The organism is Lentzea sp. NBRC 105346 (assembly GCF_030269605.1).
GTDB lineage: Bacteria > Actinomycetota > Actinomycetes > Mycobacteriales > Pseudonocardiaceae > Lentzea.
In genome coordinates this window covers 361,574-417,956 of record NZ_BSTQ01000006.1, presented here as the reverse complement: position 1 = coordinate 417,956, position 56,383 = coordinate 361,574, and the positions used below count along the sequence as shown (strand labels likewise).

The window sequence follows — 56,383 nt, the reverse complement described above, 5'->3', positions numbered from 1 at the left end:
TCGGCCTGGTCGATCCGCAGCCGGATCTCGCCGCCGTCGGGCGCGCAGGTCGACAGCACGACCTCGGCCGCGCCGGTCTTGGCGTCGAGCAACTCAGGTTCGTGCAACGAGCGCAGCGCGGCGGCCGAGTCGACCTCCGCGGGATCCGGCGCGTCCGGATCGAGCCGGTGGAAGTCCGGCAGCAGGCGGCCCAGGATCGGGTCGTCCGGCGCGGTCGACGGGCCGGTGCGGATGCCGGTGAGCTCGGCGAGCTCGTCCTGCGGCGCCTCTTCGGCCCGTGCCAGCAGCATGTCCTGGATCTGGCTGACGAGACCGCGGACCACCGCCGCCTCCTGGCGGTCGAGGCGACCGACGACCTGGTCGCCGTCGCGGATCCAGCGCCTCACGAGGACTTCTGCATGGTCGCCCAGAGGCCGGCGGCGTGCAGTTTCGCCACGTCGGCCTCGACCTTGTCCTTGGTTCCGGACGTCACGATCGCCTTGCCCTTGTGGTGCACATCCAGCATCAGCTTTGTGGCCCGGTCTCTGCTGAACCCGAACAGCTTCTGGAACACGTACGTCACGTAGGACATCAGGTTCACCGGGTCGTTCCAGACCACGGTCTGCCATGGCCGGTCCTCGGCCGCGGTCTCCGCGCCGGTCGGTTCAACCTGCGTCCGCTCATGCTCGACGGGCGTGGTCATACCGCCAATGGTGTCATGTTCGCCGCACTCGCGTAGACCGCCTGCACCGAAAAGCCGCAGAACCCTAGGCTTCACCCTCATGACCTCCACGGCGTTGCTCACCGACCACTACGAGCTGACCATGCTCGCCGCCGCGCTGCGGGACGGAACCGGCGATCGCCCCTGTGTGTTCGAGGTGTTCGCCCGTCGGCTGCCCGACGGCCGACGATACGGCGTGGTCGCCGGTGTGACCAGGCTGCTCGACGCCATCGCCGACTTCCGTTTCGGCGACGCCGAGATCGAGCAGCTCAGGGCGAACAAGGTCGTGGACGACGCCGCACTCGAGTGGCTCGCGAACTATCAATTCTCCGGGCACATCGACGGATACCCGGAAGGTGAGCTCTACTTTCCCGGTTCGCCGATCCTGACGGTCCGGTCCTCGTTCGCCGAGGGTGTGGTCCTGGAGACGCTGGCCCTGTCGATCCTCAACCACGACAGCGCCATCGCGTCGGCCGCCGCGCGCATGGTCAGCGCCGCGAACGGCCGCCGCATGATCGAGATGGGCACCAGGCGTGCGCACGAGGAGGCCGCGGTCGCGTGCGCACGGGCCGCCTACCTGGCCGGTTTCACCGCGACGTCCAACCTGGAGGCGGGCCGCCGCCACGGCATCCCGACCGCGGGCACGTGCGCGCACGCGTTCACGTTGCTGCACGACAACGAGGAAGAGGCGTTCCGCAGCCAGATCGACTCGCTCGGCGTCGGCACGACGTTGCTCGTCGACACATACGACATCACCGAGGGCATCAATCGCGCGGTCCGCATCGCCGGACCGGAGCTGGGCGCCGTGCGGATCGACTCCGGCGACCTCGGGGTGATGGCGAGGCAGGCCCGCGAACAGCTGGACTCGCTGGGCGCCAAGAACACCCGCATCGTGGTGTCCGGCGACCTCGACGAGTACTCGATCGCCGCGCTGCGCGCCGAACCCGTCGACGCGTACGGCGTGGGCACCTCGGTCGTCACGGGTTCCGGCGCCCCGACCGCGGGCATGGTCTACAAACTGGTCGAAGTGGACGGTCGTCCGGTCGAGAAGCGCAGTTCGCACAAGGAGTCCCGCGGCGGCTGGAAGGGCGCGCTGCGCAGGCACAAGGACACCGGCACCGCGCTGGAGGAGGTCGTCTACCAGGCGGACGAACAGCCGGAGCTCGGCGAGTACGACCGGCTGCTGCAGATCCCCCTGGTGCGCGATGGACAGCGAACCGACAGCGTGCCCACCCTGGAACAGAGCCGCGAACGGCTGCGCGCCGCGCTGGTGAGCGTGCCGTGGGAGGGCCTCAAGCTCTCCAAGGGCGAGCCCGCGATCCCGACGATCCACCTGACCAAGGAGTAGTGACCCTGTGGCGAAAGCTTTGATCGTCGTCGACGTTCAGAACGACTTCTGCGAGGGCGGCTCGCTCGCGGTCGCCGGTGGCGCGGCCGTCGCGGCGGCCATCAGTCAGCACATCGCGGCCTCGGACTACGACCACGTCGTCGCGACGCGCGACTACCACGTGGATCCCGGCTCGCACTTCAGCGAGACGCCGAACTTCGTGGACACCTGGCCCGCGCACTGCGTGGCCGGAACGCCCGGCGCGTCGTTCCACCCGGAGCTCGACGTCGCACGGATCCAGCAGGTGTTCTCCAAGGGCAGGCACGCGGCCGCTTACTCGGGCTTCGAGGCCGAGAACGACCTGGCCGGCTGGCTGCGCACCCACGACGTCGACGAGGTCGACGTCGTGGGCATCGCGACCGATCACTGCGTGCGGGCGACCGCGCTGGACGCACAGCGCGAGGGGTTCCGCACCACGGTCCTGCTGAACCTCACCGCGGGCGTGGCCCCCGCGACGGTCGAGACGGCGATGACCGAGCTCCGCGCGGCCGGGGTGGAGCTGAGTGGCTGAGCCTCAGCCACTCACGGTCCCTCATGGCGTCGGCGAGCAGGCGGCGGAGCCGAGACTGATGGTTCCGCTGTAGCCCGACGCCGGCTCGAAGGTGATCCGGATCAGGTTCATGGTGACGCTCCCGTCGTTCGGGTCGGGGATGATCACCTCGGCGAACTTGGCCTTGGCCAGCACCGTGCCGTTCGACTTCTTGATCTCGTGCACGTAGTTCGCCGGGATGTGCTGCGGCAGCCCGGTCCACCCGGTCATGCTGCCGAGCGCCCAGCCCGCGTTCGTGCCCGTCTGGGTGGCGTCGCAGGTGATCCGCCACGACCCGACCTTGAGCCGCGGACCGCCCAGCGCGACCAGCGCGGACAGCTCGAACCCGGTGCCCCTGGCCTCGGATCTGGTCGTCGTGATCTCCTCGTCCGGGTTGACGACCGTCGTGGTGCACGTCGAGGTCGTCATACCGAACTTGATACCGGTCTTGGTGACCGCCGGAGACGACGCCGTCTCCTCCCCCTCGACCGAGCACGGGGCCAGCGTGGTGATGACGACGGGGGCGTTGTCGCCCTTCTTGAAGTTCGCGGCGCCGGCCGAGGCGACGCCGGCCTCGGTCGCGAGCGCGGGGCCTGCGGTGACCAGCATGCCCGCGACGACTGTCGCCGACAGCAAACCGATCCGCTTCATTTTTCCTCCCCTTCCCGGATTTTCACCGTCCGATCATCGTGCGGATCGGGCAAACCGGTAACGGCTCGACACCTCATATCACTCGGTCGAGCAATCTCAATTACCCGACCGAGTGCACGAACTCCTATTGCTCACGGACCGAATTCACCGGACCCCCGCGAGCGTCCTGTATGGCTCCCGACGGGGCAACGCGGTCGGCAGACCTGCGAGTCTCTCGATGGCGGCGCACACCCGAACGGCGGCACGCCCGTCGCCGAACGGGTTGCGCCCGAGCGGCAGCCGCAGCCGGGACCCGAGCACCCAGCCCGCCTCCGCCAGGATCCTGGTGGTGTCGGTGCCGACGAGCCACGCGCATCCGGCGTCGACGGCGAGCATGCGTTCCGTGGTCTCCCGCAGCACCAGCACGGGCACACCGAACGTCGGCGCCTCCTCCTGGATGCCACCGGAGTCGGTGAGCACGAGCGCGGCGCGGCGCAGCACGCGCACGAGGTCGGAGTAGTCCAGCGGATCGGTGACGACGATCCGGTCGTGGCCGCTGAGCTCGGCGTCGACCTGTTCGCGCACCTCGGGGTTCGGGTGCGCGGGCACGAGCACGTGGACGTCGGGGTGGCGGTCGACAATGGAGCGCACGGCGTGCAGCACGCGGGCGAGCGGACGTCCCCACGACTCGCGGCGGTGCACGGTGAGCAGGACCAGGCGGTGGTTGTTCACGTCGAGGCGGCGCTCCAGCAGCGCGAGGCGCGGGTCGCGCGCGGGCACGTCGGCGGCGGCGACGCGCTGCACGGCGTCGACGACGGTGTTGCCGGTGACCACGATGTCGCTGTCGGGCAGGCATTCCGAGGTCAACGCGTTCGCCGCGTCGTCCGTCGGGGCGAGGTGCAACGAGGTGATGCGCGAGATCATCTGCCGGTTGCCCTCCTCGGGGAAGGGGCCGTACAGGTCGCCGGTGCGCAGCCCGGCTTCGAGGTGTGCGACGGGGATGCCGCGCCAGAACGCGGCGAGCGCGCCGGCCAGGGTGGTGGTCGTGTCGCCCTGCACGAGGACGACGGCGGGGTCGCGCTCGTCGAGCAGGCGGTCGAACTCGGGGAGCAGGCCAGCGACCAGCTCGGCCTGGGTGCCGGTCCGCCGCGGCACGTCGAGCCGGATGTCGGGGACGAGGTCGAACGCGCTCAGCGCCTGCTCGACCATGCCGGAGTGCTGTCCACTGTGGACGATAGTGGGACTGAGGGAGGGGTGGCCGCGTAAGGCGATGGCGACCGGGGCGATCTTGACTGCTTCGGGGCGGGTTCCTGCTACCAGTAGAACTTCCTTGCTCACCGTGCTCCTTCCACGAGGGAGCGCCCTGCGGGGGAACAGGGCGCTCCCAGGGGGTTACTCAGCCTTGACTCGGACCGCGCGCCGGCGCTTGCGCGTGGCGTGCAGGAGAAGCGCTCCGGCGACGAGCAGCACGACGCCCGTGACGATCCAGACCGTCACGTCCGCGCCGGTGACCGCGAGCGCGCCAACGCCCGTTCCGACGGCCACCCCGCTACCGGGGACCTTGTACATGCGCTTACTCCGCCGTCAGTTCGCGACGCTTGCGGACCGCGGCGAACCCGACGGGTACCGCGACGAGGCCGAGCAGGCCGAGGCCGATCCACAGACCGGCGCCGGACGCCATCGGGATGGGCAGACCGGCCGGGCCGCACGTGGCCGACGAGATGATGATGTCGCCCGTGCCGAAGTTGCCCTGCAGCAGTTTCACGTGAATCGCATTCACAGTGAGGCTGCCGTCCTTGTTCTTGATCTGCTCGTTGAAGATGATCTCGGCGATCGGCAGGTCGAGCAGCTTGACGTCGAGCTTCGTGTTCGCCGCGGGCTCGGCGTTGATCTCGCCGAGCTTGCCGAGGTTCACCCCGGCGAGCTTCGAGGAGCCGACAACACCCTTCTGGGTGGCCGAGCAGTCGGCCTCAACCAGCTCGGCGGTGATCTTGCCGGTCGCCTTGCTGAGCAGGTCGAGCCGGACGTCCGCGGTGCTCGCCCGCGACTGGACGGCGCCGGTCTTGTCGTCCCGCGACGCCGACGCGTTGATCACGCCGGTCTTGAGGACACCGTTGAGATCGACACCGACGAACGTGTTCTTCGTCGGCCCGTTCGCATCCGCTGCGGCGAACGGTCCGGCCGACACCGCCGGGCTGCTCAGCAGCGTCAGGTTGAGCTTCGCGCCGTAGGCCGAGGCGTCCCCCGGTGCAGCTGAAGCCGGTGCGGCACCGGCCAGCAGCGCCGCGATGGCGACCGCTCCGGCCAGGCCACCGCGACGCGTCATTCGCACACGCATGTAGCTCCGTTTCCTTTCCTCCGGGGCCAACCCCAGGGCGCAGTCGAACCCATCTGGGTCCACGCGCTGCGTTTCATGCTTCTGGGGGGCAATTCAGGCCATCGGCTTTCCCCCGGAGGAATTGAGAGTTACTGACCGTATCTAGTGACGACATCACCCAGAACGCCCAACGAACGAGACTCATCGTGTGTTTTGCCGTTAAAAGCGGGTGATGGCGTCACCCGATCCGGGGGTGAGGGCTGACGGTCTGTGGACCGATGCCCATCCATGTAGCCCTTCTGGGCGCTCTCCCAACGGTGGAAAGGAATCTTCGGGTGACGCATGCCGTGCGCCGCACCGCCTTCCCGAGCCGGGTGACGATCGTCGTCCTGCTCGCCGCAGCCGCCGGGCTGGTCTTCGCCCACCGCCTCTACCGGACCGCCGAGATATCGCTCTCCGGGGCGTTGCTGTCGGTCCTGAGCAGCGACGGCGTGTACGTGGCCGCGGAGCGCCAGACCGTCTACTTCGGACTCGGCTCGGACACGCCCCTCGGCCTGCACATGACGCCGGAGTGCACGTCCGCGTTCCTGGTCCTGCCGTTGCTGGTCGTCGGTGCGGTGATGATCGCGCTGCGGCCGCGGATCCAGCAGCGCGTGCTGGTGGCGCTGGCCGTCGCCGCGGGCGCGGTGGTGGTCGTCAACCAGTTCCGCGTGCTCACGCTGGTCGGGCTGGTGAACTGGCTGGGCATCGACACCGGCTACTACTGGGGCCACACGCTGCTCGGTTCGATGGTCAGCGTCTTCGGTGGCGCCGCCGCGCTGGTGACCTTCGTCTGGCTGGCGACGCGCAGGTGAGCTTCGAGGTGATCCTGGGCTTCACGCAGGCCCTCGCGCTGACGATGAGCGTCGCGTTCCTGACCTACGTCTTCGTCATCGTCGTGCCGTACCTGAGGCGCAAGCCGGCTCCCCTGGGCGTTGCCAACTCGCTGGAGTGGCACTTCTTCGTGCCGTGCCGCGACGAGGAGGCCGTCATCGGCGACACGATCCGCTACCTGCGCACGAACTTCCCCATCGCGCACGTGTGGGTGATCGACGACGACTCCGACGACCGGACCGCGGGCGTCGTGCGGACGTTGCGGCGCAACGGCGGCGAGACCGACAAGCACATCCACCTCGTGCAGCGGCACCGCCCGCAGGCGCGCACCGGCAAGGGCGACGCGCTCAACGACGCTTACCGCACGCTGAAGATGTGGATGGGCCGGCACGCGGACGCCGACCGCGCGATCGTCGTGGTCGTCGACGCCGACGGCCGTCCGGGCACGAACTGCCTGGAAGTCTGCGCGGCGCCGCACCTGTTCGGCGACCCGCGCGTCGGTGCGGTCCAGGTCGACGTGCGGATGATCAACAAGGGCGAGCGGCAGTCCGACGTGGCCTCGTGGCGCCGGTACTTCGGCGCGGCGCTCGTGCGGATGCAGGACCTCGAGTTCCGCACGGCGATCGCGGCGATCCAGATGTCGCGCGGCGTCACCGGAACGATCTCCATGGGCGGCAACGGACAGTTCACGCGATTGTCCGCTTTGGACTCTATTGCGGGACCGGCGGGCAGCCCGTGGCGCGGGTCACTGCTGGAGGACTTCGAGCTCGGCGTGCACCTGCTGACGCAGGGCTGGCGCACCGGGTTCAGCATGGACACGCACGTGAACCAGGAGGGCCTGTACTCGTTGCGGCGCTTCCTCGCGCAACGGACCCGCTGGGGCCAGGGCACCATGCAGTGCATGCGTTATCTGCGGCGCATCTGGGACTCCGAGCACCTGTCCACGTTGGGCGCCGCGGAGATGATGTACTACCTCGCCCAGCCGTGGATGCAGCTGCTCGGCACGCTCATCTACCCCATCCCGATGTTCCTGATGGCGTGGCGATTCGTCACGGCGCCGGGCGAGGTCGTCACGTGGTTCGCGGACGGCGCCTGGATTCTGTTCGCCGTCTATGGCGCGTTCGGCCTACTGCCCTTCGTCCTCTGGGGACCGGTGTACCGCGCGAAATGCGAACCCGGCACGTCTTTTGTCCGCTCGCTCGGCTACGGCTTCGCCTACGCGCTCTACATCTACACGTTCTACGTGACGTCGTGGCGCGCGGTGATCCGCCTGGTCCGCGGGCACAACGGGTGGACGAAGACGCGTCGCAACACCGAAGCGCGCATCGGGAAAGTCGCTTTGGACCACTGATGGTGTGGGCCTTGTCACTAATCCATGATTTGTAGGCTTCCGACAAAGACCTCGTCCGATGTGGCCGCTTAACCTCAGACGCATGACCGCACTCGCCGTTTCGTCACGTCGCGTGGTCCTCGCGGACCTCGTCTCGACCTCTGTGGTGCGCGACCTCGCGCTGATCGTCGCGGGTGCGGGCCTCACCGGCCTCGCCGCCCAGATCGCACTGCCGATCCCCGGATCGCCGGTTCCGCTGACCGGCCAGACGTTCGCGGCCCTTCTGGTCGGTGCGTCTCTCGGCTGGCAACGCGGCGCGACGTCAATGCTGCTGTACCTGATCGCCGGCGTGGCGGGCGTGCCGTGGTTCCAGGGCGGCTCGTCGGGTGCGCCCGTGTCGCTCGGCTACGTCGTCGGTTTCGTCTTCGCGGGAGCTTTGGTCGGTGCGCTGGCGTCACGTGGCGGCGACCGCACCCCGTTGCGCACGATCGGCACGATGGCGCTGGGCAACCTGGTGATCTACGCGATCGGTGTGCCTTGGCTGATGGCTTCCGCCGGTCTCGGTTTCTCGCGCGCGGTTCAGCTCGGCGTACTGCCGTTCCTGGTCGGCGACGCGATCAAGATCGCACTCGCGGCCGGACTGCTTCCGGGCGTCTGGGCCTTGGTCAACCGCGGCCGCAGGTAGTTTCGGTGGCGTGACCACCGCTTCGGAACACCTGGCTCAGTTGCCCTTCGTCGTGGGCGCCCACGTCGTGGGTTCGCGCGTGCTCGGCGATGCCGTGGAGGACTCCGACCTCGACCTCGTGGTGGAGCTGTCCGACGTACCCGACCTCGGTGCCCTGGCCGCGGCACAAGCCGTGGATCTGGACGTGATCTACGTGCTCGCCGGTCAGTTGGCTTTGCCGGTGTCCTCCGCGTCCTCGATCGCGTGGGGCCGTGACGGCAAGCTGCACACGGACCGCGCGGACCTCACGCCGGTGCTGTGGGAACAGTTGGCGCGCTACGCCGACACCGTGGTCGGCGAGTCGCCCACGCCGCCGGTGACGCGGGACGAGGTCGTGGCGTACTGCCGTGCCAACCTGGTCTCGTACTGGGAACCGTTGCTGGACCGCGCTTCCGAGGTGTTCGCGTCCCGCACGCCGGGCCCGGTGTTCCGCGATCCCCTGCTCTGGATCGCCTTCGGCCCGGCGCGGCTGTGGCACACGATCCGCACGGGCGGCATCGTCTCCAAAACCCAGGCCGCCGAGCTCGCCGCCGTCGAATGGCCTGATCTTTCGGATTTGTTGCTGGACCTGGCTTCCGCCCGCCGCGACCCGTCCGTCATGCTGACCATCGAGCACGCCGTCGCCGCTCTCGAACTGGGCAGGCGCGTCCTCGCGGCCTGATGGACCGCTTCCATCACACCGCCTTTTCGGGTTGACCTGTCGCGCAACGGTGTCGCTTCCGGTCGCTTGGACCCTAACGTCGTTGCATGCCACGGAGAATCTCCACGGTTCGTGGACGTGAGTTCGGCGCCGGAGTGCGCGCTGCCCTCGACCAGACCGGGATGAGCTACCGCGCGGTCGCCCGCCTGGTCGGCTGGGACTTCGCCAAGCTGTCGGACCTGTTGAACGGCAAGGGCGGCATCTCGGAGCTCGACCTGTCGCGCCTGCTGGGCGTGTGCAGAACGCCGTTGCCCGAGTGCAAACACCTGCACGAGCTCTACCGGTTGGCGAGCGAAGAGGGCTGGTGGCAGATCTATGACGGCACCCTGCCCATCCAGCTACGCACCTTGATCGAGCACGAGGACGCCGCGAAGGCCCTCATCAGCTGGCACCTCACCGTCGTCCCCGGCCTCCTGCAGACCGCCGAATACATCCGCGCCCAGGTCGCTGTCTGGCCGTCCATCCTCCCCAAGGACATCGAGCCGCGCGTGGCGGCCAGGGTCGCCCGACAGCAGATCCTCGAGTCGGATCGGAAGTTCACCTTCTACATCCACGAATACGCCTTGCACCTGCCGGTCGGCGGGCACGACGTGTGGATCGCACAGCTGCACCACCTCTTGCGCATGCTCGTGCGACCGAACATCATCCTGCGGGTCGTGCCCGCCGCCATCGGTGCACACGCCGGATCCACCGGCGAGTTCTGCATGCTGAAGTTCGAGAAGATCGAGCCCGTTGTCTACCTGGACAGCCTGAACTCAAGCCTGTTCCTGGAAGACAAGGCTTCACGCGAGATCTACACCAAGGTGTTGGAAGCGCTCGACCAGGTAGCGCTCGGTCAGGAACAATCGAGGAGGTTGATCACCGACATCATCAGCTGAGGAGGCCGCGGATGACCACGTGGCGCAAGAGCAGCTACAGCCCCGACAGCAACAACTGCGTCGAGGTCGGCTGGCTCAAGAGCAGCTACAGCCCGGACGGCGACAACTGCGTCGAGGTCGGGTTCGGCGTCGGCATCCGTGACTCGAAGTCCCCGGCCGCCCACATCCCGCTGTCGCGGTCCGCCTGGACGTCCTTCCTCACCGCCACAAAGCACGACGCCCTGACGCCCTGACCAGGCCCCTCACACCCAAGCCGACGCGGGCCTGCAATCCCGAGTGCGCTCAAGCGAGCGTCCCCCCGCCAGGGGGACCCCCTGCTCTTAACTCTGCCATAGCGCACCGACAATTCCGGCCGCCCAACTAGGCGGCAAGCCCGCCCTGCCCGACGACACCGCCTGGCCCGAGTGGGAAGGCTCGCTGAACTTCGTCGCGTCGATCGACTGCGACCGACTCCCGCCGAACACCCTCGACATCGCGCTGCCGGACAGCGGCACCCTGCTGCTCTTCTACTTCGATGACGAGGCCGGGTACCACGATCCCTTGTACGTGCCACCCACCGTGGGCTCCTGGAACCCGGACTCCGCCACCGGTGCGCGGGTGCTGCACGTCCCGTCCGGCGCGCCGGAACGCGATACCCCGCTGGACATCCAGCCCTACGAGTACGTGCCGCTCACCGCGAAACCGACCTTCACCGGCCCGGACTGGTCCCACCCGGCGTTCCGGGAGGCGTGCCGCGACGTGTCGGACGCGGACCAGGCGTTCCTGGCCGATCACGCGAACGGCGACGCCTTCGTGAGCGCGTTGCGGAGGCTGACCCCGTCACCACGCCACCAGCTCGGCGGTCATTCCGTCCCGATTCAGGACGCCGCGGAGACCGCACACACGACCCTGCTGGCCCAGTTCGACAGCGACAGCGAGGCCGACATGCGGTGGGGCGACCTGGGCACCTTGTTCTGGATGATCCCGCCCACCGACCTGGCCGCAGGCGACTTCACCACCACGTCCTTCACCTGGCAATGCACCTGACCGACCAGCGAACGTGACGTTCCAGGACATCTATGTCCCCCATCGTCACGTTCGCTGCCACCGGTCGCGCCGCCCAACCGTCACCACGCTCACGCAGGCGTCCCCCCGCTAGGGGGCCGGGCTCCAGCAAAGTCGGTTTGGCTCGTCATCGCCTACCGGTCGCGGGCTCCTAGTGCCCGGATTCCGGCGATTCCGCTTCGGCGGGCTCCTTGATCACTGTTGGGAGCGTTCTCACGATTTGCCAGGGGCGAGTTTGTGACGCTGGACGTCCCACATGCTCCCCTCGCGAAGATCAACGATCTCGATCGTGCCCGATTTGCCCGATGAGAGCGTGAACATCCGGTCGTTCTTGACCTGGTGTTCGACACCTGAGATCAACTCGCCTGCGGCCGACACGTCACGTTTCCTCGCCTGGCGGCTCGACAACGCGACGTACCGAGAAAACCGGCTGGCCGCCGTCGTGGTCCGTAGCCGTCCAAGACCGCCGTCGTCACCAACGGCTGCGGGCATGGCCGGGATGAGGTGGGTTGGCTTCCACGCGCTCATAAAAAACAACGCAACTCAGCCCACCGCACCCACACAACGCAGGTCTGGACCGGATCGGGACCACTTCGGCGGCCAACCCGGCTTTCCCGGTACGAGCGCGCCGACGAAGCAGGCCCGCTCGCCTCGCCGCGCAGCGGCGTCACCACGCTCACGCAGGCGTCCCCCCGCTAGGGGGTCCCCCTGCTTTAACTCTGCCACGAAGCACCGACAATTCCGGGCCGACGAGGCTCAGTTATCCACAGGCAGGCCGACATCCGCCGAGTTGTCCACAACCCCGGCCGTGCCGCCCGAACCTGTCGGACCCGCCGGGTACGGTTCTCCTCGTGCCGGAACTCCCCCCGACAACCAGCCTCCTCCACACCGCGGTCGAAGCCGTGGGTGGAGCCGAACGCCCCGGCCAGGTCGAGATGGCCGAGGCGGTGGACCGCGCCATCCGCACGGGCGAGCACCTGGCCGTACAGGCGGGAACCGGCACCGGCAAGTCCCTCGCGTACCTCGTCCCCGCGATCCGGCACGCGGTGGCCGAGGACGAGACCGTGGTCGTCTCCACCGCGACCATCGCCCTGCAACGCCAGCTCGTCGACCGCGACCTTCCGCGACTCGCCAAGGCACTCGAGAAAGAACTCGGCCGGGAGCCGACGTTCGCGATCCTGAAGGGCCGCCGCAACTACCTGTGCATGCACCGGGTGCACAGCGGTGCCCCGGAGGAGCCGGACGACGCGGCCTTGTTCGACCCGTTCACGGTGTCCCGGCTGGGCCGTGAGGTGAAACGGCTGCACGAGTGGTCGTCGGACACCGAGACCGGCGACCGCGACGAGCTCGTGCCCGGTGTCAGCGAGCAGGCGTGGCGGCAGGTCAGCGTCACCGCGAAGGAGTGCCTGGGCGTCAGCAAATGCCCGATCGGCACGGACTGCTTCGCCGAGCGCGCCCGCGCCGAGGCCGGCAAGGCGGACGTGGTGGTGACCAACCACGCGATGCTCGCGATCGACGCCCTGGAGGGCTACCAGGTCCTGCCGGACCACGACGTGGCCGTGATCGACGAGGCCCACGACCTGGTGGACCGCGTGACGTCGGTGGCGACGGAGGAACTCAGCGGACCGCTGGTCGCCACGGCGGCGAGACGCTGCGGCCGCCTGATCGACCAGGACGTCGCGGACCGCCTGGCGGAGGCGAGCGACGGCCTGGCGATGATCCTCGAGGACATGCCCGCGGGCCGCCTCGACGCGATGCCAAGGGCGCTGGCCGGCGCCTTGGCCGCGACCCGCGACGCCGCGCACATGTGCATCAGCGCGCTGGGTCCGGAACGCAAGGAGGACGTCGAGGGCGCGACGTCCCGCAAGCTCGCGATGTCGTCCCTGGACGAGGTCCACGACTGCGCGGTCCGCATGCTGGAGGCGTTCGACGAGGAACGCGACGTCATCTGGGTGTCCGGCGACTTCAACAAGAGCACGCCGTCGCTCCGAGTCGCCCCGCTGGGCGTGGGCGGTCTGCTCCGGGAACGCCTGTTCGGCAAACGCACCACGATCCTGACGTCGGCGACCCTCACCCTGGGCGGCGCGTTCGACACCATGGCGCGCCAATGGGGCCTGCCCGCGTCGTCGCAGGTCCAGAAGATCGACGGCGCCGCGACCGACAAGGAGATCGACGGTCCGAAGTGGACGGGCCTCGACGTCGGCTCTCCGTTCGCCCACGGCACCAGCGGCATCCTGTACGTCGCACGCCACCTGCCCCCACCGGGCCGCGACGGCCTGCCGCCGTCCTATTTGGACGAGATCGAAGGCCTCGTCAACGCCGCGGGCGGCCGCGCCCTGGGCCTGTTCTCGTCCACCAGAGCGGCGAAGGCCGCGACGGAAGCCCTGCGCGACAAGCTGGACTACCCGATCCTCTGCCAGGGCGACGACTCGACGGGCCTGCTGGTCAAGAAGTTCGCGGAGGACGAGCGCACGTGCCTGTTCGGCACCCTGTCCCTCTGGCAGGGCGTCGACGTCCCAGGCCCGTCCCTGCAACTCGTGATCATGGACCGCATCCCGTTCCCGCGCCCGGACGACCCGCTGGCCTCAGCCCGCCAGAAAGCCGTGAACGCCCGTGGTGGCAACGGTTTCCTCAGCGTCGCCGCCACGCACGCCGCACTGCTCCTCGCCCAGGGCGCCGGCCGCCTACTCAGATCGATGTCCGACAAGGGCGTGGTCGCAATCCTCGACCCACGCCTCGCGACCGCGCGGTACGGCGGCTTCCTGCGCGCCTCCCTGCCGCCGTTCTGGACGACCTACGACCCGGAGGTGGTGCGAGCGGCCCTGAAACGCCTCGACGCGTCGGTCACCGCCTGACGGCTGGCGCCCGATTCCGCCAAAACACCTGCGGTCCGGACGAGACCGCCTTCGGGAAGCAGATCCCTCCGGCCATGCGGCATCGACCGCACCGCAGGTGCACGAAGACTAGGCGGATCCGCTGGACTCACCAGAGGCGTCCTGACGATCGGCGCGAGCGTCATCAAGGTTCACCACCCGCAGGTCGGTCGAACGATCCGGCGACGTGGCGTCGTCGAGTTCTTTGACGAACCTCAGAGCCGCCTTGAGCTCGGGATTCTTCATAACCTTCCTGGCACGCCTAAGCTGAAAACGAGAATCGCGTCTCACGGCACCGTGTTTCGACCGCCTTTCGATGCCTGTCTGCAGAATCTGCAACGGAACAGTGATCAGCTTGCAGATCGCAGCCACCAAAGGCCTCAGCTGCCCCGACCGCGCAAGGATGATCAGCACGACGGCGATCAAGCTCGGCCAGGTCAACTTCGGCGCAAGCGTCATCACCACCTCATACCAGGACGCCAACTGGCCGTCCGCCGACAAGGCGATCTTGACATGCAGTTGTGCAATGCCCATTCAGAGCGCACGTCCGAGAACTGACCGTCACGGATTGGCCGCCGTTGCCTCGGCGCTATGCATGGACTCGGGGCGGTGCTTCCTCCCTTGGAGCGTGTGACGGCTTACCGCAGCGGTACCCATTGGCACCACCACGGACAGCACCGAGACAACGGCGACTATCGCGCGGGTAAAAACCCAGGCAGCGACACGGAGAACAGATCTAGGACAACGACAGGCAATCGAGGACTCGATGTCCGCTGTTGATCTGAATCCATACTCACTTCCGACCCCTTGTCTCGGGATGTATAGGCAGGCTATGAATTAGCCTGCTGTCACACGGCCCGCATCGCCACTATCCCCCAACCAACCTTCAATTTCTAATTCGCCCAGGTACGACATTTACGGATTCCATAAGTCGATAGGCATCCGCTATCGGACCGGCGAACACCGGTAGGGTCGTAGCCGACCACTGGGGGTGGACATGGGCGTACGGGTCATCGACCTGACCAGGAGTTTCCGCAAGGGCAAGGGCTGGCGGCCGAAAGGCCCGGAAGTGACCGCGCTGGACGGCCTGACCCTGGAGATCCCGGACGGCGAGGTGCACGGCCTGCTCGGCCCGAACGGCGCGGGCAAGACCACGCTGTGCAAGATCCTCTCCACGATCCTCCTGCCGAGCAGCGGCACGGCCGAGGTGCTCGGGTACGACGTCGTCGCGGACGCGCACGAGGTGCGGCGGCGGATCGGCATCGTGTTCGGCGGCGAGCACGGTCTGTACTGGAAGCTCAGCGCGCGGCAGAACCTGCGGTACTGGGCGGCGCTCTACAAGCTGACGGACGCCGAGGGCGACCACCGGGCGTCCGAGCTGCTGGCCAGGCTCGGGTTGACCGCCAAGGCCGATGACCTCGTCGAGACGTTCTCGCGGGGCATGAAGCAGCGGCTGCACCTGGCGCGCGGGCTGATCGGTGATCCGAAGCTGATCCTGTTCGACGAGCCGACGATCGGCATGGACCCGGTGGCCGCGCACGACTTCCGCCGCCTGATCGGTGAGCTGCGCGAAGAGGGCCGCACGATCCTGATCACGACGCACGACATGGACGAGGCCGAGGAGGTGTGCGACCGCGTCACGTTGATCGACAAGGGCCGCGTGATCGCGACCGAGTCGCCACGCGGGCTCGCGCAGATGTCGTCGCTGCACCGGTGGGTCGAGGCCGAGACGACGGCCGACGTCACGCACCTGCCCGGAGTCGTCGCCGTCGAGTCGCGCGCCGGCTTCGTCAGGATCAAGACCGATGGCGATGCCTCGGCGCGACGCGTCATCGACTTCCTGCTGGACAACGGCGTCCGCAGCGTTCGTGCCGTGCCGCCGACGCTGGAGGACGTCTACCTCGACCTCATCGGCGCCCGCGGCATGGAGGTCTGAGTGCGCGCGTTCCTCGCGGGCGTGCGGATCCAGTTCTGGCTGATCCGGCGGCAGCCCGACGACCTGCTGACGTTGTGCACGATCCCGTTCACCGCGGTGATCATGCTGTCCGTGGTGATCCACGCGATCCGCCCGGACCTCGTCACGAACGCCCTGCTCGCGCCCGCGCTGATCGGCCTGTGGGGTTTCTCGATCGGCCTGGCCGGCGAGGTGATCGAGTCGGAACGCTGGGTCGGAACGCTCAACCCGTCGCTGGCCGCTCCGACCGAGATGCACTCCGTCTACTTCGGACGAATCATGGCGGTGATGGGCCTGGGCGTGATCCCGCTCGGCGAGACCTGGTTGCTGGGCTAGGCTTTCTTCGACGTCACGCCGGTCGTGCACCACCCGTGGCTCTTCGCCGCGACCATGCTCGCGTCGATCTTCGCCATGGGCGGCACGAGCATGCTGTACGCGGCGGCGATGATGCTGAGCCGCAACAGCGCCGTGTACGGCAACTTCCTGAGTTTTCCGATCTACATCCTGTCCGGCGTAATGGTGCCGGTCTCGTACCTACCGGATTTCCTGGAACCGTTGTCCCGCTTGGTTTTCCTGTCCTGGTCGGCCGATCTGATGCGCGACTCGCTGGCCGCGGCTTCGGTGCCGAACGCCGGCTGGCGGCTGCTGGTGATCATCGGGCTGGGCGCGACCGGCCTGGTGGGCGGCCGGGTTCTGCTGAGCGCCGTGCTGCGTCGCGCGCGTGAGCAGGGGGCGTGGACCTATGCGTGATCAACTCCGCGTCCTGAAGCACTCGGCGATCGCGTCGTGGGCCGAGTTCACGGCGTTCTACACGTGGAAGACGTGGACGTTCACGTGGCTGTCGCGACTGCTGATCCAGGTGTGCTTCTACGCGTTGATCGGCCGCATGATCGGCTCGGTCGACTACCTGCTGGTCGGCAACGCCGTGGCGATCATGGCGATCGACGCCTGCGTAGTGATCCTGCTGGCGATCGGCGAACGCCGTTCGGGCACGTTGTCACTGATGGTGGCCGCGCCGTCCACGCACCTGACGATCTACCTGGGGCGCGGGCTGATCCACCTGGTGTCCGGGGTGGTCGCGTCCGTGACGGCGTTCCTGGTGCTGCCGCCGTTGTTCGGCGTGCACCTACCGTGGCCGCAGGCGCTTCTGGTGCCGGTGCTGATCACCGCGGTCGGCCTGTCGTGCTACTGCTACGGCGCGTGCGTGGCGTCGTTCGTGCTGGGCTTCCCGGCGGCGCGGTGGCTGGCGTTGAACATCAGCTACCTGACGCTGATGACGTTCTGCGGGGTCAACGTGCCCACGGACTTCTGGCCGGACTGGGTGCGCCGCGTCGTGTCGTTCCTGCCCATGACGCACGGCCTGACCGCGATGCGGGCGCTGATCGCGAACGGCCCGGCGTCGACCGTGGTGACGCAGGTGGTGCTGGAGCTCCTGGTGGGCGCGGCGTGGTTCGCACTGGCCGCCGTCGGGTTCAACCGCATGGTGAGGCGCGGCCGGCGTGACGGCTCAATCGAGTTCGGCGCCTGACAGCCGTTCGACGAGCTCGGCGCGGAACTCGAGCGCCTTCGCCCGGTCCGCGGTCGGCGCGTCGGCCTCCCGTTTGAGCGCGCCGTCGAGGATCTTGAGCGCCTGCTTGTCATCGCCCTTGCCGTTGGCCAGCGCCTCAGCGTTCTGCAACGCCTGGGCGAGCTTGCTCGTCGGCTCCTCTTCTTCCTTCTCCTCGGCCTTGACGATCCGGATCCAGTTGCCGCCGGGGTCGACGACGCTGAACCCGCGCCCCGGCCGCGGGCGGGTCATCCGCGGGATGCCGGCCACGAGGACCTTGCCGAACTCGGCGCGCATACCCTGCGCGAACGCCTCGTAGAGCTCCTGGGTGTCGTCCACGATGACGAGGCAGGAGCCGTAGGACTGTGCCGGGTCGAAGCGCGGCATGCCGAAAAAGTGCAGGTTGATGTCGTCGCGCTGCAGCGCGACGTACGGGTTGGGCCTGCTCTGCCGGTAGGTCGGGGTGAAGCCGAGCGCGCGGTAGAAGTCGGTGATCTCGTCGATGTCGGGACAGGGCAGCAGCGGAACTGTCACCTCGTTGGCCACGCGACCGAGGCTAGCCGTCGACGAGCAGTCCGCGCAGTGGTCCTTGCAACCTTCCCGCCCGCCGCGACACGCCAGGCAGCTTCGTCAGCCGACCCGGCCGCTCGAGGGCCGGCCGCCACAGCTTGTCGACGACGTCCGCGGGGTCGCCGTCGACGTCGTCGCGCTGCAGGTGCTCACGCCACAGCCGCAGCCGCGCGTCGCGAGCGACCTCCGGGTCGTCGGTGACGACGTTGACCTCGGTGTCGTTGAACAGCGAGTGCTCGTTGAGGTTCGCGCTGCCGACGGTCAGCCAGCGATCATCGACAACGCCGAGCTTGGCGTGCACGTACACCGGCGTCTCGTCACTGGTCGGCGTCGCCGCGACAAGCCGCCGCCCGCCGTCGTCGGCGTCGATGAGCCGGCCGAGCTGACCGCGCGTGGTGTCCGCGCCGTTGCTAGGTTTGCGCGGCAACACGAGCACGACGCGAAACCTGTCGTCCGGCGGGTATCGCAGCTTGTCGATCAGGATCTCGGTGATCTCGGGCGACCACAGGAACTGGTTTTCCAGGTATACCAAGCGTTTCGCGCTGCGCAACGCCTTGACGTGCGCGTCGAGCAGGCTGAACTCGCCGCGCGGCGCGAAGTCGTAGGTCCTCTCGGGAATGGTGCGAACGACCTGAATCGCAGTAGTACCAACGGGTTCCGGCACTCGCGGCTCGGGCAGCCACTCGTGCGCGATCTCCATCCACCGCTGCCGAAAGTGTTCGGCGACGTCCGCGACCACCGGCCCCTCAACCCGGCTGGCGTGATCATGCCACCCCATCGGCCGCGTCGGCGGATGCTCACGACTGTCGTGCCGATCGCCTTCCACAGCCGTCAAATCCACGCCGCCGACGAACGCGATCTCGTCATCGATCACGACGATCTTCTCGTGGTGGCAGTGAAAAGTGCGCTCACGCGCATCCAACACACACTTCACGCCACCGTTGGCCATGAAGGCTTTCTGCGCATTCCGCGCGCGTTCACGGGTGGGCTCGAAGATCGGCACCGGCGGCCCGGCCCACAACAGGACCCGCACCGGCACCCGCTCCGCGGCGGCGTCGAGCAACTCGCGCAACTGCGGCGCGGCGGGCTCGCGTGTGAGCCGGAAGTCCGGGCTGGCGTGCCAGTTCGCGATGTGCACGTACTTCCTCGCGTGCTCGATGGCGTCCGCGATCTGCGGCAACGCCTCGTGCCCGTCGAGCAGGACGCGCATCCGGTTGCCCTGCCGCACCGGGCGCCGGGGCGAGAACCAGCCGGTGCCGCCGAACGCGTCAGCCCAGCCGAGCTTGCGCAGGCGGCGCTTGTGGTGCGCGCACAACACGTTCTCCAGCCCGTCGCCGAGCCGGGCGTCGAGTACGTCCAGTAAGCCCACGAACGGGTTGTTTGCCCGATTCCTTGATTTTCAAACACTTCTGACGAAGGAACACGACGCGACCGAGCCACGAAATCCGCGGGGGAGGCCACCCCGCCAAGATCGCGATGCGCCCCGCCAACGAACGCCGTCAACGAACGCCGGCGCCGCGGACGCGCAAGCAAAGAATCACGTCAGCTACCGCCCTCGCCCCGGTCAGGTCAGGTCAGGTCAGCGAAAGTCCGCGACGTGGTCCCGTGCCCACTCGGCGTAGGGTCGCGCCGGCCGCCCGGTCGCCTCCTCTACACCAGGCCACGGCTCGAGCAACGGACCGTAGTCGTCATCGACACCCGCGGTGCCGCCATAGCTGACGAAGCCGAGCATGAAGTCCGCGAACTCCGGTGCGTGCCCCCGCGCGATCCATTCCTGGCGCGCCTGCTCGCGACTGACCTCGACGAACCGCACCGATTCCCCCAACGCCTCCCCGATCGCGGCCACCTGCTCGCGCGCCGTGATCGGCGCGGGTCCGGTGACCGTGTACGCCTTGCCCACGTGGCCATCCCCCAGCAGAGCGGCCACCGCGACGGCCGCGATGTCGGCCTCGTGCACCGGCACGCCCGCCTCGTCCGGGAACGGGTACCGCACCTCGCGATCGGTGCGGATGGTCGGCGCCCACACCGGGAGCAGATTCGCCATGAATCCGCTCGGGCGGACGTGTGTCCACTCGAGACCGGAGTCCTCCACGGCCTGCTCGACCGGGTTCACGTACAGCCCGATTGTGACCGCCGCGGCCGACAGGTCGACGATCCGCCGCACCCCGGCATCGCGAGCGCGTGCCACCACCGAGGGCGCGGTCTCAGGGACCGGGAACAGGTACATCCGGTCCACACCGTCGAACGGGATGGTCTCCGGATGCAGCAGGTCGGCGTAGACCTGGGCGCCGGTTGGATTCCTGCTCACCGCCCGCACGTCCTCGCCCGCCTCGACGAGCTGTCGCACCACGTTCCGCCCTACTACGCCGGTCGCCCCGGTCACCAGGATCGTCATGCGTCGGACGTTACGGTCGATCTAGGTCAGCCCCTGTCCTACTCCCGGGCGATCCCGCACGCCGCCCCCGCGCGCTTCCTATTTCGCTCAAGCGTACCGAGCGGGTCTGACAATTTCGGGCTCTGAGAGCTGTCAACGGCCCGTTCACGCATCCAATTTGGATCGGATGCCGGCGGCGACCTCGTCCAGTTCGGACCGTGCGCGGACTCGCGAGTCCGCGGACAGCCGGAAACCGTCTCCAGCGTAGCGCGGGATCACGTGCAGGTGGACGTGGAAGATCTCCTGACCTGCGGCAACGCCGTCGGCCAGGAAGATGTTGACGCCCTCGCACCGCAGGCCGGTGCGGCGCAGTGCACCCGCTAGCGACTGCCCCACCGAAAACATCCGCGACCCCAGTGGAGCAGGCAGGTCCGCCAAGCCTTCGCTGTGCGCGCGAGGGATCACGAGCAGGTGACCGGTCGTCACCGGGCGCAGGTCCATGAACGCGAGCAGGGCGTCGTCGGAGTACACGACGCTGGCGGGCGCACGGCCGTCGACGATCAGGCAGAACACGCATTCGCCGTCCACGTACGCGGGCAGCGCGACGCGCCTAGCCATCGATCGGGGCCAGTACCGTCGTCGTCCCCGGCTCGACCTCCGTGAAACCGGCGTCGCGGACTGCGACCACGTCGCACCGGTGCACCAACGAGTCCCACAACGCCACGGACGGCGTTCGCACCGCGCATCGATACGAAAGCGCGGCCCACTCCGCACGCGCGGCGGTCGACAGGTGCGGCGCCAGCAGCATCGAAGCGTGGCCCACCTGAGCTGCGGCTTTGCCGGCCGTCATCTCGACGCGCGGGTTCAGGTACAGCACGCGCGCCCCAGGAGGAACCGGCCCGGGAACATCAACCGGAAGCTCGGACCCGGAGATCTGCAGCCGGGCGACCTCGCGTGGCGTCTCGGACACCAGCGAAGGCACCAGAGCACGTACGGAAGCCCCGTCGACCGTGATCGTGATGCCCGGCAGTGCCTGAACGGCGTCCCAGTGCGCACCGCGAGCGCGACGCGACACCTTGCGGATCCGGCCGGACACCCAGGCGCTGACCTCCGGATACCACTCGCCGTCCGGGAATGCCGAACGGTCGTCGAGGCAGACCGCTACCGCGGCGGCAGCGGCGGCCTCCAACAGCGAAGTCCGAGACGGCAGAACCGACTTCTCCAGACGCAACACCAAGGGCATCGCCCGGACCGCGGTCTCCGTGGCGTAGTTGCGCGACGCGATGAGCTCGAGGATCACAGTCTGGTCAGCTCCAGACCGTCGGCCGCGTCGGCGGCTTCGACCTCGGCTCGCGTCACGCCCAGTACGAACAGCACGGCGTCGAGGAACGGATGGGACAGCGCGGTGTCCGCGACCTCACGGAGAGCCGGCTTGGCGTTGAAGGCCACGCCCAGGCCCGCCGCGTTGAGCATGTCGATGTCGTTGGCGCCATCACCGACCGCGACGGTCTGCGCCAGCGGCACGCCCGCCTCCTCGGCGAAGCGGCGCAGCGCTACGGCCTTGCCCGGACGGTCGACGATGTCGCCGACGACCTGGCCGGTCAGAACACCGTCCACGATCTCGAGTTCGTTGGCCGCGCAGAAGTCGAGGCCCAGCTCCTCCACCAAGCCTTCGATCACCCGCGTGAACCCACCGGACACGACTCCGCAGCGGAAGCCGAGACGTTTCAACGTGCGGATCGTCGTTCGCGCGCCGGCCGTCAGCTCCAAGGAAGCCGCCACATCGTCGAGCGCCTTCTCTTCCAGCCCCTCCAGCAAGGCGACCCGTTGCCGCAATGCCGACGCGAAGTCGAGCTCGCCGCGCATGGCCGCCTCGGTGATCTCGCGGACCTGCTCCTCGCAGCCCACGTGGGCGGCCAGCATCTCGATCACCTCACCCTGGATCAGAGTGGAGTCGACGTCGAACACCACGAGCCGCTTCGCTCGGCGGGTGAGGCCCGCGCGTTCGACGGCGATGTCCAGGCCGACCCGCACCGACACCTCGGCCAGCGCCGAACGCAGGTCCGCATCGCTGTCCATCGTGTCCTCGGCGACGGAAACCCGTAGCTCGAGACCGGTGACGGGATAGTCGGCGACGCCGCGGATGGCGTCGATGTTCACGCCGAGCGAGGCGAGTTTGCGGGCTACCTCGGTGAACGCGCGGGCGGTCACCGGGCGGCCGAGCACGATCAGGACGTGCGAGGACTCGAGGCGCGCGGTGCGCTTGGAGTCGGCGCCGATCTCGACCTCGACGTGCATCGAGACGGTCGCCATGGCCTGCTCGACCGCGTCCTGCAGGCCTTCGGGGTCGTGGTCGGTCGAGACGAGCGCGCCGAGCACCAGGCGGCCCCGGATGACGACCTGCTCGACGTCGAGCACCTCGACTCCGTGCCTGGTCAGCACCGCGAACAGCACCGATGACACACCGGGTTTGTCGGGTCCGGTGACGGTGATCAGTACAGGGGTCTTCACAGCGCGTCTCCTCCGTGAACGCGACGAGCCCCGACCGTAACGGCCGGGGCTCGTCGTTGAACCACTGAGTGAAGATTACTTGTGGTCGGACTGCGAATTCTCGCTGGCCGTCCCCGACTGAATGGCGGCGCCCGCCATCTCCGACAGAGCGGGCGGAGCGTCCTTGTGCGCGATCGCCTTGCCGGTGAAGGTCACGTGGCCCTCGTTGCGGATGCGCTCGACCATGTGCGGGTAGTGCAGCTCGAACGCCGGGCGCTCGGAACGGATCCGGGGCAGCTCGGTGAAGTTGTGCCGCGGCGGCGGGCACGAGGTGGCCCACTCCAGCGAGTTGCCGAAGCCCCACGGGTCATCCACCGTGACGACCTCGCCGTACCGGTACGACTTGAAGACGTTCCAGATGAACGGCAGCGTCGACGCACCGAGCACGTAGGCACCGATCGTGGAGATCGTGTTCAGCGTCGTGAAGCCGTCGGACGCGAGGTAGTCCGCGTACCGGCGCGGCATGCCCTCGTTGCCCAGCCAGTGCTGGACGAGGAACGTGCCGTGGAAGCCCAGGAACGTGGTCCAGAAGTGCAGCTTGCCCAGCGGCTCGTCGAGCATGCGGCCGGTGATCTTCGGGAACCAGAAGTAGATGCCCGCGAACGTGGCGAACACGATCGTGCCGTAGAGCACGTAGTGGAAGTGCGCGACGACGAAGTACGTGTCCGACACGTGGAAGTCGATCGCCGGCGCGGCGAGCAGGATGCCGGAGAGACCACCGAAGAGGAACGTGACGATGAAGCCGACGCTGAACAGCATCGGGGTCTCGAACGTCAGCGAGCCCTTCCACATCGTGCCGATCCAGTTGAAGAACTTCACACCGGTCGGGACCGCGATGAGGAACGTCATGAAGGCGAAGAACGGCAGCAGCACGGCGCCGGTGGCGTACATGTGGTGCGCCCACACGGCGACGGACAGGGCCGCGATGCCGAGCGTCGCGTAGACCAGGCCGTTGTAGCCGAAGACGGGCTTGCGGCTGAACACCGGGAAGATCTCCGACACGATGCCGAAGAACGGCAACGCGACGATGTAGACCTCGGGGTGGCCGAAGAACCAGAACAGGTGCTGCCACAGGATCACGCCGCCGTTGGCGGGGTCGAACACGTGCGCACCGAGATGGCGGTCGGCGAGCAGACCGAGCAGCGCGGCGGTCAGGATCGGGAACGCCAGCAGCACGAGGATCGACGTCACCAGGATGTTCCAGGTGAAGATCGGCATCCGGAACATCGTCATGCCGGGCGCGCGCAGGCAGACCACCGTGGTGATCATGTTGACCGCACCGAGGATCGTGCCCAGACCACCGATCACCAGGCCGGTGATCCACAGGTCGGCGCCGACACCGGGCGAGTGGATGGCGTTCGACAGCGGCGTGTAGGCGAACCACCCGAAGTCGGCGGCACCACCGGGGGTGATGAAGCCCGACATCACGATCAGGCCGCCGAACAGGTACAGCCAGTACGAGAAGGCGTTGAGCCGCGGGAACGCGACGTCCGGCGAGCCGATCTGCAGCGGCATGATGAAGTTCGCGAAACCGAAGACGATCGGCGTCGCGTACAGCAGCAGCATGATCGTGCCGTGCATGGTGAACAGCTGGTTGAACTGCTCCTGCGACAGGAACTGCAGACCCGGCCGAGCCAGCTCGGACCGCATCAGCATGGCCATCGCGCCGCCGACCATGAAGAAGGCGAAGCTCGTGACCAGGTAAAGGATGCCGATCTGCTTGTGGTCCGTGGTGCGGAACATCCGCAGCAGGAATGAGCCCTTGACCGCCTTGCGCGTCGGGTACGGACGCGTGGCGATCGGCTGCGGGGCTACGGCCGTCACGGTGCCTCCAGGCCTTGGTGGGACCAGTCGTTCGGGAAATCTCACCGGATCGTAGACAACGGCGATCAGCACCTCGCGGGTGGGCCGGGCAGCGTAGCGCAGGTCACACGTATTCTTCGGCGCGTGCCAACCCGCGCGCTGGTCGTGTTCACGCTGCTGTTCGGTGTGTTCGCGATGCATCAGGTCGGGCACGTCGACGACCAGCCGGGCGCGGAGCTGTGCCTGGGCCTGGTCGTGACGGTCGCCGGCCTGGTCGCCGTGCGGAAGACGACGGCTTCCGGTACCACTTCCCCACCGCCTCCGGCGAGGACCGCGGCGGTGCTGTTGCCGCGTGCGGTGCCCGTGGCGGTCGCGGTGCCGACCCGGTTGGTCGTGTTGCGGTTGTGAGGAGACCACGCCCCCGTCTCCCACAAGCCCGAACAAAGGAATGAACATCTTGCGTACCGCGCTCATCGGCGTGGCGATGCTCGCTGCGCTCACCGCGTGCGGCTCCTCGGAGCCGGCGCACAACGACGCCGACGTGAAGTTCGCCCAGGAGATGGTCCCGCACCACGAGCAGGCGCTGACGATGGCGAAGCTCGTGGAGACCCGGACGGAGAACACCGGGCTGATCGACCTGGCGAACCGCATCGAGCAGGGCCAGCAGCCGGAGATCGACCAGCTGAACGCCCGGCTGAAGGAATGGGGTGCGTCCACGCACGGCTCACACGGCGGCCACGGCATGGTCGACACGTCCGAACTGGCGGCCCTGAAGGGCGCCGAGTTCGACCGCAAGTGGCTGGGACTGATGATCCAGCACCACCAGGGTGCGGTGGAGTCCGCGCGGACCGAGGTCGAGCAGGGCTCCGACCCGGCGACCAAGAAGCTGGCGCAGGACGTCATCACCGCGCAGGAGAAGGAGATCCACGAAATGCAGTCGCTGCTGCCCCAGGGCTGATGTGATCCTGCGTTCGTGAGTGCTTCGCCGGCCGTGCGCGCAGCCGTTTCGGTGGCTGCCGCGCACGGCCTTCGCGTGTCGGCTCCCGTGGTGCTGCGTGATCTCAGCAACACGTTGATCTGGTTGCGTCCCGCGCCGGTGGTCGCGCGCGTCGCGGCGGTCACCGCGGTCGTGCGGGCCGACGTGGCGGCGTATCTGGCGCGCGACCTGGCTGTGTCGGCCTATCTGGCGGATCGTGGTTTCCCGGTCGTCGGGGGTTCGGCCGAGCTGCCTCCCGGACCGCACGTGCGGGACGGCTTCACGTTGTCCTTCAACCGATACGTGCCGGTCGACTCCTCGTGGACGCCGTCGCCCGCCGACTTCGCCGTGCTGCTGGCCGAGTTGCACGACGAGTTGGCGGGTTATCCGGGGCCGTTGCCTTCGCGGCTGCCGTTCGACGACATCCTGGGCGTCGACCCGTCCGCGGTGCTGCCCGATGAGCCGTCTGGGATTGCCCGGCCGCTGCACGGTGACGCGCATCCCGGCAACGTGCTGATGACGCCGGCCGGTCCGGTGTGGAACGACTTCGAGGACACCTGGCGCGGCCCGGTCGAATGGGATCTCGCGTGCCTGCGGAACACGCAACGCCTCGACGGGGCGGCCGCGGTCGCCGCCTATCCCGGCGACTACTCGGCCGCTGCCGTCGAGGCGTGGTACGAGGTGCGGCGCCTGCACACCGCGTGCTGGCTACAGCTGTTCTGACCGGTTAGACCCTCTAACGGCTGCGACCCCTTGTCGCTGTGAGAGTGCCTAGCAACGGTTAGAGGGTCTAACAGCGAGAGGGCTTCGCGACCGTTAGAGGGTCTAACCACAGGAAGCTCTGGCGACCGTTAGAAGGCCTAACCGGACCGGGTCTCACGAACGTTAGAAGGCCTAACCGCACAAAGACCCCGGCGACCCGCCAGAGGGGCTGACCGGATGGGGTCTCACGACCGTTAGAAGGCGTAACTGGACGAAGCTTCGCGACCGTTAGAAGGCTTAACTGCGCGAAGGCCTCGCGGTCGCTAGGCCCCCTAACCGCAGTTAGACCCTCTAACCGCGAGAGGAGTTCGCTGCGGTTAGAGGGTCTAACTGTTAGAGGTTCTAACCGCCGTTAGGCCCTCTTGCGACGCAGGAAGAAGAGCACGCCCGCACCGGCGGTGACGAGCGCGGCACCGAGGCCGATCAGCCAAGGCGAGCCGAAGCCGGTGGAAGCGAGCGCCTCGGTCTCGGCCTGCACGGCACCCGCCGGAGCCGGAGCCGAGGTCGACGTCGAGCTGGTCGGCGCGGCCGACGAGGACGGCTGCTCCTCCTTCGGCTGCTCCTCCCTCGGCTTCTCGCTCGTCGGACCGGTCTTGATGCCGCAGGCATACCAGTGGCTGATCGCCGCGGGGCTGCCGCTGTCGTTGAGCGGCGCGTGCAAGTCGTTCCACGGCAGCGCGCCGAGCTGGGCGACCAGATAGACGTTGTAGGCAGGCCCGCCCTTGACGACGACACCGGTCACCGTGAAGCCGGACGGCACGGCGGTGATGTCGAGGTCGGCCTGGTTGTCGCCACCCGTGAAGGTGAACCCGCCGTTCGCGATCGGCTCACCGGTGAGCTTCCCGACGGTGCACGCGTCGTCGTGGTCCGGTGCCACGTTGCCGGCGTACACGCTCGCGCGCGCATCGCCGGAGATCAGAGGCTTGTCGGGCGCGGCCGAGGCCGTGGTGGCCAGCGCGGTCACGGCGAATGACGCAGCGACGAGGGCGCTGATCAGTCTCGGGAGAGCCATGCGTTTACTCCATCGGGGGATCGGCGGGATGCGTGGATCTAAGACCATCGACGTCCCCCTAACGGGTGAAGTACGCCCCGAGGGTACGAACCAAGACCGAGTTGTTATGTCTCTGTGAGCATCCGGCCCCGCCCCGCACGTCCTTGGGATAAATCTCAACGGGCCCTGCTATGGCTCGCCGCGCGGCCAGTACGCTCCCTCAATCCAGGGTCGGGGACAGTACGAAGGACCCAACACAGATGGCGACACCACCGGCAGTTGAGTCGGTCCACGCGACGATCGCGCCCGCCGACACCTTGATCGCTGAGCGACGAGCCTTGTATTCGCTCGCGGTCGAGCTGCTCTGTCCTGACATGGGGGAAGTCACCGACGACCTGCTGGACAGCCCGCCGGTCCGCTACCTCGTCGGCGAGGCACTGGCCGGCCGCGCCGGCATCACCCGGCGTGAACTGATCGATGCCAGGGAAGCGCTCGGCGCCACCCGCTCGGCGCACGGCCTGCCGGTCATCGCCGACGACCGCGCGCACGTGCCGCTCACGCCGCTGTTGCAGATCATCCAGACCCAGCCGGGACTGCGAATGCTCACCAGCGGACGGCGGTTCGAGCAGGCGTTCTCGATCGTGGAACAAGGCGTGTTGCTCGCCCAGAAGGTGAGCCCAGGCCTCGTCGAAGACCTGCTGGCGCACGTGAACCTGTTCGCCGTGCTGGATCCCGACACCTCACAGGGCCTCGCGTCGGCGTCTTCACGCTATTTCCCCGGCCTGGTGCTCATCGACGCGCCGGCGACACCGATCGAAGTGGCCGAAGGCCTCGTACACGAGGCCGCCCATCAAAAATTCTTCGACTTCGCCATCACACGGCAGTTTCTTGGCCTCGAAAGCGACACTGCCGAAGAGTTTGTTACGCCGTGGTCGAACAAATCATGGCCGATGGAGCAAACCGTTGCCGCGTGGCATGCGTACACCTGTATGCACCGGTTCGCGGCGGACGCGGGAGTGACCGGCGGGCACTGCGCCGTCGGGCCTGGTTCGCTGCTGCCCAAAGCAGCGGAGCGGGCGGCCGAACTCGGCCGCTGGCTGGTGGAACACGCGGAACTGCTCGGCGAAGACGCACGGGTCCTCCTCAAAGGACTCCTGGCGTTGCCCGAGCTTCCGCATCGTGAGACGGCGCACGCCGCGTTCGCGATCACGGGAAGGCTTGCGCCAGACCCGATCGTGCGACTCGGCAGGCGCATGGCGGGCGGCCGGGGCATAGTCGCCAGAACGGTTAGCCCGCTTGAGCTGTACTGGATCGACCCGGATGCCGCCGACGTACTTCAGTTGATCGGTGACCAGGCCGATGAACTCGACGTCGACGAGCTCGTGTCCCGCTTGACGGAACAGTGGGTCGTCTCGCCGGAGGTGGCGCGCGATCGTGCCTCCACCGGATTGCGAGGTCTGCTGCATTGGCAGCTGATTCGCTCTTCGTAACCGTCTCTTAACTGTCCACAATGGGCGGTTTCTGATAGAAGGATCCATGACCTTGAGCCAGTCCGTGACGCCCCCGCAGCAGCCCGCGTCCCAGCACCCTGGGCACTCCGGCGTGGCTGCCGTCGGCCAGCCCGTGAACCGCGTCGAGTGGTTTCGCCAGATGCCGACGGGTAGCACGGTATACGTTCGGCCGAACGAATCCGAGAGCAAGTAAACGAAAAGGGACGCCCCGCAGCGTCCCTTTTCTCTGAGCTCAAGTTGTCTGACAACAGACGACCCCGGCCGCCGCAGGCCGGGGTCGTCATCCCCCTCGATCAGCCGGACATGATGTTCACGACGTTCGTGAACCCGATGACCACGAGCACCACCAGGCTCAGACCGAGGATCGTCACCACCGTTCGCCATCCGATCATCGAGACGGCGACTGCGGTCAAGAAGGCGATTCCAACTGCGTTTCCGGTGACAGGCATGGCTTCCTCCGCGCGCCGGAGCGGTCACCAGGGTGGGCGGTCCTGTTTGAGTGCCACTTCGGCGCTTCCCAGTGTGCCGATGCAGTAGGTTGTCTGTCAACCGACTACCGCTTGACGGACAAGTTGCATCGGTTGTCTGTCCGGACTACCCTGGTGCGATCACCCAGAAACCAGGCGGGCCGACAATGAACGAGGACCACTCCCCTGACGCAGGGAATACCAAGGCCGAGGGTTGGGCGAGCCCGCTCGACTCGCGACGCCCGCTGCCGGAACTGATCGAGGAAGAACTCAAGGCGCAGATCGCGAACGGCACACTGACGGCCGGCGACAAGCTGCCCACCGAGCCAGAGCTGGCCCGCAAGCTGAACGTCGCCCGCAGCTCGCTGCGCACCGCATTGCAGAGTCTGCAACACCGCGGCATCGTCGAGGTGCGCCGCGGCCTCGGCTGGTACGTGCGCAGCACCAACCTGGACGAGGACGACTTCGTCGAGCGCCAGTTCACCGGCAAGCAGTTCTCCGACCCGGACCTGCTGGAAACCCGCATCGCGCTGGAGACCACGGCGACCAGCCTCGCCGCGACCCGCGCCACCGAGGGTGAACTGGACGAGATCGCCAAGCTCTCCACGATGTACCAGCGGGCCACCGAACTCGCCGACGCGATCGAGGCCGACGAGGCCTTCCACCTCGCGATCGTGCGCGCCAGTCACAACCGGCTGCTCGAGAAGCTGTACCTGGCCCTGGTGCCGCAGCTGCGCGCCTATCGCCGTTCCACGGCCACCCGCTCGGTGCACAACCGGTCGGCCAACGACCACCAGCAGGTGGTGATGTGGTTGCGGCGCCGGGACGAGGTCGGCGCGCGGATCGCGATGACCACTCACCTTCTCGGGCTGTACCAGGACTTCGCGGACGCCACCGAACGCGAGGCGACGTTGACGAACTTCGTCAGCGTCGACGACGAACCGATGTGGACTTCGGCGGACTGACATCGCCCGATCGGCCCTGTCCATCACCCGTACGCGCTTTCACCATGAATGCACGGGTGCTGCGAGGGGACTGCGGGAGGCGTGCTGGACAGGTGGGCGAGAACGGGTGTCCGCCGTTCGCGCCCGCGACGGAGGGTGCTCGCCACCGCGTGCGGGCTGCTCGGTGCTGGCCTGGTTCTGCTCGCCGTCGCCGTCGGCACCGCCACGCCGGCTTGGGCGCACGTTCTGTTGCTCGAGCTCTTTCCGCTGCTCACGCTCGTCGGCGTACTTCTGCTGCTCTACGAACTGGTGCTGCACCGCTGGCTGGTGCAGGAGATCGCGCGGATCGCCGGTCCGGGCATGGTGGGCAACATGCTGCCGCAGGACGTGCTGCGCACGTTCCTCGACTCGATCTACGGCGAGAACGCGGCCAACCACGACGTCGTGTCCGGCGTGCTCGGCGGCGAAGGCGTGCGACCGGGCGGTGAAGGGCTGACGATCAGCACCCACACCACGGTCGAGCTGGAGGCCAGCGCGATCAACCACGACACCTACCACCTGACCTCGACGGTCAGCTACAGCTTCAAAACCCCGGTGGCCGACGACAAGTTCGTCATCTTCGCGACGTGCGACCCGCTGTTGCGCGACTCGATCATCGCCGGCTGCCGGCTCCCGCTGTGCGACCTCTGGTACGTGGGCGATCCCGACCTGTTCCACGAGTCGATCGAGGACATGCTGCCCTCGGTCAACATCGGCATGAGCTACACCGACGAGAGCGGCACCCCCACAACCGCCGAACTGGAACGGATCAAGCCCACCGACGTGAAGTTCGAGCGGTGGACCGACTACCTGACGTTCTTCCGCGAGCCGATGAGCACGATGCCGCGGCAGAACCCCCGGCGGCACCTCAACAGCCTGCGGATCTTCGAGTGCGACCTGAGCGGCCTCGCCAGTGCCGATCACATGGTCAGCACCATCGAGCGACTGACCGTGCAGGTCACCACGCTGCAACCCGTCGACGAGGGCTTCCTCTACTGGCAGTCGCCCTATCCCTGCTACGTCGACCGGATCTCGCTCAAGGCCACCGACTTGAGCACACGGGATCGCGTGTTCGAGTTCCGGATGATGCCGTTCACCTTCCGGTCCAACACCGACTCCACCCGTTGGCTGCCCGCGCACGAGCTGGAGGATCTGGACGTGCAGTCGTGGCTCTTGCCGGGACACGGGGTCGTGCTGGTCTGGCGCGAAACGCGCAAGTGAACGCAAGTGGCTGTCGTATGCTTGCGCAATGACGCAGCGACGCCTGGCCGAAGTGGCCGCGAAGGTCGGGGTCAGCGAGGCCACGGTGAGCCGCGTTCTCAACGGCAAGCCGGGTGTGTCCGACGAGACCAGGGAGAAAGTGCTCACGGCCCTCGACGTGCTCGGCTACGAACGGCCGACGCAGCTGCGGGGCGAACGAGCACGGCTGGTGGGGCTAGTCCTGCCGGAACTGCAGAACCCGATCTTCCCCGCGTTCGCGGACGTGATGGGCAACGCGTTGGCGCAGCAGGGGTTCACGCCGGTGTTGTGCACGCGGACGGCCGGCGGGGTCAGTGAGGCCGACTACCTGGAGTTGCTGCTGGAACAGCACGTCAGCGGCATCGTGTTCGCCGGCGGGCTGTACGCGCAGGCCGATGCGGCACACGGGCACTACCTGCGGATGGCGAAACGGAAGCTGCCCGCGGTGCTGATCAACGCGGCGATCGACGACCTGGCGTTTCCCAAGGTGTCCTGCGACGACGCGGTGGCCGTCGAGCAGGCGTTCGGGCACCTCAGGAGCCTCGGGCACACGCGCATCGGGGCTGTGCTCGGGCCCGCGGATCACATGCCGTCGCGGCGGAAGTTGAAGAGGCTCACCGAGCTCGACGCGGAGGCGCTGACCGAGCACGCGATGTTCTCGCTGGAAGGCGGACAGGCCGCGGCTACGAAGCTCATCGAACGCGGCGTCACCGGGATCATCTGCGCCAGCGATCCGCTGGCGCTTGGGGCGATCCGGGCTGCGCGACGGCAGGGGAAGAAGGTGCCCGAGGACGTGTCGGTCGTTGGGTACGACGACTCGGCATTCATGAACTGCACGGACCCGCCGCTGACGACCGTGCGGCAGCCCATTGAAGCCATGGGGCGGGCGGCTGTGGAGCTGCTCAGCAGCCAGATCGCCGGGAAACAAGTGCCCGCGGAGGAGTTGCTGTTCGAGCCCGAACTGGTGGTGAGGGCATCCACAGCGCCAGTCTAGTTTTTGCGGGATCCTGTTCAGATATTGCGTTCAGATGAAGCGCGGGCCTATGGTCGCGCTCACATCGCAGTGGCGCGAGAAGGGTCCCCACCCATGAAGAAGAGCGCTGGATTACTGGTGTGCCTGTTGACCGCCGCGTGCAGCGGCAGCGCGCAGGACACGGGCAAGGTCGTCATCTCGATCAACGGGCAGCCGCCGCAGACGCAGGCGTTCGAGCGCAAGATCTTCGACGAGGACGTCGCGGAGTTCGAGCGGACGCACCCGGACATCGACGTTCAGCCACACGAGGGGTTCATGGACCCCAAGACGTTCTCCGCCAAGCTCGCCGGCGGCCAGCTCGAGGACGTCTTCTACGTCTACTTCACGGATCCGGCCCAGCTCATCGCGCGCAAGCAGGCCGCGGACATCACCGAGTACACAAAGGACATCCCGCACTACCAGGAGGTCCGGCAGGAACTGCGGGATGTGTTCAGCGCCAACGGAAAGGTGTACGGCGTCCCGACCGCCAACTATTCGATGGGCCTGCTCTACAGCCGGAAGGTCTTCCAGGAGGCGGGGCTCGACCCCGACCAGCCACCGCGCACCTGGGACGAGGTGCGGGAGAAGGCCAAGCGCATCAAGGAGAACGGGAAGGTCGGCTTCGCCGAGTACAGCAAGAGCAACCAGGGCGGCTGGCACTTCACCACGTGGATGAAGTCGACCGGCGGTGACGTCACCAAGGACGGCAAGGCGGACTTCAACAACGCCAACGGCCGGAAGGTCCTCGACACGCTGCATCGGATGCGGTGGGAGGACAACTCCATGGGCGACAAGCAACTCCTGGAGCTCGCCGACGTGCAGACGATGATGGGCGCCGGGCAGCTGGGCATGTATCTCGCCGCACCGGACAACGTGCCCACGATCGTCAACCAGTTCAAGGGGAACTACGCCGACTACGGGCTCGCGGGCATCCCGGACGGCAAGGGCACGCTCATCGGCGGTGAGGGGTACATGATCAATCCCAAGGCCGATCAGAAGAAGATCAAGGCCGGGCTCACCTGGCTGCAGTGGAAGTACCTCAACCCGGACCGCATCGAGCCGAACCTCAAGCGGTACCAGGAACAGGGTCAGCCGATCGGGCTGCCGGTGCCGCCCGCCGCGGACATCTGGACCGGTGACGTCCGTGCCAAGCAGGAAGAGCTCAAGGCCAAGTACGCCACGGTGCCCACGCAGAACTTCCAGAAATACATGGACAGCACCGCGAAGGGCAGCATCGAGCCGCCCAACGCGCAGCAGGTCTACGCGATCCTCGACAGCGTCATGCAGGGCGTGCTGACCAACAAGGACGCCGATCGGGACCAGCTGCTCGAGGACGCCGAGGCCAAGGTCAACGCGGTCCTGGTGAAGTAGTGCGCCGGCACCTCACCGCGTACGGCTTCCTCAGCGGCGCCTTGGTGGTCTTCGCCCTGTTCTCCTGGTACCCGATCGTCCGCGGCGTCACGCTGAGCTTCCAGCAGGTCAACTTCGTGACCGCCGCGGACTGGGTCGGCTGGAGCAACTTCGAAAGACTCGTCAACGACCCGCAGTTCGCCATCGCTTGGCGGAACACGATCGCGTTCACGGCAATTGCGCTGGTACTGGGCTTCGGCGTGCCGTTCGTGACCGCGGTGGTGCTCAACGAGCTGCGCCACGCCAAGACGTACTTCCGGCTGGTCGTGTACCTGCCGGTGATGCTGCCACCGGTCGTGACGGCGTTGCTGTGGAAATGGTTCTACGACCCCGGCCCCGGTCTGTTCAACACCGTCCTGCGAGGACTCGGCCTTCCGGAGGGAACGTGGCTCGACAGCGGCAGGATCGCGCTGGTCTCCCTGGTCGTCGTGGCGACCTGGGCGAACATGGGCTCGGCGACGTTGATCTACCTGGCGGCGTTGCAGACGATTCCGGGCGAGCTGTACGAGGCGGCGGAGCTGGATGGAGCCGGTGTGCTGCAACGGATCCGGCACGTCACGATCCCGCAGACGAAGTTCGTGCTGCTGATGCTGGCGCTGCTGCAGGTGGTGGCCACGATGCAGGTGTTCACCGAGCCGTTCATCATGACCGGCGGCGGCCCGGAGGACTCGACTATCACGGTGCTGCTCCTGCTGTACCGGTACGCGTTCGTCTACAACGACTTCGGCACGGCGAGCGCGCTCAGCCTGATGCTGTTCACGGTGCTCGGCGTCTTTTCCGCTCTGTACCTCAGAGTCACGAGCAGAGAACACTGACCAGACCCGGTCGCTCCTACTGGGTGGTCTTCACCGCAACGATGCTGATCTTCACCGCGGCGTTCCTCGTACCGCTGGTGTGGGTGGTGCTCGGTGCGATGAAACCGCCCGCGGAGCTCGCCAGGGTGCCGCCGACGATCCTGCCCGAGACGTGGGTGCCCGAGACCTACGCCCAGGCGTGGAACTACATGGACCTCGGGCGGTTCTTCCTGAACACGCTGGTCGTCGCCATCGGCGCGTGGGCGGTGCAGCTCGCGGTCGCGGTGCCGGCGGCCTACGCGCTGTCGAAGCTGCGGCCGTTGCTGGGCAACGTGATCCTCGGGCTGATGCTGGCGACGCTGATGCTGCCCGCGGCGGCATTGCTCGTGCCGATGTACCTCACGATCTCCGACCTCGGCCTGCTCAACTCCCCCGCCGCCATCTGGCTACCCGCCGCCGCCAACGCGTTCAACATCTACCTGCTCAAACGGTTCTTCGACCAGATCCCCAGGGAACTCCTGGAAGCGGCGACCATCGACGGCGCCGGACCGATCAGAACGCTCATCAACATCGTCCTGCCGATCAGCCGGCCGATCCTGGCCGTCGTGTCGATCTTCGCGGTCGTCGCGGCGTGGAAGGACTTCATCTGGCCGCTGCTCGTCTTCTCCGACCCGGCGAAGCAGACGCTGAGCGTGGCGCTGCAGCGGTTCGCGCCGGACACCCCGATCAACCTGCTGCTGGCCGGACTCGTGCTGGCCGGCCTGCCGATGGTGGCGCTGTTCCTGGCGTTCCAGCGGCACATCCTCGCGGGGCTCACCGCGGGCGGCATCAAGGGCTGAAAGGAACGCCATGGAGTGGTGGCGCAACGCTGCGATCTACCAGGTCTATCCGCGCAGCTTCGCGGACGGCAACGGCGACGGTATCGGCGATCTCACCGGACTGCGGACCAGACTCCCCCACATCGCGAACCTCGGCGTGGACGCGATCTGGCTCTGCCCCTGGTACCCGTCGCCGTGGAAGGACGGCGGCTACGACGTGTCGGACTACCGCGACATCGACCCGCTGTTCGGCACGCTCGCCGAGGCCGAGAAGCTCATCGGTGAGGCGCACGACCTGGGCCTCCGCGTGATCATCGACATCGTCCCGAACCATTGCAGCGACCAGCATCCGTGGTTCCGGAACGACCTCCGCGGCCGGTTCCACTTCCGGCAGAGTGAGACCCCGCCCAACGACTGGCGGTCGCGGTTCGGCGGATCGGCCTGGACCCAGCTCGAACCGGGCGCCTGGTACCTGCACCTGTACGCCGCCGAGCAGCCGGACCTCAACTGGGACAACCCGGTGGTGCGCCAGGAGTTCCGCGACATCCTGCGGTTCTGGCTCGACCGCGGCGTCGACGGGTTCCGCATCGACGTCGCCGACGGGCTCGTCAAGGACTTCACCAAGCCCGACGCGGACGCCCCCTACTCCGACCAGGACAGCGTGCACGAGATCTACCGCGACTGGCGGCGGATCGCCGACGAGTACGACGATCGCGTGCTGGTCGGCGAGATGTGGCTGCCCGACCCGGAACGGTTCGCCCGCTACCTGCGGCCCGACGAGCTGCACACGGCATTCAACTTCGACTTCCTGTGTTGTCCTTGGGACGCAACGGCCTTCAGACAGGTCATCGACGCGACCATCGCGGCGCACGCACCCGTCGACGCACCGCCGACCTGGGTGCTGTCGAACCACGACGTCACGCGGCACGTCACCCGATATGGCCGCGAGAACACCGGATTCTCGTTCGCCGACCGGCAGCACGGCGTGCCGACGGACCGCGCCAAGGGCGTCAGACGTGCCCGCGCCGCGATCATGCTGGCCGCGGCGTTGCCCGGTGGGCTGTACGTCTACCAGGGCGAGGAGCTCGGCCTCTGGGAGGTCGAGGATCTGCCGGACGAGCTGCGGGAAGACCCGGTGTGGCACCGGTCCGGATTCACCGACCGCGGGCGCGACGGCTGCCGCGTGCCGATCCCGTGGGGTGACAACGAGAAGACCTGGCTGCCGCAGCCGAGTGAGTGGCAGGCGCTGAGCGTCGCGGCGCAGACCGGCGAATCTGAATCGATGCTCAGCCACTACCAGCGGGTTCTGCAGCACCGCAAGGAACTCACGGGCGACCTCACCTGGCTGGAGCTGGGCGAGGACGTGCTCGCCTTCCGCCGGGACGAGTTCACGTGCGTCGTGAACTTCTCCAGCCGCGCGATCTCGTTGCCCGGCACCGCCTTCCTCACGAGCACCGAAGTGGAGGGTGGCCAGTTACCCCCGGACGCCGCCGCATGGATCAACTGAGGAGACAACGATGTTTTCCTGGAGGGCCATAGCAGTTGCATTGGTGGTGGGAGCTGCGATACAGCCTGTTCCCGCCGCGTCCGCCATAGGCGGCAGTGGCGCCACTGTCCCGTTCACGGAGTACGAGGCGGAGACGGCGTCGCACAACGGAACGAAGATCGGTCCCGACTACACGCAGGCCAGCCTGGCGTCCGAGGCCTCCGGACGACAGGCTGTCACGCTGAACAGCGGCAACCAGGTCGAGTTCACCCTCACCAGGCCGGCCAACGCCATCACGGTCAGGTACAGCGTCCCGGACGGCAGCCAGGGCAACCTGGGCGTCTACGTCAACGGAACCAAAGCAACCGACCTGAAAGTCACGTCCAAGTACAGCTGGTTGGACACCGGCTGGATCCCCGGCCAGAAGATCCACCACTTCTACGACGAGTCACGTGCGCTGCTCGGCCGCGACCTGAACGCGAACGACAAGGTCAGCCTTCGCGCGGAGAGCACGATCACCGTCGACCTCGCCGACTTCGAGCAGGTCGCGGGACCGGCGACCAAACCGGCGAACGCCCTCTCCATCACCGATTTCGGTGCCACGCCGAACAACGGGGGCGACGACGCCGAGGCGATCTGGCAGACCGTCCTCGCGGCGAAACAACAGGGCAAGGAGGTGTGGATCCCGCCGGGCACGTTCGAGGTCGGCCGGGCGCTGCAGATCGACCAGGTCACCATCCGCGGCGCGGGCATGTGGCACTCGGTGCTGCACAGCAACAACCCGTTCCGCAACGACAGCCAGGTCCAGGGCAACATCCGGCTGCACGACTTCGCGGTCATCGGCGAGATCACCGAACGCAACGACGGCAGCCCGGACAACGCCTACCACGGCCCGCTCGGCGCGAACTCGGCCATCTCCGGCCTGTGGATGCAGCACATGAAGGTCGGCATCTGGACGATGAACGGCACGACGAGCAACGCCGTCATCGAGAACAACCGGTTCCTCGACCTCACCGCGGACGGGCTGAACTTCAACGGCCGGGTGAGCGACTCCGTGGTGCGCAACAACTTCCTGCGCAACACCGGTGACGACGCGCTCGCCATGTGGTCGCTGGGCGGCGCGGACGTGCGGTGCCGGTTCGAGAACAACACGATCGTGCAGCCGAACCTGGCCAACGGCATCGGCATCTACGGCGGCACGGACACCACGTTGCGGGGCAACAAGATCCTCGACACCAACGCGCTGGGCAGCGGGATCGCGATCTCCAACCAGGCGTTCATCAACAACGGCACGTTCGCGCCGCTCGCGGGCACCACGACGGTCGCGGACAACACGCTGATCCGCACCGGCGCGATGAACCCGAACTGGAACCACCCGATGAGCGCGATCCGGATCGACTCGTACGACTTCGAGATCACGTCGCCCGTGAACGTCACCGGGAACCTCTTCCAGGACAGCCCGTACAGCGCGATCGAGGTCGTGTCCGGCGGCGGCACGGGCAAACCGGTGCGCAACCTGCGGGTCGACAACAACCGGGTCGACGGTGTCGGCACGGTCGTCGTGCAGGTCGAAGCGCCGGGGTCAGGAGACTTCAGCAACCTCGTCGCGTCGCGCGTGGGCACCGCCGGTTCGTACAACTGCCCCTACCCCAGCGGCACGTTCAGCCTCAACAAGGGCACGGGCAACAGCGGCTGGGACAGCGAGTGGACCGACTGCGGCTCGTGGCCGCCCGTGAACGGCGGTCAGCCGCCCGCGGACGGCAACCTGGCGCGCGGCCGGGCCACGTCTGCCAGCGGCTACCAGGACGTCTACCGGCCGGCGAACGCGGTCGACGGTGACGCGAACACCTACTGGGAGAGCACGAACAACGCCTTCCCGCAGTGGTTCACGGTCGACCTCGGCGCCACCAGGAGCGTGTCGCGGCTGGTGCTGAAGCTGCCCGCGCACTGGGGTCCGCGCACGCAGACCATCACGGTCGAGGGCGGCACGGGCGGGGCGTACTCGACCGTCAAGGCGTCGGCGCAGTACCAGTTCGCGCCGAACGCCACGGTCACGTTCCCGCCGACCGATCTGCGGTTCATCCGGTTGACGTTCACGGCCAACACGGGCTGGCCCGCGGGTCAGCTCAGCGAGTTCGAGGTGTTCACGGCCTGAGCGGGGCCGGAAACCGGGCAGAAAACGGGCACCGGAACGGCCAGGTGTGGCGGTGGCCACACCTGGCCATTGGTGTTACACCTATTACCAGTCCGAACGGGCAGGTCAGGCCCGAATGGGCACGCACGAGGAGGTGAGCATGCGGTCGGACGAGCGCAAACGCCGCATCCTCGCCAGGGCACGCGCGGACGGCCGGGTCGACGTGGTCGAGATGGCCGCCGAGCTGGAGGTCGCTCCGGAGACCGTGCGGCGTGACCTGCGGTTGCTCGACGAGCACGGCCTCGTCCGCCGCACCCACGGCGGCGCCATCCCGGTGGAGAGCGCCGGGTTCGAGACGGGCCTGAAGTTCCGCAGCGCGTCGCACGTGCCCGAGAAGCGGCGGATCGCGAAAGCCGCGGCCGACCGGATCGACGACGCGGAGACCGTGTTCGTCGACGAGGGCTTCACGCCCCAGCTGGTGGCGGAGGCGTTGCCGCTCACCCGCCCGCTCACGGTCATCACGGCGAGCCTGCCGACCGCGGCGGCGTTGTCCGAGCACCCGGCGTGCACGGTCCTGCTGCTCGGCGGCCGGGTACGTGGCCGCACGCTGGCCACGGTGGATCACTGGGCCATCAGCATGCTCGGCGAGATGGTCATCGATCTCGCCTATGTCGGCGCGAACGGGATCTCGCGCGAGTTCGGCCTCACCACTCCCGACCCGGCGGTCGGCGCGGTGAAGGCGAAGGCCGTCGAGGTGTCCCGGCGAAGGATCTTCGTCGGCGTGCACACGAAGTTCGGCGTCCACAGCTTCAACCGGTTCGCCAAGATCGGCGACCTGGAGGCGATCGTCACCGACACGAACCTGTCCGCGAGCGAGGCCCACCGGTACTCGCTGCTGGGACCGAAGGTCATCAGAACGTAAGAGCGCACCACCCCATCGAGGTAGGGCTTATTCAGGCATGCCTTGGAAAGGAAAGACGATGTCGTCGTTCCGGTATCTCAGCATCACCGCCGCAGTGTTGCTGGCGACCACCGCCTGCGCGGGCGCGGGAGGTGGCGGCGGCGCCTCCGACGCGAACTCCGTCAACGTGCTCATGGTGAACAACCCGCAGATGGAGGACATCCAGAAGCTCACCGCGGACAACTTCACCAAGCAGACCGGCATCAAAGTCAACTACACCGTGCTGCCCGAGAACGACGTGCGCGACAAGATCAGCCAGGACTTCTCCAGCCAGGCCGGTCAGTACGACGTCGCGACCATCAGCAACTACGAGACGCCGATGTACGCCAAGAACGGCTGGCTCACGCCGCTCGACGACTACATCGCGAAGGACTCCGGGTTCGACCAGCAGGACATCCTGGAGCCGATCCGTCAGTCGCTGACGGCCGCGGACGGCAAGGTGTACGCGGAGCCGTTCTACGGCGAGTCGAGCTTCCTGATGTACCGCAAGGACGTCCTCGACGCCAAGGGCATCAAGATGCCCGACAAGCCGACGTGGCAGGAGGTCGCGGACATCGCGGCCAAAGTGGACACTCCCGAGATGCGCGGCATCTGCCTGCGCGGCCAGCCCGGCTGGGGTCAGGTGATGGCGCCCCTGACCACAGTCGTCAACACCTTCGGCGGCACGTGGTTCACCAAGGACTGGCAGGCGCAGCTCACCGCGCCGGAGTTCAAACAGGCCACGGACTTCTACGTCAACCTCGTCCGCACGCACGGTGAGGCCGGCGCGCCGCAGGCCGGGTTCGCCGAGTGCCTGAACAACATGACGCAGGGCAAGACCGCGATGTGGTACGACGCCACGGTCGCCGCCGGTCTGCTCGAGGCCGACGACTCGCCGGTCAAGGGCAAGCTCGGGTTCGCACAGGCTCCGGTCGTGAAGACGCAGTCGTCCGGCTGGCTCTACACCTGGGCGTTCGGCATCCAGAAGGCCAGCAAGAAGGCCGACGCGGCGTGGAAGTTCATCTCGTGGGCGTCCGGCAAGCAGTACGAGGAGCTGGCGGGCAAGACACTCGGCTGGTCGAAGGTGCCGGACGGCAAGCGCGCGTCGACCTACCAGCGGGCCGAGTACAAGCAGTCCAGCGGCGCGTTCTCCGCGCAGGCCGAGGCCGCGATCAAGGGTGCGAAGCCGCTCGACCCCGGCGTGCAGCCGCGCCCCGCACCGGGCATCCAGTTCGTCGGCATCCCCGAGTTCACCGACCTGGGAACCCAGGTGTCGCAACAGATCAGCTCCGCGATCGCCGGAGCGACGAGCGTCGACGCCGCCTTGAACGCCGGCCAGCAACTGGCCGAGAAGGTGGCCGCGAAGTACCGGGGGCAGTAGTCATGGCCGTCCTCACCAGGCCCTCGGCTCCGCCGAAGCGCCCGGCGCCCGAGGCCCCGCGCCCATCGAACCGGTGGGCGCGGCGGGCGCCCCTGCTGCCCGCGCTGATCTTCCTGATCGTGATCACCCAGCTGCCGTTCGTCGCGACGCTGGTCATCTCGTTCATGAAGTGGAACTCGCTGGACCCGGCCGGTCGCGGCTTCGCCGGGTTCGACAACTACGTCAACGTGTTCGTCGACCCGGACCTGCGGTCGTCGGTCATCAACACGGTCATCCTCACGGCGTCCGTGGTGCTGATCAGCCTGGTGCTCGGCCTGGGCCTGGCGTTGTTGCTGGACAAGAAGTTCCGCGGCCGCGGGATCGTGCGCACGATGCTGATCGCGCCGTTCCTCGTGGTGCCGGTCGCCGCCGCACTGTTGTGGAAGCACGCGTTGTACAACCCGGAGTACGGGCTGCTCAACGGAGTCCTGACCTGGTTCGGCTTTTCCGCGCAGCCGGACTGGATCAGCTCCATGCCGATGACGGCGGTCGTCACGTCACTGGTGTGGCAGTGGACGCCGTTCATGATGCTGATCCTGCTGGCGGGACTGCAGAGCAAGCCGATCGAACCCGTCGAGGCAGCCCGGATCGACGGTGCCTCGCCGTTCCAGATCTTCCGGTACCTGACGTTCCCGCACCTGCGGCAGTACCTGGAGCTGGGCGCGCTGCTCGGGTCGATCTACATCGTGCAGAACTTCGACGCGGTGTTCACGATCACCTCGGGCGGCCTCGGCACGGCGAACCTGCCGTACATGATCTACCAGACCTTCTACCAGGCGCACGAGTACGGTGAGGCGTCCGCGGCCGGCGTGATCGTGGTGGCCGGTTCGATCGTGATCGCGACCTTCGCGCTGCGCGTGGTGTCCTCCCTCTTCCGAGACGAGGCTTCGCGATGACGCGCATATGGGGAGTCGTTGCCTGGTTCGCCGGCATCCTGTTCTTCCTGCCGGTGGCGTGGATGGTGCTGACGTCGTTGCACAGCGAGGCGGACGCCGCCACGAACCCGCCTTCGCTGGCCGCATCGCTGACTTTCGACGGGTACAGCGAGTTCTTCGGCGCCGGCTCGATGCCGCCGCTGATCAACTCGTTCACCGCGTCGATCGGGTCGACGATCATCGTGTTGCTGCTGGCGATTCCGGCGGCGTACGCGTTGTCCATCAAGAAGGTGGAGAAGTGGACCGACGTCCTGTTCTTCTTCCTCTCCACCAAGATGATGCCGGTCGTCGCGGCGCTGCTGCCGATCTACCTGGTCGCGCAGTACGCCGGGCTGCTCGACAACATCTCGTTCCTGATGGTGCTCTACACGTCGATGAACCTGCCGATCGCGGTGTGGCTCATGCGGTCGTTCCTCTCCGAGGTGCCGCCCGAGATCCTGGAGGCGGCCGCCATCGACGGCGCCGGGCTGATCACGACCCTGCGCCGGGTCGTGGCGCCGATCGCGATGCCCGGAATCGCCGCGACCGCGTTGATCTGCTTCATCTTCTCGTGGAACGAACTGCTGTTCGCCCGCGTGCTCACCGGTGTGGTCGCGTCGACCGCCCCCGTGTACCTGACGGGGTTCGTGACCTCGCAGGGGTTGTTCCTCGCCAAGGTCTGCGCCGCCGCGACCGTCGTGTCCCTCCCGGTGCTCATCGCCGGGTTCGCCGCCCAGGACAAGCTGGTCCAGGGCCTGTCTCTTGGAGCCGTGAAGTGAAGGCAGCGGTGATCAGCGGGGTCGGTCAGGTCGAGGTGACCACTGTGGACGATCCGCGCCCCGGACCACGGGAGGTCGTCGTTGACGTCGCCGCCTGCGGGCTCTGCGGCACGGACCTGCACATCCTGCAGGGCGAGTTCGCGCCGACGCTGCCCGTGGTGCCCGGTCACGAGTTCGCCGGTGTCGTCGTCGACGTCGGGTCCGCCGTCACGGAGGTGGTGGTCGGCGACCGCGTGGCCGTGGATCCTTCGCTGTACTGCTTCGAGTGCCGCTACTGCCGCGCCGGGCGGAACAACCTGTGCCTGCGGTGGGCCGCGATCGGCGTGTCCACCGCGGGCGGCGCGGCCGAGTACGCGGTCGCACCCGTGTCGAACTGCGTGCGGCTGCCGGAACATGTGCGGCTGGAGGACGCGGCGTTGATCGAGCCGCTGTCCTGCGCGGTGCGCGGGTACGACGTGCTGCGGGCACAGATGGCGTCGCGGGTGCTCATCTACGGGTCCGGGACCATGGGCCTGATGATGTTGCAGCTCGGGAAGTTGACCGGGGCGGCGTCGATCGAGGTGGTCGACGTGAACCCCGAGCGGCTTGTCACCGCTACGCAGTTGGGGTGTACGGCCGTCGCCTCCGGTGCCGACGAGCTGGACCGGCCGGAGGGCTGGGACGTCGTGATCGACGCGACCGGCAACGAGAAGGCGATCCAGGACGGGCTCGGGCGGGTCGCGCGGGGCGGGACGTTCCTGCAGTTCGGTGTCTCGGACTACGCGGCGCGCGTGACGATCGAGCCGTACCGGATCTACAACCAGGAGATCACCATCACCGGGTCGATGGCCGTGCTGCACTCGTTCGAACGGGCGGCCGACCTGTTCGCCAACGGCGTGCTCGATCCGGAGGTGTTCATCAGCGACCGGCTGCCCCTCGAGGACTATGCATCGGCACTGGATGCGTTCCGGTCCGGGAAGGGTCGGAAGATTCAGGTTTTGCCGTAGAACGAAACGTTGTGTATCCAGTCGCCGGTTCCTCACTCTTGCCCTACTGGGCGCCGCCCAGGCGCTCCGGGGGGGAGGAACCGAAGATGTTCGCGGACGAGGTGAGGGCCAAGGCTGAGCTCTCGGACCACGACCTGTCGACCTGGTACAACGACTTCCGCAAGACCGCGGCCAACGCGCAGACCGAGGCGGGGTTCCACAACCAGGCGCACAGCGGCCTAGAGGTCACGCTCGAGGAGCTGCGCAAGAAGCTCCAGTCGTACCGGGAGGACTTCAGCACGCAGGACCAGGGGTCCGGCTGGCACAACGTCTGGCACTGGATCCACGGGTGACGTTCCGCCTGGAGATCGCCGCGGCACGCGCGCTGGGTGTCGGGGTGGCGGCATGCGTGCTCTTCGCGGGGGCGCACGCGGCGGTCTCCGGGCTCGTCTCACATCCGCGCAACTGGCTGATCGCGGTCGGCTGCACGTTGCTCGGACTGCGGGTCGTGGCACACGCGACGCGCAACGCGGTGGGCTGGCTGCTGCTGGCGATGGGGGCGTTCGGCGCGGTCGCCGTGGCGGTCGCGGGGTGGCCGGACGTGCGCGCGGCCGCGTGGATCGACGCGTGGGTGTTCTGGCCGACGTACGCCTTGCTGCCCGCGGTGGCACTGGTGTTCCCGACCGGCAGCCCGCTGTCGAAACGGTGGTGGCCGGTGCTCGCCGCCAGCCTGTTGAGCATCGCGCTGGGCACCATCGGGATCGGCTGGGCGTCGTGGCCGGAGCCCGCGACCTTCTGGCAGGACGTGGTGAACGGCCGCAGCGCCGCGGGCCTGCCCCGGCACCTGACGATGATCGGCTTCGCCGGGGTGCTGCTCAGCCTGCTCGCCGCCGTGGTGTCGCTGGGGTTGCGGTGGCGCCGGTCGGACGGGGACCACCGGCGGTTGCTCGTGTGGGCCACCGGGCTCGTGGCGCTCGCGGTCGTCGCGATCGTGCTGGAGATGCCGTTCGGGAACTGGACGTGGCTCGCCGGCGCCGTCGCGTTCCCGGCCGCCGCGGTGATCGCGATCGTCCGGTACGGGCTCTACGACATCAGCCTGCTGATCCACCGATCATTGCTCTACGGCACGCTGACCGTGCTGCTCATCGCGTTGTACGGGCTCGTCGTCTTCGGTGTCGCGAAGGTCTTTCCCGCGCAGGCCGCGGCGGCCGGTACCGCGGCGGCCGTGCTCGCGATCGCTCCCCTGCGCCGGACGCTGCAGCGCCGCCTCGACCGGTGGCTCTACGGCGCCCGCACCAACCCGTACGCCGCGCTGTCGGCGTTGACCGGCCGGCTCGAACAGGCGCCGGGCGACGTGCTGCCCGCGGTGGCGGAGACCATCGCTTCCGCGCTCAAGCTGCCCTACGTCGCGATCCGCGGCGGCAGTGTGCTGGCCGAACACGGGAAGTCGCACGGATGGCCGCAGCTGCGATTTCCCATGACGTATCGCGGAAACCCGGTCGGCGAGCTCGTCGTCGAACCGCGTGCGCCGGACGAGCGACTGACGGAACGCGAGCTGAGCCTGTTGACCGACATGGCCCGCTCGGCCGCGCCCGCCGCCCAGTCGGTGAAGCTCACGGCCGACCTCCAGCTCGCCCGCGAACGGCTCGTGCGCGCGCGTGAGGAGGAACGCCTGCGGTTGCGGCGCGACCTGCACGACGGTGTGGGGCCCGCGCTCGTCGGCATCCGGCTGCAGCTGCGTGCCGCGAGCCGGTCGGTCGGCGGTCTCGACGCCGTGCTCGCCGACCTCGACACGACGACCGCCGAGGTGCGCCGGCTCGTCGAGGGACTGCGCCCGCCGATCCTCGACCAGGGGCTCACCCTCGCGTTGCGGCAGGAGGCGGCGCGGTTCGCGAGCGAGCTGCGGGTGGAGGTGGACGCCGAGGAGCTCACCGGGCTGCCCGCGGCGGTCGAGGTGGCGGCGTACCGGATCGCGGCCGAGGCGTTGACCAACACCGCCCGCCACTCTCATGCGACCGAGTGCCGGATCACGGTGCGCCGCAACGACTTCCTGGAGCTGGCGATCACCGACAACGGAACGGGCATCGCGTCCGGTGCCACGCCGGGCATCGGCCTCGCGTCCATGCGCGAACGCTGCGCCGAGCTCGGTGGCACGTGCGTCATCACCTCGGAGCACGGCACGCGGATCGTGGCGCGGATTCCGCTGGAGGCGCAATGAGGGTGCTGATCGCCGACGACCACCCCGTGTTCCGGCGCGGGCTGCGGGCGTTGCTCGACTGCACGGACGGCATCGAGGTCGTCGCGGAGGCGTCGACCGGCAACGAGGCGATCACCGCCGCACGGGAGCACGAGCCGGACGTCGTCGTGCTCGACCTGCACATGCCCGACGGCACGGGAGTCGAGGCGGCGAAACAGATCCTCAGCCGCAAACCGGGCACCGGCGTGCTCGTGCTGACCATGCACGAGGACGACGAGCTGGTGTTCGCGGCCATGCGCGCGGGCGCCCGCGGGTACCTCGTGAAGACCGTGGACGACGACGAGATCGTGCGCGCGGTGAAGGTCATCGGCGACGGCGAGGCCATCTTCAGTCCCACCATCGCGCAACGCATGATGGGCTACTTCACCGCGATCACGCGCCCGGCGGAGCTGGCGTTCCCGCAGCTCACCGACCGCGAACGCGAGGTGCTCACGTTGATCGCGCAGGGCTGCGGCAACGCCGAGATCGCGCACCGGCTCGTGTTGAGCCCCAAGACGATCCGGAACCGGATCTCCAGCATCTTCACCAAGTTGCAGGTCGCCGACCGCGCCCAGGCGATCGTCCGCGCCCGTGAGGCCGGGCTGGGTGGTCCCTGAAAGTCGGGACACCGGTCACCTGCGCAAGGGACTACTCCCCCTGGAGCATTGCCGCCGTAAAGGGGGAAAGACAATGGACATCACCTGGGAAGTCGCGTACGCGAGGCTGAGCCACGAGCGCATGCTGCGTACCGCCGACGCCCTGATCTCGATGCGACCGGACACCGTCACGCTCAGCGGAGGGGAGCCGCTGTCCGTGCCGGGCCTGTTCGAGATCCTCGAACGGTTCCGCGACGCCGGTGTCGGCGTCGTACTGCACACGGGCGGCCAGGGCCTGCACCCGTCGATGGTCGGCACGCTGCACGGGCTGTGCGCGCGCATCGTCATCGGCATCGACTCGTGGGCACACGCCATGCAGGCGTTGCACATGCTCGACGTCGGTGCCGCCATGGCCGAACGCCACGCCGAGTTCGGGCTCGACGCGCACAAGGTGCACTACGGGTTCGACCGGCTGGAGGAGTTCCTGGCGGTGACCGCGGCCGGGCTGCCGAACCTGGCGTTCGTCGCGGTCGGCGACGCGGTCACCACCGATCACGTGCGGTACCTGCAGGCGCTGGCGCCGCAGGGTGTGCGCGTGACCAGGGACGATCAGTACACGCTGCCGCGCGTCGTGAACTCCTGAAGCAGGTCGCGGCCCAGGGCCAGGGTGAGCAGGATCCGAGCCTTGCGCGGGTCCAGCCACCCGGCCGGCACCGCGCCCCGCTTGATCAGGTCGGACTCGGAGCCCGCGAACGCGTAGGTGTCGCGGAACGTCGTGCCCGCGCCCGTCCGGCTGGCCACGACGACGGGGAACGTGGCGTCCTCGATCGCGTCGGCCATGCCCGTGGAGACGTGCCCGACGCCCGTGGCCGCGACGACCGCCGCGTCGACCTTGGCTTCCCGCAACAGGAATCCGTCGTCGCCGAGCGTCGCCTCGAACAGTGCCACGCGCGGGAACGCCTCGGGCCGCGGCAGCGGTTCGAAGCGGTGCGCGGGATGGAAGTAGCGCGGGTGCTGCTCCACGACGAGGCCGAGCGGGCCCGGTTCGGACCGGAAGGCGTCCTGCCGGCTGGAGTGGGCCTTGCGCACCCAGCGGGCCGCGTGCACCTCGTCGTTGAGCACGAGCAGCGCGCCGCGGCCCCGGCTGTTGGCGGCCGCCGCGGCGGCGACGGCCGCGGTCAGGTTCGCCGGGCCGTCCGCGCCGGGCAGACCGGGGTGCCGCATCGCGCCGGTCACCACGATCGGTTCGTCGAACGGCCACAGGCAGTCGAGGAAGTACGCCGTCTCCTCGAGCGTATCCGTGCCCTGCACGACGACGATGCCGCGCGCACCGCCCCGGATCCGGGCGACCGCCCAGTCGAACACCTCGAGCAGAATCGCGAACGTCAGCGAGGCGCCGGGAATCGTCGCCAGCGTCGTGACCTCGCCGACGTCCAGGCCCTGCGTCAGCTCGTTCGCGCCCAGCGTGGGCGTGACTCCGCTGCCGGAGCCGGTCATGGAGATAGTGCCGCCCAGCGTGGCAACAGCGACCTTTGAGCTCACCCCCGATGACCCGCCATCAGCTGGTCGAACGTCGGGAACTTCGTGGCGATGTCGCTGCCGGTGAAGTTGCCGACCCAGCCGTCGTCGTCGTGGAAGAAGCGGATCGACACGTAGTCCGGCGTGGTGCCCATGTCGAACCAGTGGGTCGTGTTGGCGGGCACGCTCAGCAGGTCGCCCGCCTCGCACAGCACGCCGTACACCTTGCCGCCGACGTGGAGGTAGAAAACCCCTGCGCCACGGGCGAAGTAGCGGTCCTCGTCGTCGTCGTGCGTGTGCTCGGAGAGGAACTTCTGCCGGAACTCCACGGCCTTCGCGCGGTACTCGTCGGTGTCCGCGGGCGTCATCTCCATCGCGTCGACGAGGATGTAGCCCTCGGTCTCGATGACCCGGTCGACCTCGGCGCGGTACTTCTCCAGCGCGTTGTCGGCGGTGACGTCCTCGCGCAGGGACCAGCGGTCGAACCGCACGCCGTGCTCCTTGAGCTCGGTGGCGATCTCCTCGGCGTCGGTCGTCCGCACGAGCACCGTGTCCGGATCGTCCTCCGGCCAGACCGTCAGCAGTGTCATGATCGGCTCCTCCTCGTCTCGACCTTGAACCGCAGCAGCCACTCCAGGCACTCGAGCCGGTGCCTGGCCTGGTAGAGGTCGTCACCCCAGACGTACACCCCGTGCCGGGCGACGAGCAACGCGGGCACACCGGGGTCGAACCCCTTCTCGAACGCGTCGCCGAGGACGGTCATGTCCTGGTCGTTGGGCACGACCGGGATGGTGACCTCCTCGTGCGCCTGCCGCCCGAACCCCTTGAGCATCTCCAGGTCCCGCAGCACCACGCCGTCCGGCCAGTACTCGGCGGCGACGACCGGGGCCAGCGCGTGCACGTGCACCACGGCGCCCGCACCCGCCACCGCCGCGATCCGCGCGTGCAGCCCGGCTTCGGCGGACGGGATCTTCTCCGAGTCGACGGCCAGACCGTTCTCGTCGATGACGACGTTGTCGTCGGCGGTCATCTCGCCCTTGTCGAGCCCGCTGACCGTGACCGCCAGTCGCAGCGGATCCCGTTGCAGCACCACGGAAAGGTTGCCGGACGTGCCGCGCATCCAGCCCATCTGGGTGTAGCGCGCGCACTCCCGTGCCAGCTGCTCCCCTGGCGTCACAGCGAATGCACCGTCCGATGTGGACCGAAGTCCGCGTTGCCGTACGGCTCGCCGTCCCGTGCGACGCCGACGGTGTGCCAGCCGGCCTCGGCGGCCGCGTCGAGTTCGGCCGGAACGTCGCTGTAGAACGTGATGTCGTCAGACTCCAGGACGGCCGCGATCGCCTTGTAGGACGCGGCTTCCTTCTTCGGGCCCGCGTTCACGGTGTCGAAGTGGTGTTCGAAGTACGGCGTGAGGTCGCCCTCGGTGGTGTGCTTGAAAAACGCGATCTGGCCGGCGACCGAGCCGGACGAGAAGATCGCCAGCTTGATGCCGGCCTCGTGCCACGCCTTGATCGCCGGGACCACGTCCGGGAAGAACGACGCGGTCAGGTCGCCCTGCTCGTAACCGCGCTGCCAGATGAGGCCCTGCAACGTCTTCAGCGGCGTGACCTTCTGGTCGGCGTCCATCCACGCGTGCAGTGCGCCCACGACGTCGTCGTGCCCGCTCAGTTCCTTGATCTGGCGCACCGCCTCGACGACGACCGGGTCGTCGGCGTGCTCGGAGATCCACGGGCCGAGGCGCGGCCGCGCGTAGTCGTACAGCACCACGAGCACCTGGTCGGTCGCGCTCAGGGTGCCCTCGATGTCGAGTACGACCCAGCTCACCGTTCTTCTCCTCTGTGATAGTCAGTCAGGCGGTCCGGCGCGAGCACGCCCCGGTCCGTCACGATCCTCGTGACGAACCGCGGCGGCGTCACGTCGAACGCCGGGTAGAGCCCGCGGACCCGTTGCGAGGCCGTCGGCCTGCCCAAAGTGGACAACACCTCGGCGCCGTCGCGGTACTCGATCGGGACGTCTTCCTTCGTGCTCGCACCCAGGTCGGGTGCCTGCACCTGCGCGTAGAACGGCACGCCGAACGCGTGGGCCGCGACGGCGAGGCCCAGCGTGCCGACCTTGTTCACCACATGTCCGTCCATGGTGACGCGATCGGCCGCCGTGACCAAGGCGTCGACCACACCGGACTGCAGCACGGCCGCTCCCATACCGTCGGTGATCAGTGTCGTCTCGACGCCCATCTCGGCCAGCGTCTCCGCCGTGAGCCGGGCGCCCTGCAGGTACGGACGGGTCTCCGTGCAGACGAATCGCAATCGCTTGCCATTGCGTTGAGCTGCGGAAACGGTTTCGGTCAGGTACAGGTCGGCCCAGCAGTGCGTGAGCACGCAGCCGTCGTCCGGGAGGAGTTCGGCGGTGTACTCCCCCAGCCTCCTGCTTCGCTCCCGGTACCGCTCATCGCCGATCCGGGCGCCTTCCGCGGCGGCCTCGACGGTCCCGGCGGTGTCGACGGTTTCGAGGACGAGGGCGACGGCCTTGCGCAGGGCGTTGTTGGTGCGCCGGGTGTTCTCCAGCAGGGCGCCGGCCCTGGCGAGCTCCTCACGTGCTTCGGCGAAGGGCTTGTCGCTCAGCGTGCGCGCGGCGAGGACCATGCCGTAGAGAGCGGCGAAGTACGGCCCCGAGGACTGGGTGACCATGTCCTCGATCGCCTTCGCGACCTCCTCGACGGTCTCGCAGCGCACCCATGTGCGTTCGAACGGGAAGACGCGCCGGTCGAGGACGTGCACCGCGTCGCCGTCGAGCCGGACGCTGTGCGCGAGCACCGGCTCCATCAGCTGTACCCGGTGAACGCGGGGTGCTCACCGGTGAGGAAGTGCTCGCCGACCTCGCGCGCTTTGTACACGACCGGGTCGTGGAGCGTAAGCGTGCGGGCGTTGCGCCAGAAGCGGTCCAGCGCGTAGCCGGCAGCGGTGCCGCGCGCGCCGACCTGTTCGAAGATCCGCGAGCTGACCTCGTTCGCGACCTTCGTGGAGACGACCTTGGCGGCCGAGATCGCGACCGCGGCCTCGCCGCGCTGCTCCTTGGTGAGCGCTGCGCCTTGGTCGGAGGCCGCCTTGAGCTGGTCGCTCGCCTGGTCCGCGAGCAGCCCGGCGGCCTGCGTCTGGGCGACCATCTCGCCGTAGCTCGCGAGGATGTGTGGATCTTCGGTCGCTTTGCCGACATTGCTGACGAACCACGGGCGCGTCTTGGTGCGGGTGTACTCGGCGGCCTCGGCGAGCGCGCCCTCCGCGATCGCGACGTAGAGCTGCGCCAGCACCAGCTGGAACCCCAGTGCCGCCAGGGAAAGCCGCGGGTGCTCGTCAATGGGCTGCACGCCTAGCACGTCCTCGTTCGGGACGACGACGTTCTCGAACGCGACGCCACCCGAGGCGGTGAGCTTCTGGCCGATGTTGTCCCAGTCGCCCAGGTAGGTGATCCCGTCCGCGGCGCCGTCGAGCATGAAGGTGAGCTTCTCGCCGTTGTCCGTGCGGGTGGCGCTGACGACGAGCCGGTCGGCGACGGCCGCCCCGGTCGCGAACGTCTTGCGGCCGTTGACGAGGAACCCGTTCTCGGCGGGCGTCAGCTCCAGTGCCGCGTCGAGCGGGTTGGAGACGCCGGCCCAGAACCAGCCGGACTCGTGACGGACGGGCTTGTCGAACAGGCCGGAGCGCCAGATCTGCAGGTAGTGGTAGCCGAGCAGGTGCCCGATGTTGGCGTCCGCGGCGCCGACGATCCGGGTGATCTTCTGCTGCGTGGACCAGTCGGTCTCGTCGAGCAGGCCGGTCTGGCGCAGCAGTTCGACCTCCTTGACCGGCGGCTGGTTGGCGCGGTCCCGGTCGGCCGCGTCGGACCTCAACCTGGCGGCGAACTCCTGCGCCGTGGCCGGCCAACTCGTCATGCTCATTCCTCCTGCTGCGAACCCCGGCCAACCCTACTTCGTGCCCCTCCCGGGCTAACCAAGATGTGAGAGAGACGGTCGAATGGCAGACTGCGCGCACCTCGCAACGAGGATCAGCTCATCAAGGGAGCAATACGCATGGCGCAGGGCACTGTGAAGTGGTTCAACGGCGAGAAGGGCTTCGGGTTCATCGCGCAGGACGGCGGCGGCCCCGACGTGTTCGTCCACTACTCGCAGATTGAAGGCGGTGGCTTCCGCTCGCTGGAGGAGAAGCAGCGCGTGGAGTTCGAGATCGGCCAGGGCCAGAAGGGACCACAGGCGCAGGCTGTCCGCGCCATCTGAATGCTTGAGGGGCCCCGGTCGTCAACCGGGGCCCCCTCTTGTTTCTGGCGGCAACCGAGGGAGTCGAACCCTGCGCGGCTTATGAAGGCGGCGCCCAGGACCGGCTCTCACCCTTCGGCGGAGCGGCGGCTGCCTGATGAATGTGTTCCCAACCTGTTAAACGGTCAAACGTCCGAGAGCGTTTCATGTTTCACTCGGATGGGTGACGCTGGGCGCGTGCGATACCTCCCTGCCGTCGCTTTACTGATCATCGCGCTGGTCCCGGTAGTGCCCGCTCAGGCGGCACCCGTGGGCGATTACTACCTGCAGAGCGTCAAAACGGGGGACAACCTGTCCCAGGTGGGCTCGGGCGTCGAGCTGCACCACCCGAAGGGCAACGAGGACAACCAGCAGTGGAAGCTGCGGGACGGCCGCCTGGAGAACGCCACCACCGGCTCGTGCCTGAACAAGTCCCTCCAGATGGTCGCCTGCGCCTCGGACACCTGGACGTTCAACCAGGTCGGTGACCAGTGGGAGATCCCGGGCCTGACCCTGGACACCCGCTGGTATCTCACGCCCGTCTCGGGCGGCACCGCCTCGTTCCCCGCCGACCCGCGGCTGGACGAGGCGACGTTCCTGGTGGCGCACAACGCGTTCGCCAACGGCGTGGACGGCGGCTTCGCGCCCCCGTTCCTCAACCTCGCCAAGAACCAGACGCGCGGCATCGTGCAGCAGCTCGGTGACGGGGTGCGCGGGTTCATGCTGGACATCCACCAGACGCCGGACGGCGCGATCCTGTGCCACAACAGCTGCACGTGGGTCTCCAAGCCCGTGGCGTTGTGGGTCGATCTCCAGCGGATCGTGGATTTCCTTCGGGCCAATCCCAGCGAGATCGTCACCGTGTTCCTGGAGGACTACGTGTCGTCCTCCGTTTTGGGGGCGGAGCTCGCCCGCGTCAACGGGCTGTCGTCCCTGCTGTTCCGGCCCGACCAGTCGGGTGTGCGGGAGAACGGGTGGCCGACGCTGTCGCAGCTGCGTGCGTCCGGCAAGCGACTGCTGATCTTCACCGACCACGCGCGCGACGGGCGTGACTCCTACGGGGTCATGTACGGGCACGACTGGACCGTGGAGAACTACTGGTCCATGGGCGGCGGGCTCGGCACGTCCGACTGGTCCTGCTACACCCGGTGGAGCGACCGGCCGTTGACCGCGACCGACCGCTTCCAGCCGTTGTTCGTCATGAACCACTTCCGGGACACGCCGTTCACCTCCACGGCGACGACGGACAACTCCAAACTGGCCGACCGGGCGCAGCGGTTCTGCCAGCCGGCGGCGCGCAAGAAGCCGACCTACCTGGCGGTGGACCACTACAACCTGGGCAACGCGGCCTCGGCGGTCACCCAACTGAACACCTACACCTACCGCCCCTGAAGGTGGGACACAGAGTGCCGGAAGGTGGGACTCGCGGTGGCGGCAGCCCAGATTGTGGGAGCGGTACGCTCCGCGCATGGCCCCGATCCTGTTCACCCGTGGTGCACCGTCGCTCGACATCATCGACCAGGAGGGCCTGCGCGAAGCGGCGCAGCAGGCCTTCACGAAGGACCCCGCCGGGACGTTCGCCTACGGCACGTCCGTCGGCTACGTGCCGCTGCGCGAGTGGATCGCGGAGCAGCACGGCGTCGAGGTGGACCAGGTTCTCGTGACGAACGGGTCGATGCAGGCGGACGCGTTCCTGTTCGAGCTGCTGGTGAACCCCGGTGACGACGTGGTCGTCGAGGCGCCGACGTACGACCGCACGCTGCTGAACCTGCGCCAGCGCGGCGCCAAGGTCGCGGCGATCGACCTGGAGACCGACGGCATCGACACCGCCAAGCTCGAGGCGTACCTCGAGGGCGCGCGGCCGTCGCTCGCGCACATCATCCCGAACTTCCAGAACCCGGCCGGCTACACGCTGAGCACCGAGAAGCGCGCGAAGCTGCTGCAGCTGGCGGCGGAGAAGGACTTCGTCCTGTTCGAGGACGACCCGTACCTCAAGGTGCGCTTCGAGGGCGAGCAGCTGCCGACGATGCTGTCGCAGGACACCTCGGGCAAGGTCGTGTACGCGTCGTCGTTCTCCAAGACGATGTGCCCCGGCATCCGCTGCGGTTACCTGGTCGGCTCGAAGGACATCATCGGCCGGATCCAGAAGATCGCGACCAACACCTACATCTCGCCGAACATGGTCGCGCAGTCGATCGTCAACGAGTTCTGCCGCTCCGGCCGCATCGAGCAGTCGGTCGCGACGGTCAAGAAGGCGTTGAAGGAACGCAAGGACGCGCTCGTCACGGCACTGCAGCGTGAGCTGCCGGACGCGGTGTACACGGCCCCGCAGGGCGGCTACTTCATGTGGGTCGAGCTCCCCGGCGTGAGCGTCGAGAAGCTGTTCCCCGTCGCCAAGGAGCACGGCGTCGAGTTCGTGAAGGGCTCGGACTTCATGCTGGAGGGCGGCGACAGCGCGATGCGCCTGGCGTTCTCGGGCGTCAACGTCGAGCAGATCGACGAGGGCATCACCCGCCTGGCCGCGGCGGTTCGCGCGCTCTAGGAGGGTTTCCGCGATGACGGCGCGGGTAGCTCTTGTGCATGGCCCGCGTCGTCGTCTCCGGAAGATCCGAGTTCCTCGGATCCCATGTGTCCGAGGAACTTCTGCGCCGCGGCGCGCGCGTCAGCACTGATCCCGAGATCGACGGACGGGTCGATCTGGTGCTGCACGTGCTGTCCCCGGCGTCCCCGGCCGACTACCTGCGCCGGCCCATCGCGACGCTGCACACGGTCGGCCTCGGCACCACGAAGGCGCTGGACCTCGCGTACCGCAAGGGTGCCCGGTTCGTGCTGGCGTCGGCGGGCGAGATCTACGGCGATCCCGAGCAGCACCCGCAGCCGGAGAGCTACTGGGGCAATGTCAATCCGATCGGACCGCGCGGCGCCTACGACGAGGCGGTGCGGTTCGCCGAGGCGCTGACGTTCGCCTACCTCCGCGAGCACGGCCTCGACATCGGCATCGCGCGCCTCTTCAACCCCTACGGCCCGCGCATGCCCGCCGACAGCGGCAGCCTCGTGCCGACATTCATCGGCCAGGCGCTGCGCGAGGAACCCATCACCGTGCACGGCGACGGCCGGCAGACGCGGTCGCTCTGTTACGTCGACGACGCCGTGCGCGGACTCCTCGCGCTCGCCGACAGCTCGCACACGGGCCCGATCAACATCGGCAGCCCGGTCGAGCACACCGTCCTGGAACTCGCGCAGCTGATCAAGAAGGTCTCCGGCTCCGGCTCACCTGTCGAGCACACGACGGCGGCGACCGACGACCCGCGCCGCCGCTGCCCGGACATCACGCTCGCCGAACGGCTCCTGCACTGGTACCC

At 68.0% G+C, this 56,383-nt stretch carries 60 protein-coding genes and 1 pseudogene (1 of these 61 only partly in view); 39 read left to right on the top strand and 22 right to left on the bottom strand.

Annotation, left to right across the window (positions count from 1 at the left end; translation table 11 throughout):
• Both QSK35_RS16380 and clpS read right to left on the bottom strand, forming a co-directional pair.
• Window positions 1-386 carry the 5' portion of a DUF2017 domain-containing protein gene (locus QSK35_RS16380; protein ID WP_285746896.1) on the bottom strand. Its footprint begins 172 nt before the window's first position, so the window shows 386 of its 558 coding nt (coding positions 1-386); its start codon is at window positions 384-386; the stop codon falls past the left edge of the window.
• Window positions 383-682: an ATP-dependent Clp protease adapter ClpS gene (gene clpS, locus QSK35_RS16375; protein ID WP_285746894.1), complete on the bottom strand. Its 300-nt coding sequence runs from the start codon at window positions 680-682 to the stop codon at window positions 383-385. The genes QSK35_RS16380 and clpS overlap by 4 nt, the downstream gene beginning before the upstream one ends.
• A 79-nt stretch (window positions 683-761) precedes the next feature.
• On the opposite strand from clpS, the gene QSK35_RS16370 reads away from it, so the two are divergent.
• Both QSK35_RS16370 and QSK35_RS16365 read left to right on the top strand, forming a co-directional pair.
• The gene (locus QSK35_RS16370; protein WP_285746892.1) at window positions 762-2,048 is read left to right on the top strand and encodes a nicotinate phosphoribosyltransferase; all 1,287 of its coding nucleotides are present in this window, start codon (window positions 762-764) and stop codon (window positions 2,046-2,048) included.
• A 7-nt stretch (window positions 2,049-2,055) separates the two neighbouring features.
• The gene (locus tag QSK35_RS16365) at window positions 2,056-2,598 is read left to right on the top strand and encodes an isochorismatase family protein (RefSeq protein WP_285746890.1); all 543 of its coding nucleotides are present in this window, start codon (window positions 2,056-2,058) and stop codon (window positions 2,596-2,598) included.
• 21 nt (window positions 2,599-2,619) lie between these two features.
• Here the strand turns inward: QSK35_RS16365 and QSK35_RS16360 are convergent, their stop codons facing one another.
• From QSK35_RS16360 to QSK35_RS16345, 4 genes are all read right to left on the bottom strand, one after another.
• Window positions 2,620-3,267, bottom strand: coding sequence for a hypothetical protein (locus QSK35_RS16360; RefSeq protein WP_285746888.1), 648 nt, complete (start codon window positions 3,265-3,267; stop codon window positions 2,620-2,622).
• Window positions 3,268-3,411: 144 nt separating this feature from the next.
• A complete protein-coding gene (gene wecB, locus QSK35_RS16355) occupies window positions 3,412-4,584 on the bottom strand; it encodes a non-hydrolyzing UDP-N-acetylglucosamine 2-epimerase (protein WP_285746885.1) in 1,173 nt (390 codons plus the stop codon).
• A 54-nt stretch (window positions 4,585-4,638) separates the two neighbouring features.
• On the bottom strand, window positions 4,639-4,815 hold the full coding sequence (locus QSK35_RS16350; protein ID WP_285746884.1) for an LAXTG motif-containing small protein: 177 nt from the start codon (window positions 4,813-4,815) through the stop codon (window positions 4,639-4,641).
• A gap of 4 nt (window positions 4,816-4,819) precedes the next feature.
• On the bottom strand, window positions 4,820-5,584 hold the full coding sequence (locus QSK35_RS16345) for a choice-of-anchor protein CoaP (RefSeq protein WP_285746883.1): 765 nt from the start codon (window positions 5,582-5,584) through the stop codon (window positions 4,820-4,822).
• 314 nt (window positions 5,585-5,898) lie between these two features.
• On the opposite strand from QSK35_RS16345, the gene xrtP reads away from it, so the two are divergent.
• The 7 genes from xrtP to QSK35_RS16310 all read left to right on the top strand — a co-directional run bounded on the left by xrtP (window position 5,899) and on the right by QSK35_RS16310 (window position 11,094).
• Window positions 5,899-6,417, top strand: a complete 519-nt coding sequence (gene xrtP, locus QSK35_RS16340) for an exosortase P (protein ID WP_285746882.1) — start codon at window positions 5,899-5,901, stop codon at window positions 6,415-6,417.
• Complete coding sequence (locus tag QSK35_RS16335) at window positions 6,414-7,787, top strand: XrtP-associated glycosyltransferase (protein ID WP_502881660.1); 1,374 nt, start codon at window positions 6,414-6,416, stop codon at window positions 7,785-7,787. The genes xrtP and QSK35_RS16335 overlap by 4 nt, the downstream gene beginning before the upstream one ends.
• A gap of 82 nt (window positions 7,788-7,869) precedes the next feature.
• Entirely contained in the window at window positions 7,870-8,451 is a 582-nt protein-coding gene (locus tag QSK35_RS16330) for a biotin transporter BioY (protein ID WP_285746880.1), read from the top strand.
• 10 nt (window positions 8,452-8,461) lie between these two features.
• A complete protein-coding gene (locus QSK35_RS16325) occupies window positions 8,462-9,151 on the top strand; it encodes a nucleotidyltransferase domain-containing protein (RefSeq protein ID WP_285746878.1) in 690 nt (229 codons plus the stop codon).
• Between the two features lie 86 nt (window positions 9,152-9,237).
• On the top strand, window positions 9,238-10,068 hold the full coding sequence (locus tag QSK35_RS16320) for a helix-turn-helix domain-containing protein (RefSeq protein WP_285746875.1): 831 nt from the start codon (window positions 9,238-9,240) through the stop codon (window positions 10,066-10,068).
• Between the two features lie 11 nt (window positions 10,069-10,079).
• On the top strand, window positions 10,080-10,301 hold the full coding sequence (locus QSK35_RS16315) for a DUF397 domain-containing protein (RefSeq protein WP_285746874.1): 222 nt from the start codon (window positions 10,080-10,082) through the stop codon (window positions 10,299-10,301).
• Between the two features lie 112 nt (window positions 10,302-10,413).
• Window positions 10,414-11,094 carry a DUF1963 domain-containing protein gene (locus QSK35_RS16310; protein WP_285746970.1) on the top strand — a complete coding sequence of 227 codons (681 nt, stop codon included), beginning with the start codon at window positions 10,414-10,416 and terminating at the stop codon, window positions 11,092-11,094.
• Between the two features lie 231 nt (window positions 11,095-11,325).
• Here the strand turns inward: QSK35_RS16310 and QSK35_RS16305 are convergent, their stop codons facing one another.
• Window positions 11,326-11,640, bottom strand: a complete 315-nt coding sequence (locus QSK35_RS16305; protein ID WP_285746872.1) for a hypothetical protein — start codon at window positions 11,638-11,640, stop codon at window positions 11,326-11,328.
• A 323-nt stretch (window positions 11,641-11,963) separates the two neighbouring features.
• On the opposite strand from QSK35_RS16305, the gene QSK35_RS16300 reads away from it, so the two are divergent.
• Window positions 11,964-13,967 (top strand): ATP-dependent DNA helicase, encoded by a 2,004-nt coding sequence (locus QSK35_RS16300; RefSeq protein ID WP_285746870.1) that lies wholly within the window; start codon window positions 11,964-11,966, stop codon window positions 13,965-13,967.
• A 108-nt stretch (window positions 13,968-14,075) separates the two neighbouring features.
• Here QSK35_RS16300 and QSK35_RS16295 read toward each other — a convergent pair whose 3' ends face one another.
• Window positions 14,076-14,519: a hypothetical protein gene (locus QSK35_RS16295; protein ID WP_285746868.1), complete on the bottom strand. Its 444-nt coding sequence runs from the start codon at window positions 14,517-14,519 to the stop codon at window positions 14,076-14,078.
• Window positions 14,520-14,982: 463 nt separating this feature from the next.
• Between QSK35_RS16295 and QSK35_RS16290 the strand changes: the two genes are divergently transcribed.
• The 4 genes and pseudogenes from QSK35_RS16290 to QSK35_RS16275 all read left to right on the top strand — a co-directional run bounded on the left by QSK35_RS16290 (window position 14,983) and on the right by QSK35_RS16275 (window position 17,467).
• The gene (locus QSK35_RS16290; RefSeq protein ID WP_285746866.1) at window positions 14,983-15,921 is read left to right on the top strand and encodes an ABC transporter ATP-binding protein; all 939 of its coding nucleotides are present in this window, start codon (window positions 14,983-14,985) and stop codon (window positions 15,919-15,921) included.
• Window positions 15,922-16,275 carry a hypothetical protein gene (locus QSK35_RS16285; RefSeq protein WP_285746864.1) on the top strand — a complete coding sequence of 118 codons (354 nt, stop codon included), beginning with the start codon at window positions 15,922-15,924 and terminating at the stop codon, window positions 16,273-16,275.
• Between the two features lie 21 nt (window positions 16,276-16,296).
• Window positions 16,297-16,689: pseudogene (locus tag QSK35_RS16280) on the top strand (ABC transporter permease); the annotation flags it as partial.
• Window positions 16,682-17,467 carry an ABC transporter permease gene (locus tag QSK35_RS16275; RefSeq protein ID WP_285746860.1) on the top strand — a complete coding sequence of 262 codons (786 nt, stop codon included), beginning with the start codon at window positions 16,682-16,684 and terminating at the stop codon, window positions 17,465-17,467. The pseudogene QSK35_RS16280 and the gene QSK35_RS16275, both read left to right, overlap by 8 nt.
• Here QSK35_RS16275 and QSK35_RS16270 read toward each other — a convergent pair.
• The 7 genes from QSK35_RS16270 to ctaD form a co-directional block, all read right to left on the bottom strand.
• The gene (locus tag QSK35_RS16270) at window positions 17,447-18,031 is read right to left on the bottom strand and encodes a bleomycin resistance protein (protein WP_285746858.1); all 585 of its coding nucleotides are present in this window, start codon (window positions 18,029-18,031) and stop codon (window positions 17,447-17,449) included. The genes QSK35_RS16275 and QSK35_RS16270 overlap by 21 nt on opposite strands.
• A gap of 10 nt (window positions 18,032-18,041) precedes the next feature.
• Window positions 18,042-19,424, bottom strand: a complete 1,383-nt coding sequence (locus QSK35_RS16265) for a phospholipase D-like domain-containing protein (protein WP_285746857.1) — start codon at window positions 19,422-19,424, stop codon at window positions 18,042-18,044.
• A 210-nt stretch (window positions 19,425-19,634) separates the two neighbouring features.
• Complete coding sequence (locus QSK35_RS16260; RefSeq protein ID WP_285746855.1) at window positions 19,635-20,450, bottom strand: NAD-dependent epimerase/dehydratase family protein; 816 nt, start codon at window positions 20,448-20,450, stop codon at window positions 19,635-19,637.
• Window positions 20,451-20,594: 144 nt separating this feature from the next.
• Entirely contained in the window at window positions 20,595-21,047 is a 453-nt protein-coding gene (locus tag QSK35_RS16255; RefSeq protein ID WP_285746853.1) for an HIT family protein, read from the bottom strand.
• On the bottom strand, window positions 21,040-21,672 hold the full coding sequence (locus QSK35_RS16250) for a peptidyl-tRNA hydrolase (RefSeq protein WP_285746968.1): 633 nt from the start codon (window positions 21,670-21,672) through the stop codon (window positions 21,040-21,042). Before QSK35_RS16250 ends, QSK35_RS16255 begins: the two co-directional genes overlap by 8 nt.
• 53 nt (window positions 21,673-21,725) lie before the next feature.
• Window positions 21,726-22,940, bottom strand: a complete 1,215-nt coding sequence (serB, locus tag QSK35_RS16245; RefSeq protein WP_285746850.1) for a phosphoserine phosphatase SerB — start codon at window positions 22,938-22,940, stop codon at window positions 21,726-21,728.
• Window positions 22,941-23,015: 75 nt separating this feature from the next.
• Window positions 23,016-24,803 carry an aa3-type cytochrome oxidase subunit I gene (gene ctaD / locus QSK35_RS16240; protein WP_285746848.1) on the bottom strand — a complete coding sequence of 596 codons (1,788 nt, stop codon included), beginning with the start codon at window positions 24,801-24,803 and terminating at the stop codon, window positions 23,016-23,018.
• Between the two features lie 123 nt (window positions 24,804-24,926).
• On the opposite strand from ctaD, the gene QSK35_RS16235 reads away from it, so the two are divergent.
• Genes QSK35_RS16235 through QSK35_RS16225 form a run of 3 tightly spaced genes read left to right on the top strand, consistent with a single transcriptional unit; the run spans window position 24,927 to window position 26,481 of the window.
• Entirely contained in the window at window positions 24,927-25,190 is a 264-nt protein-coding gene (locus tag QSK35_RS16235; RefSeq protein ID WP_285746847.1) for a hypothetical protein, read from the top strand.
• A 40-nt stretch (window positions 25,191-25,230) separates the two neighbouring features.
• Complete coding sequence (locus QSK35_RS16230; protein ID WP_285746845.1) at window positions 25,231-25,740, top strand: DUF305 domain-containing protein; 510 nt, start codon at window positions 25,231-25,233, stop codon at window positions 25,738-25,740.
• Between the two features lie 15 nt (window positions 25,741-25,755).
• Window positions 25,756-26,481, top strand: coding sequence for an aminoglycoside phosphotransferase/kinase family protein (locus QSK35_RS16225; RefSeq protein WP_285746843.1), 726 nt, complete (start codon window positions 25,756-25,758; stop codon window positions 26,479-26,481).
• 391 nt (window positions 26,482-26,872) lie between these two features.
• Here the strand turns inward: QSK35_RS16225 and QSK35_RS16220 are convergent, their stop codons facing one another.
• Entirely contained in the window at window positions 26,873-27,532 is a 660-nt protein-coding gene (locus QSK35_RS16220; protein ID WP_285746841.1) for an LPXTG cell wall anchor domain-containing protein, read from the bottom strand.
• 239 nt (window positions 27,533-27,771) lie between these two features.
• Here QSK35_RS16220 and QSK35_RS16215 point away from each other — a divergent pair, with 239 nt between their 5' ends.
• The 18 genes from QSK35_RS16215 to QSK35_RS16130 all read left to right on the top strand — a co-directional run bounded on the left by QSK35_RS16215 (window position 27,772) and on the right by QSK35_RS16130 (window position 47,858).
• The gene (locus tag QSK35_RS16215) at window positions 27,772-29,001 is read left to right on the top strand and encodes an aKG-HExxH-type peptide beta-hydroxylase (RefSeq protein ID WP_285746839.1); all 1,230 of its coding nucleotides are present in this window, start codon (window positions 27,772-27,774) and stop codon (window positions 28,999-29,001) included.
• Window positions 29,002-29,656: 655 nt separating this feature from the next.
• Complete coding sequence (locus QSK35_RS16210) at window positions 29,657-30,454, top strand: FadR/GntR family transcriptional regulator (RefSeq protein ID WP_285746837.1); 798 nt, start codon at window positions 29,657-29,659, stop codon at window positions 30,452-30,454.
• A gap of 135 nt (window positions 30,455-30,589) precedes the next feature.
• Window positions 30,590-31,693 (top strand): hypothetical protein, encoded by a 1,104-nt coding sequence (locus tag QSK35_RS16205; protein ID WP_285746836.1) that lies wholly within the window; start codon window positions 30,590-30,592, stop codon window positions 31,691-31,693.
• Window positions 31,694-31,721: 28 nt separating this feature from the next.
• Window positions 31,722-32,705, top strand: coding sequence for a LacI family DNA-binding transcriptional regulator (locus QSK35_RS16200; RefSeq protein WP_285746834.1), 984 nt, complete (start codon window positions 31,722-31,724; stop codon window positions 32,703-32,705).
• Window positions 32,706-32,798: 93 nt separating this feature from the next.
• Window positions 32,799-34,094: an ABC transporter substrate-binding protein gene (locus QSK35_RS16195; RefSeq protein ID WP_285746833.1), complete on the top strand. Its 1,296-nt coding sequence runs from the start codon at window positions 32,799-32,801 to the stop codon at window positions 34,092-34,094.
• Window positions 34,094-34,948 (top strand): carbohydrate ABC transporter permease, encoded by an 855-nt coding sequence (locus QSK35_RS16190; protein WP_285746831.1) that lies wholly within the window; start codon window positions 34,094-34,096, stop codon window positions 34,946-34,948. The genes QSK35_RS16195 and QSK35_RS16190 overlap by 1 nt, the downstream gene beginning before the upstream one ends.
• A gap of 23 nt (window positions 34,949-34,971) precedes the next feature.
• On the top strand, window positions 34,972-35,766 hold the full coding sequence (locus QSK35_RS16185; RefSeq protein WP_285746829.1) for a carbohydrate ABC transporter permease: 795 nt from the start codon (window positions 34,972-34,974) through the stop codon (window positions 35,764-35,766).
• A gap of 10 nt (window positions 35,767-35,776) precedes the next feature.
• Window positions 35,777-37,252: a glycoside hydrolase family 13 protein gene (locus QSK35_RS16180; RefSeq protein ID WP_285746827.1), complete on the top strand. Its 1,476-nt coding sequence runs from the start codon at window positions 35,777-35,779 to the stop codon at window positions 37,250-37,252.
• Window positions 37,253-37,298: 46 nt separating this feature from the next.
• Window positions 37,299-39,386 carry a galactose-binding domain-containing protein gene (locus QSK35_RS16175; protein WP_285746825.1) on the top strand — a complete coding sequence of 696 codons (2,088 nt, stop codon included), beginning with the start codon at window positions 37,299-37,301 and terminating at the stop codon, window positions 39,384-39,386.
• Between the two features lie 139 nt (window positions 39,387-39,525).
• Window positions 39,526-40,287 carry a DeoR/GlpR family DNA-binding transcription regulator gene (locus tag QSK35_RS16170; RefSeq protein WP_285746823.1) on the top strand — a complete coding sequence of 254 codons (762 nt, stop codon included), beginning with the start codon at window positions 39,526-39,528 and terminating at the stop codon, window positions 40,285-40,287.
• 58 nt (window positions 40,288-40,345) lie between these two features.
• Window positions 40,346-41,686 (top strand): ABC transporter substrate-binding protein, encoded by a 1,341-nt coding sequence (locus QSK35_RS16165; RefSeq protein WP_285746821.1) that lies wholly within the window; start codon window positions 40,346-40,348, stop codon window positions 41,684-41,686.
• A gap of 2 nt (window positions 41,687-41,688) precedes the next feature.
• A complete protein-coding gene (locus QSK35_RS16160) occupies window positions 41,689-42,621 on the top strand; it encodes a carbohydrate ABC transporter permease (RefSeq protein WP_285746819.1) in 933 nt (310 codons plus the stop codon).
• Window positions 42,618-43,418 carry a carbohydrate ABC transporter permease gene (locus QSK35_RS16155; RefSeq protein WP_285746817.1) on the top strand — a complete coding sequence of 267 codons (801 nt, stop codon included), beginning with the start codon at window positions 42,618-42,620 and terminating at the stop codon, window positions 43,416-43,418. Before QSK35_RS16160 ends, QSK35_RS16155 begins: the two co-directional genes overlap by 4 nt.
• Window positions 43,415-44,404, top strand: a complete 990-nt coding sequence (locus QSK35_RS16150) for a zinc-dependent alcohol dehydrogenase family protein (protein WP_285746815.1) — start codon at window positions 43,415-43,417, stop codon at window positions 44,402-44,404. The genes QSK35_RS16155 and QSK35_RS16150 overlap by 4 nt, the downstream gene beginning before the upstream one ends.
• An 86-nt stretch (window positions 44,405-44,490) precedes the next feature.
• Window positions 44,491-44,736: a hypothetical protein gene (locus QSK35_RS16145; protein ID WP_285746813.1), complete on the top strand. Its 246-nt coding sequence runs from the start codon at window positions 44,491-44,493 to the stop codon at window positions 44,734-44,736.
• Entirely contained in the window at window positions 44,733-46,601 is a 1,869-nt protein-coding gene (locus tag QSK35_RS16140; RefSeq protein WP_285746811.1) for a sensor histidine kinase, read from the top strand. The genes QSK35_RS16145 and QSK35_RS16140 overlap by 4 nt, the downstream gene beginning before the upstream one ends.
• Complete coding sequence (locus tag QSK35_RS16135; RefSeq protein ID WP_285746809.1) at window positions 46,598-47,236, top strand: response regulator transcription factor; 639 nt, start codon at window positions 46,598-46,600, stop codon at window positions 47,234-47,236. The genes QSK35_RS16140 and QSK35_RS16135 overlap by 4 nt, the downstream gene beginning before the upstream one ends.
• A 73-nt stretch (window positions 47,237-47,309) precedes the next feature.
• A complete protein-coding gene (locus tag QSK35_RS16130; protein WP_285746807.1) occupies window positions 47,310-47,858 on the top strand; it encodes a radical SAM family protein in 549 nt (182 codons plus the stop codon).
• Here the strand turns inward: QSK35_RS16130 and QSK35_RS16125 are convergent.
• The 6 genes from QSK35_RS16125 to QSK35_RS16100 are packed head-to-tail and all read right to left on the bottom strand — an operon-like array spanning window position 47,825 to window position 52,661.
• Complete coding sequence (locus QSK35_RS16125) at window positions 47,825-48,757, bottom strand: asparaginase (RefSeq protein WP_285746805.1); 933 nt, start codon at window positions 48,755-48,757, stop codon at window positions 47,825-47,827. The two genes, QSK35_RS16130 and QSK35_RS16125, sit on opposite strands and share 34 nt — an antisense overlap.
• Window positions 48,754-49,323 (bottom strand): 1,2-dihydroxy-3-keto-5-methylthiopentene dioxygenase, encoded by a 570-nt coding sequence (locus tag QSK35_RS16120; RefSeq protein ID WP_285746803.1) that lies wholly within the window; start codon window positions 49,321-49,323, stop codon window positions 48,754-48,756. Before QSK35_RS16120 ends, QSK35_RS16125 begins: the two co-directional genes overlap by 4 nt.
• Entirely contained in the window at window positions 49,320-49,910 is a 591-nt protein-coding gene (gene mtnB / locus QSK35_RS16115; RefSeq protein WP_285746801.1) for a methylthioribulose 1-phosphate dehydratase, read from the bottom strand. The genes QSK35_RS16120 and mtnB overlap by 4 nt, the downstream gene beginning before the upstream one ends.
• Window positions 49,907-50,557, bottom strand: a complete 651-nt coding sequence (gene mtnC, locus QSK35_RS16110; RefSeq protein WP_285746800.1) for an acireductone synthase — start codon at window positions 50,555-50,557, stop codon at window positions 49,907-49,909. The genes mtnB and mtnC overlap by 4 nt, the downstream gene beginning before the upstream one ends.
• Window positions 50,554-51,555, bottom strand: coding sequence for a s-methyl-5-thioribose-1-phosphate isomerase (locus QSK35_RS16105; RefSeq protein ID WP_285746798.1), 1,002 nt, complete (start codon window positions 51,553-51,555; stop codon window positions 50,554-50,556). Before QSK35_RS16105 ends, mtnC begins: the two co-directional genes overlap by 4 nt.
• The gene (locus QSK35_RS16100; protein ID WP_285746796.1) at window positions 51,555-52,661 is read right to left on the bottom strand and encodes an acyl-CoA dehydrogenase family protein; all 1,107 of its coding nucleotides are present in this window, start codon (window positions 52,659-52,661) and stop codon (window positions 51,555-51,557) included. Before QSK35_RS16100 ends, QSK35_RS16105 begins: the two co-directional genes overlap by 1 nt.
• Before the next feature lie 138 nt (window positions 52,662-52,799).
• Here QSK35_RS16100 and QSK35_RS16095 point away from each other — a divergent pair, with 138 nt between their 5' ends.
• The 4 genes from QSK35_RS16095 to QSK35_RS16080 form a co-directional block, all read left to right on the top strand.
• Window positions 52,800-53,003 carry a cold-shock protein gene (locus tag QSK35_RS16095; protein ID WP_285746794.1) on the top strand — a complete coding sequence of 68 codons (204 nt, stop codon included), beginning with the start codon at window positions 52,800-52,802 and terminating at the stop codon, window positions 53,001-53,003.
• A gap of 216 nt (window positions 53,004-53,219) precedes the next feature.
• Window positions 53,220-54,413, top strand: a complete 1,194-nt coding sequence (locus QSK35_RS16090; RefSeq protein WP_285746792.1) for a PI-PLC domain-containing protein — start codon at window positions 53,220-53,222, stop codon at window positions 54,411-54,413.
• A 76-nt stretch (window positions 54,414-54,489) separates the two neighbouring features.
• Window positions 54,490-55,563, top strand: a complete 1,074-nt coding sequence (locus QSK35_RS16085) for an aminotransferase-like domain-containing protein (RefSeq protein WP_285746790.1) — start codon at window positions 54,490-54,492, stop codon at window positions 55,561-55,563.
• A 38-nt stretch (window positions 55,564-55,601) separates the two neighbouring features.
• Window positions 55,602-56,383: NAD-dependent epimerase/dehydratase family protein (locus QSK35_RS16080; RefSeq protein WP_285746788.1), on the top strand; the 782-nt coding region annotated here is incomplete at its 3' end.

Coding starts and splice junctions, on each gene's coding strand:
- clpS (WP_285746894.1), bottom strand. CDS start 682: ATGACCACGCCCGTCGAGCATGAGCGGACGCAGGTTGAACCGACCGGC.
- QSK35_RS16370 (WP_285746892.1), top strand. CDS start 762: ATGACCTCCACGGCGTTGCTCACCGACCACTACGAGCTGACCATGCTC.
- QSK35_RS16360 (WP_285746888.1), bottom strand. CDS start 3,267: ATGAAGCGGATCGGTTTGCTGTCGGCGACAGTCGTCGCGGGCATGCTG.
- QSK35_RS16350 (WP_285746884.1), bottom strand. CDS start 4,815: ATGTACAAGGTCCCCGGTAGCGGGGTGGCCGTCGGAACGGGCGTTGGC.
- QSK35_RS16345 (WP_285746883.1), bottom strand. CDS start 5,584: ATGCGTGTGCGAATGACGCGTCGCGGTGGCCTGGCCGGAGCGGTCGCC.
- QSK35_RS16330 (WP_285746880.1), top strand. CDS start 7,870: ATGACCGCACTCGCCGTTTCGTCACGTCGCGTGGTCCTCGCGGACCTC.
- QSK35_RS16320 (WP_285746875.1), top strand. CDS start 9,238: ATGCCACGGAGAATCTCCACGGTTCGTGGACGTGAGTTCGGCGCCGGA.
- QSK35_RS16315 (WP_285746874.1), top strand. CDS start 10,080: ATGACCACGTGGCGCAAGAGCAGCTACAGCCCCGACAGCAACAACTGC.
- QSK35_RS16305 (WP_285746872.1), bottom strand. CDS start 11,640: ATGAGCGCGTGGAAGCCAACCCACCTCATCCCGGCCATGCCCGCAGCC.
- QSK35_RS16295 (WP_285746868.1), bottom strand. CDS start 14,519: ATGGGCATTGCACAACTGCATGTCAAGATCGCCTTGTCGGCGGACGGC.
- QSK35_RS16290 (WP_285746866.1), top strand. CDS start 14,983: ATGGGCGTACGGGTCATCGACCTGACCAGGAGTTTCCGCAAGGGCAAG.
- QSK35_RS16275 (WP_285746860.1), top strand. CDS start 16,682: ATGCGTGATCAACTCCGCGTCCTGAAGCACTCGGCGATCGCGTCGTGG.
- QSK35_RS16260 (WP_285746855.1), bottom strand. CDS start 20,450: ATGACGATCCTGGTGACCGGGGCGACCGGCGTAGTAGGGCGGAACGTG.
- QSK35_RS16255 (WP_285746853.1), bottom strand. CDS start 21,047: ATGGCTAGGCGCGTCGCGCTGCCCGCGTACGTGGACGGCGAATGCGTG.
- QSK35_RS16250 (WP_285746968.1), bottom strand. CDS start 21,672: ATGCCCTTGGTGTTGCGTCTGGAGAAGTCGGTTCTGCCGTCTCGGACT.
- QSK35_RS16230 (WP_285746845.1), top strand. CDS start 25,231: ATGAACATCTTGCGTACCGCGCTCATCGGCGTGGCGATGCTCGCTGCG.
- QSK35_RS16220 (WP_285746841.1), bottom strand. CDS start 27,532: ATGGCTCTCCCGAGACTGATCAGCGCCCTCGTCGCTGCGTCATTCGCC.
- QSK35_RS16215 (WP_285746839.1), top strand. CDS start 27,772: ATGGCGACACCACCGGCAGTTGAGTCGGTCCACGCGACGATCGCGCCC.
- QSK35_RS16210 (WP_285746837.1), top strand. CDS start 29,657: ATGAACGAGGACCACTCCCCTGACGCAGGGAATACCAAGGCCGAGGGT.
- QSK35_RS16200 (WP_285746834.1), top strand. CDS start 31,722: ATGACGCAGCGACGCCTGGCCGAAGTGGCCGCGAAGGTCGGGGTCAGC.
- QSK35_RS16195 (WP_285746833.1), top strand. CDS start 32,799: ATGAAGAAGAGCGCTGGATTACTGGTGTGCCTGTTGACCGCCGCGTGC.
- QSK35_RS16180 (WP_285746827.1), top strand. CDS start 35,777: ATGGAGTGGTGGCGCAACGCTGCGATCTACCAGGTCTATCCGCGCAGC.
- QSK35_RS16170 (WP_285746823.1), top strand. CDS start 39,526: ATGCGGTCGGACGAGCGCAAACGCCGCATCCTCGCCAGGGCACGCGCG.
- QSK35_RS16165 (WP_285746821.1), top strand. CDS start 40,346: ATGTCGTCGTTCCGGTATCTCAGCATCACCGCCGCAGTGTTGCTGGCG.
- QSK35_RS16160 (WP_285746819.1), top strand. CDS start 41,689: ATGGCCGTCCTCACCAGGCCCTCGGCTCCGCCGAAGCGCCCGGCGCCC.
- QSK35_RS16155 (WP_285746817.1), top strand. CDS start 42,618: ATGACGCGCATATGGGGAGTCGTTGCCTGGTTCGCCGGCATCCTGTTC.
- QSK35_RS16145 (WP_285746813.1), top strand. CDS start 44,491: ATGTTCGCGGACGAGGTGAGGGCCAAGGCTGAGCTCTCGGACCACGAC.
- QSK35_RS16135 (WP_285746809.1), top strand. CDS start 46,598: ATGAGGGTGCTGATCGCCGACGACCACCCCGTGTTCCGGCGCGGGCTG.
- QSK35_RS16130 (WP_285746807.1), top strand. CDS start 47,310: ATGGACATCACCTGGGAAGTCGCGTACGCGAGGCTGAGCCACGAGCGC.
- QSK35_RS16120 (WP_285746803.1), bottom strand. CDS start 49,323: ATGACACTGCTGACGGTCTGGCCGGAGGACGATCCGGACACGGTGCTC.
- QSK35_RS16105 (WP_285746798.1), bottom strand. CDS start 51,555: ATGGAGCCGGTGCTCGCGCACAGCGTCCGGCTCGACGGCGACGCGGTG.
- QSK35_RS16100 (WP_285746796.1), bottom strand. CDS start 52,661: ATGACGAGTTGGCCGGCCACGGCGCAGGAGTTCGCCGCCAGGTTGAGG.
- QSK35_RS16095 (WP_285746794.1), top strand. CDS start 52,800: ATGGCGCAGGGCACTGTGAAGTGGTTCAACGGCGAGAAGGGCTTCGGG.
- QSK35_RS16085 (WP_285746790.1), top strand. CDS start 54,490: ATGGCCCCGATCCTGTTCACCCGTGGTGCACCGTCGCTCGACATCATC.